Origin of the sequence: Corynebacterium tuberculostearicum (genome assembly GCF_046097255.1) — a bacterium.
Lineage (GTDB): Bacteria > Actinomycetota > Actinomycetes > Mycobacteriales > Mycobacteriaceae > Corynebacterium > Corynebacterium tuberculostearicum_J.
Genome location: NZ_CP175770.1, coordinates 392670 through 450340 on the forward strand (window position 1 = coordinate 392670; position 57671 = coordinate 450340).

Genomic DNA, 57671 nt, shown 5'->3' on the forward strand with positions numbered 1-57671 from the left:
CGGTAGCAACTGCAACAGCGCCGGCAAGAGCGGCGGTACGAACACGGTTCTTGAACATATTTTCCCCTAAAGAGATTTGAGTTTGGGTCAGTGAGAATTATCTTTTCGATAACCGTCGTGTAGGGCGACGCGAGCGATGTTCCAACGAATGAACTTCTCATTCTCAACATTTAGTGCAGCTTTTGTCGCTGGAAATGACACTATCCAACAAGCAAGCTCGCTTCCAGCCCAATCCAATCGCGTTGGCAGGTAATTTTCAGGCAATCCAGACTGGAAATCCTCCATTTTTGCTGGTCATCGCACACAGAATTGGAAGCCCCTGGAAAAATAGGAACCAGCGTCCGTGTGACAATTGTGAATATTGAGACACAGTTTTACCCCCATACGGGGAGTGCATAATTTATTTATTTTTATACATTTTCAATCTACCCCAGCCGAGCCACCCCTCCCAAGAAGGCGCTTCAGGCCACCCGGCCCAGTCACAAAGGTGACTACCGCAGATCTGTATGCAGGCACTTTGTTTTCATCCTTTCTAATGCTGACTTAGGGGCCGCTTAGCTTTCCCTCTATCTAAGTTGCATTTTTGCATACCTTATAGAGCAAACTATGCACCTAGTTGCACCTTCACCAGCACCAATGTACCTAGTGGTGCAGGCTTTGATTTGACATATAATCTCACAGGACTCTTAGGTGGCCCTTTCTCTTTCTAATACTGAATAGACAAACGTATTAAAGAACTAATACATGCCGTCGAATGGGGATTCTAATACCGCATATCCGACAGCGAGTTTGACTGTTGACGGCTCAACTACCGGGCTCGAATTTACGTAATAGAAATTCCCATTTGGTAGCGCTATGGCATCGTCACTGCATTAAGCCGGCACGCAATAGAAAAAGCGCAGTCCCTAGCCATCACTGACTAGGGACTGCGCCTGCGGCGGAGACGGCGGGATTTGAACCCGCGGAGGTATTACCTCGCCGGTTTTCAAGACCGGTGCATTCGGCCGCTCTGCCACGTCTCCATGTTGTTCTTCGAAAACACTCATCGTGCCTACGAAGCAACTTGGTCAGTGTACTAAATAGATAGCCCGGTTTCCCAAAAAGCCACCTGCAGCGCTGAATGTCCCCGCAGGATGCTCCGAATTTCGTGGCACAGGACACACCAGGTTCGTTAGATTGGATCCATGACTACAACACACATGAAGGCCATCGTTCAGACCGACCCGCAGGATCGTCGGTCCTTAGAGCTCCACGAAGTCGATGTCCCGCAGCTGCGTCCAGGCGAAGTGCTTGTGAAGGTGCAGGCAGCAGGCGTTAACCGCGGCGATATCCTGCAGACGATGGGTGCCTATCCGCCACCACCGGGGGCGTCGGAAATCTTGGGCTTAGAAGCAGCAGGCACCATCGCCGATGCCGGAGATACGAACTGGGAGGTAGGCACCGAGGTGGGCTGCCTGCTTGCCGGTGGTGGCTACGCCGAATACGTCGCGGTTCCGCAGGGCCAGCTGCTTCCCGTGCCTAAGGGTTTGAGCGTCGAGGAAACTGCAGCAGTGGTTGAGGTCGGGTGCACCGTGTGGTCCAACCTGGGCATTGAGGCGGGCCTTCACGAAGGCCAGCGCGTCCTCATCCATGGCGGGGGCGGCGGCATTGGCACTTTTGCCATTCAGGTAGCCAAGGCGCTCGGCGCAGAGGTGGCGGTGACGGCTGGCTCGAAGGAAAAGTTGGAGCGTTGCCGCGAGCTAGGCGCCGATATTCTCATCAACTATAAGGAGCACGACTTCGTAGAAGAGTTGAAGGGAAGCTGCGATGTCATTTTGGACATCATCGGCGCGAAATATCTGGAAAAGAATATGAAGTGCCTGGCCAAGGACGGCAAGCTCATCATCATTGGCATGCAGGGTGGCACCAAGGCGGAAATCAACTTGGGCGCCATGCTGCCCAAGCGCCTGACCGTCCAGGGCACGACGCTGCGCGCCCGCGACTTAGAAGACAAGGCACAGATTGTGGCGGGCACGGTAGAAAATGTGTGGCCCATGTTGGAAGACGGCCGCGTAAAGCACGCGCTGCACGCCACTTACCCGCTTGCCGACGCCGCCCAGGCCCACACCGCCCTAGACAGCGGCGAGGTCACCGGCACCTTGGTTCTTACCGTTTAAGCCAGCGAGGCTACGACGCGGATGAGATGCTCAACGTCGTGATAGGTGTTGAAGGGGCCGAGCGCAACAGTAACGGCACCGCCAATTTCTTCCACGCCCATCTCCGTGAGCAACGGGGTCTGCGGGGCAAGCGTGGTAACAAGGCCGTTATCAAAGAGGCGCTTGTGCACGGTCTCGGCCGGAACACCCTTTACTGCGAAGGTGAGGCGCGGCAGGCGATCGTCGGAGGCGCCTGCGGCAGCCTCCCCGGTCACGCCAAGAATATGCACGGCGGGCAGGGTGCTCAAGAAGGAATAGAGGTCAGCGCGCAGATCCTCCAAGTAGACGCTGAGCGCATCCATGGAGGTGCGCAGGCGCTTGCGGCGCGAGCCGCTCTCCCCACCGGCGAGGGCGGCAAGATGGTCCACGAGCGGTCCGACACCGCCGGCCAAGCCAGAGGAAATGGGTGTTTCCAGCTTGCGAGAACCCTTGCCGGTATGCACCGGATCGAGGGCGTCGAGGCGGCGGAACATGCGGGTATCGCGGAAGACAAGCGCCGCTAGCTGCGGTCCGCCCAGCAATCCCAGGTCGAGGCCTAAGATATCGGCGCCGAGATCATCGAAGTTGATGGGGCGGTAGGGAGCGATCGCAGAGACGTCGAGAAGCGTCCAAGCACGGGAGCGCTCATGGACTGTGTCAATGATCTCCGCGGCCGGGGAGACCGTGCCCAAAAGCTCGTGCGCGGCGGAAAAGGCGACGAGGCGCGTGGAGCCGTCGACAAGCTCGGCAAATTGGAAACCTGGCAGCTCACCCGTGCCCAAGTCTGGCTGGGCCCAGCGGGCCTCTGCCTTGACCTCAGAGAATGCCGAGTACAAAGACGGCGGATCCAGCTTGGAGAGCACCACCGAGGAATTGCTGCCCAATAGCGGACGGGCCGCGTGCGCCAAGGACTGGTACAACACGGGCAAAGACGGGCCAAGCACCACGCGGTCTGCCTTAGACCCGGTCAGATCCGCTACAGCCATGCGTGCGGCGGTGTAGTTACCCTCGCCTTCCAAACGGCCCGGCGCGGGCGTGGCAGAGTGGGCGCCGCCTGGCCCCTCCTGGGTGGCCACCGCAGTGGACATCCGGAAGGAGCGCGCCACGCCGGAGGCGACGCGCTCAGAAATTTGGGGCACCGCGTGCGCGTTGAGGTAGGTCCAACCATCAGATAGCCCGGTGTATAAACCGCGCACACTGAATACGTCGTAGTGTGCCGAAGCTCCTGCTGGCATTACGGTCCCCTTCTGTATCGCACTAGGCATCGCCACACAGTGGCGGTCGGTTCCCTACTGTATACGCGTTTGGCCCAAGTTTCCCAAATCTGAATTTTCGCTGGATATCGATGTTTTCGCAGGCCGGCGGCGTGTAGTTCCCGTTTGTCCAGCCCGCGCGCTAGGGTGTTGAGCGTGCAAGATAACAATCAACTGCGCGCTGATATCGCCCGCATGACCTCCCAGCCAGACGGCGAGGCCACCCCAGCGTCCCAGTCCGAGACCCTCAAGGCCGCCTTCGCGGACTTGGCGCAGGGTGCACAGCAGCGCGAGCTGTGGTTCAAACTGGGCATTCAAGATATTAAGCAGCGCTACCGCCGCTCTGTCCTGGGCCCGTTTTGGATCACCATCGCCACCGGCGTGATGGCCCTTGCCTTGGGCCTGTTGTATTCCATGCTCTTCCAGATTCCCGTCGCAGAGTTCCTCCCCCACGTCACCGTGGGCCTTATTATGTGGACCTTCATCTCGGGTTGCATCAAGGAAGGCTCCACCGTCTTCATTGACAACGAGGGCTTGATTAAACAGCTCCCCGCCCCGCTGTCGGTGCACGTTTACCGCTTGGTGTGGCGCCAGACGTTGTTTTTGGGCCATAACCTCATCATCTGGTTGCTGCTCATCCTTATCTTCCCGCGCAACTTGGGATGGGAGTTCTTCCTCTTCCTCCCAGGTCTGGCGTTGTTGTTGGTCAACGGCGTGTGGGTCACGATGTTCTTTGGCATCATCGCTACCCGCTTCCGTGACGTCGCTCCGCTGCTAGAAGCACTCACCCAGCTGCTGTTCTACGTCACCCCGATTGTGTGGATGACCAATACCTTGAAGGACCAGGGCGGTGCGGTGGCCGGCCGCGCCCGCATTGCGGAGATCAACCCGCTCTACCACTACCTGGAAATCGTCCGTGCGCCCATGATCGGCGAGCCGGTGGCCGCCTACCACTGGTGGATCGTCATCGGCTGCACCGTTATCGGCCTGCTCATCGCCGGCTTGGTCATGCGCAAGTGGCGCTTCCGCGTCAGTTATTGGGTTTAAGCCCACGCCCTGCACTTCCTGAGATTCCTCGAAAGGATACAGACTGATGGTCTCGATTGATACGTATAACGCGTGCGTGGACTTTCCCATCTTTGATGCCAAATCCCGCTCGCTAAAAAAGGCCATGCTTTCTTCCGCCGGCGGCGCCATTGGCAAAAATGCCCAGAACACCGTCGTGGTGGAGGCGCTGAAGGATATTAACCTGCACCTGCGCGAGGGCGACCGCGTGGGTTTGGTGGGCCATAACGGCGCCGGCAAGTCCACCTTGCTGCGCCTTTTGTCTGGCATTTATGAACCCACCCGTGGTTCTGCCGATGTGCGCGGCCGCGTGGCCCCCGTCTTTGATTTGGGCGTAGGCATGGACCCGGAGGTCTCTGGCTACGACAACATCATTATCCGTGGCCTCTTTTTGGGCCAGTCCATCAAGCAGATGAAGAAAAAGATGGATGAGATTGCGGAGTTTTCTGAACTCGGCGATTATCTCTCCATGCCGCTGCGCACCTATTCCACCGGTATGCGCGTGCGCTTGGCGCTCGGCGTAGTGACGTCCATTGAGCCGGAAATCCTGCTGTTGGATGAGGGCATCGGCGCCGTCGACGCCGCTTTCATGGCCAAGGCCCGTGTACGCCTACAAGAGCTGGTGAAGCGCTCCGGCATCCTGGTCTTTGCTTCCCACTCCAATGACTTTTTGGCGCAGCTGTGTAATACCGCGCTATGGATCGACCATGGCGAGATCCGCTCGGTGGGCGAGGTTTCCGAGGTCGTCGGCGAATACGAAGGCCCTGAGGTGGGCGAGTATGTGCGCGACCTGCGCGAGCGTTTTGAAAATGAGGACACCAGCGGCAACTAGCTGAGCATATGCAGCAGCTGCTCGCCCACTCCGGTTACCTCCAGCTGCAAGCCATCCGGCCGGTGATAGTCCGCGGTGCTAAGACGCGCGCTGACCACCGGCCGGTTGATCTTTTCTGGGCCGGCAGGCTCTTCCTTTTCCTCGGTATATATGCGGTAACCCATCTTTTCACTCACCCGGGCCGAGGCACGGTTGGTTTCTACCCAACAGGTGCGCAGCGAATGCGCATCAAGGTGTGAGAAGGAAAACTCGGCCACCGCTTGGCGGATAAGCGTGCCATAGCCTTGGCCTTGGAAGCGGTGCAGTACCCATGATGCGGTCTCCACTTCCCGCGCGGCCGCAAAGTTTTCCGCCGATAGGTCCACCACACCCACCATTTCTTGGGTTTCTGCGTCGCGGGCAATGAAATCCAAGGTCCAATTATTGGCGCGCAGCTGCGCCCGGTGCTCCCACCGGTGCTGCGCCATGGCAGCGGGAGTATTCCTCTTTTCATCAAAGAGCCAGGGAAAGGCATGCTCTGGGATATTCGCGCCATAGATATCTGTCGCGCGCACCTGCGCCACGCAGGCGATGTCTTCATCGCGCATGACGCGCAGGTCGACTCCACGGCCAGTATCATCGCTGGCCCGAATGGTCACCGCAAAAGGCGGCCAGATATTTTCCATACACTTCACAGTATCCACAAAGCAGCGGTCATATCTAGTTTTCGCTTCACCCACGCGGAGTGTTTCTGCGCTGGTCCCCTACCCCGGTGGCAAGATGGAACCCATGACTGCCACCCTGACTTCCACCGGTTCCACCGCCGCCGTCATTGTTACCCATCAGCGCGCCGAGCTGCTGCGGGCCTCGCTTGAACAGGTGGTACACCAAACCCACCCTGTGCAGTGGGTAGTCGTGGTGGATAATGGCGCGGAAGATGCGGTGCGCGAACTCGTCGAATCCATGGCGGGTGACCGAGGCGTCTACGTACCTTCGGAAACCAACCTGGGCGGCGCTGGCGGCTTTGCACTGGGCTTTCTCACCGCGCTTTCCTTGGGCGCCGATGCCGTGTGGTGCGCCGATGATGATGGCCGCCCCGCCGATCACACGGTACTAGCGGAGCTGTATCGAGTGGCCGAAGGCAACCGCCTGCATGAGGTCTCCCCGGCGGTATGCAATATTAACGATCCCGGCCGCCTCGCCTTCCCCCTGCGCCAGGGGCTGGTATGGCGCCGCCGGATGGACGAACTGGAAGGCGATTTCCTGCCCGGCATCGCCTCGCTTTTTAACGGTGCGCTGATTTCCGCCGCGGCCATGGAGATCATTGGCGTGCCGGACTACCGCCTGTTTATCCGCGGCGATGAGGTGGAATACCACCGCCGACTGGCCAACTCCGGGCTCTCCTTCGGCACGGCGCTGACCGCCAGCTATCTGCATCCGGACGGATCGGATGAGTTCAAACCCATCCTGGGTGGCAAAATGCATACCCAGTACCCAGAAGGTGAGTTCAAGCGCTTTTTCACCTACCGCAATCGCGGCTACCTGCTGTGGCAGCGCGGCATGCGCAAGCTACTGCCGCAGGAATTTGCCCGTTTTGGCTGGTTCTTCTTGGTCCAGCGCCACGACCCAGCCGGCTTTATCGAATGGCTAAAACTCCACAACCGCGGGCGCCAAGAAGATTTCCGCCGCCCTAACCGGGGCTAGGACGGATCCTGCTTGGCGACGACCCTGACCCCCGCCTTCCTAAAAATAATCCAGCGTTGCACCGCAAAGTTCACCACGGTGGCGGTGCCCTGCGAGATGGCAAAGGCCACCGCCCGCGCCGGATCGGCGCTCAGCAGGCCGAAGCCGATCTGCAGGAGCCAGGTTAAGGAGACGTCGATAAGCGCGGCAAGTGCCCCGTCACCGCGAACCTGGCGCTTTGCGCGCGCAGGCTGGTCGAGCGCGAAGCCCGCTGGGCCGCGCCACGCCACGTCCGTGGGGAGGCTGCTGCCCTCTATTTTTCCTTAAAGATAAAGGCCCTTTGGATGGCAAAGTTGGTCACCGTGGCCACGCCTTGGGCGATGACGAAGGCGATGGTGTCTTTCACCGCGCCCTCAAAGCCGAGGGCCATAAGCGGCTCATTGAGCACCCAGTACAGGAAGTTTTGGACCGCAAAGGTAGAGGCGTACAAGATGCCCACGGTCGCGGCCGTGCGGCCAGATACCTTGGCCCCAAAGGTCCACCGCGCATTGGCCAGGTAGGCAGCGATGGTGCCAAAGACCCAACCGATGGCCTTGGCGGCGGAACGGTGCAGGCCTAAATACGTCAATAAAAGCGTGAGACCGTAGTCAATGGCGGCGGTAAATACGCCCACGGAAATAAAACGCACCAGCTGGGTGTGCAGCGAGGTGGACGAGGGCTTTACTTCTACGGCGTCGTCAGCGGAATTAGTCACGAGTGAGTAGCCTACCCGCGCAAGAGCGCTCGGTACATGTCCAACCGATCCACCGGCGCGGCGGATTCGGCACCATAGGCGCCTATCCCGGCCAATTGCTGTAACGAGGCCGCACACAGTTCCCGCACGTCGGCGCCGGAGAGCGCCGTGCCATCATCATTGACCCAGCCAAGCGCATCCATGGTGGTTTCCACGACGGAATCGGTCAGCTCCGCACCACCCATGCAGGATAGGGCGAGCGCCATGGACCAAAAGGCGTCTTTTCCTTCATGGGTCACCTCGCGCGGCAGGCTGGCGAGCACGCGGGAAGCATGCGGTGTGAGGTCGGTTTCCCTGCCTAGGTCCATCGCTTGCAGCAGTGGGACGAAGTCATAGAGTTTGGTGCGCTCAATCAAATCGCGCACGGGGGACGATACCGCGGAAAAGACTTCATCGGTAACCTCTTGGCCGGTCAATTCACGGTTCACGCTGGTCAGCTCAAAGGGCTGGAAGAGCGAGCCCGAGCCGCCTACGCACAGCGCCTCTGGGGTGCCATTATCGCGGGGATAGATCTCGGCTACTACCAGCTCGAAGTCCCACAGTCCCCAAGCGAAGTCGATTTGATCGCCCTCGCGCCAGAGGAATTCGGAGGCCTGGCGCTCCGGATCGATGCGCGGGCCACGGGCCTCGGTGTGTTCATAAAAGTGCCAGGGAGATTCCTCCTCCGGCAGGCCAAAGCAGATGCGCAGTACGCGGTGCAGCTCGGTGAAGGTCAGGGCATCGCTAAAACCAATCTGGCGGTGCACCTCGCCATCGGCGCGAATATTCGCGGCTTGGCAAATGATGGTGAGGGGCTCGCGCTTGAGGGATACCACGCTATCGGCGCGTTTGGCCCGCGCCTGTGCGATATCGGTGACCCCTGCGTTCATGAGCCCCACCATACGCAAATTTTAGGAAGCTAGTTTTGCAATATCGCGAGCTTCCAGCTCACTAATAAGGAACGTCAGCGCCGCGCCTATGGCACCCAAGAGGGTCCACGGACGCTTGGCACCGCGCTTGCGCAGGAACTTCACCATGCGGCGGGAAAGGGCAACGTTCATCCAGCCGCCCAGGATGAGCAGCAGCACCACTGCGGCAAAAATGGCCCACGGCTTGAGGCCTTGATCGTCACTATCCTGCGGCGAGCGCGGCTCATCGCCGTCCTGCTCGGCGTGCGCGTTGGTATAGGCCACTAGGGCGCTAAAGCCAAAGAAAGACAAGGTATACGCGGTGATCAAACCGCCCTTGGACTTGATCCAATCCGGATAGGAGGTCGCAATGCCCACGGCGGCGGCCTGGGTGATGCGGCCAGCCAGCGTGTCATCGAGGGCGTAGTTGTCTTGGCGCTGATCATGCGTCTCACGGTTGTTGGTCATAGCGACTACTTTAAGCGGCGGTAAGCTAATGCGCATGTACTCGGAAAAGACAGAGCATATGACGCCGGCGCAGCAAGCGGCACAGGATGTGCGCGCAGAGGACGATAAGCGCAACGGCCACTTCGAGGCCACAGAACATACCGATGTGCCGTTGAGCCCTTTCATGACTCGCCTGATGGCAGAGGAATTGCCCATGCTGGATTCCTCCTCCCGCGCTCGCGTCTATGAGCTTTTGCGGGAGTACGACGGCCCGATTATTGAATCCCAGGAGGAACTGCCGGAGGAGATCCGCGCGCTCATGGATCTGTAAACGGTCACATTCGGGCAGTACAAGCGTCCGTTTTGTTCCGAATATCACTCGCGCCACTCCAGCCACCCTCCTGTGAGCTAGGTAGGCTAGAGAAGCGACATAAATCCGTCGAGCAAAGAGTAAGAGATGGAATTACATACTACTGAAAAGTCCCTGCACGGCTGGGGCCGCACCGCCCCGACGACCGCCCACGTGCTCGCCACCGAAGACGTGGACGTCATCAAGAAGGCCGTGGCCCAGGTTGCAGAAGATAACTCGGATAAGCCCGCCCACCTGCGCCGCGGCGTCATCGCCCGCGGTATGGGCCGCTCCTACGGTGACCCCGCCCAAAATGGCGGCGGCCTGGTCATCGACATGCAAAAACTCAATAAGATCCACTCCATCGACCCAGAGTCCGCTCTGGTGGACGTCGATGGCGGCGTCACCTTGGACCAGCTGATGAAGGCCGCCCTGCCTTATGGCCTGTGGGTTCCGGTTCTGCCGGGTACCCGCCAGGTCACCATCGGTGGCGCAATCGGCCCGGATATTCACGGCAAGAACCACCACTCCGCCGGTTCCTTTGGTGACCACGTGGTCTCCATGGAGCTGCTCGTGGCCGATGGCCGCGTGCTGCACCTGACCCCGGAGGGCTCCGAGGATGACCCGAGCGGCGACCTCTTCTGGGCCACCGTTGGCGGCATGGGCCTGACCGGCATCATCTTGCGCGCCACCATCCGCATGACCAAGACGGAAACCGCCTACTTCATCGCGGATACGGACCGCACCGATAACTTGGATGAGACCATCGCTTTCCACTCCGATGGCTCCGAGCACAACTACACCTATTCTTCCGCCTGGTTCGATGTCATTTCGCCCGAACCAAAGCTGGGCCGCTCCACCATTTCTCGCGGCTCGCTGGCCACCCTGGCACAGCTGGAAGAACTCGCCCCGAAGCTGGCCAAGGATCCACTGAAGTTCAACGCGCCGCAGCTGATGACGGTGCCGGATATCTTCCCGTCTTGGACCATGAATAAGCTCTCCCTCTCCGCCGTGGGCTTGGCGTACTACACCATGGGCGCACCGGCGAAGAACCAGGTCAAGAACCTGACGCAGTTCTACCAGCCGCTGGATCTCATCGGCGAGTGGAACCGCGGCTACGGTTCCAAGGGCTTCCTGCAGTACCAGTTCGTGGTACCGACCGAGGCCGTGGAGCCGTTCAAGGAGATCATCCGCGATATGCAGCGCTCCGGCCACTACTCCGCCCTCAACGTGTTCAAGCTCTTCGGTGAAGGCAACCGCGCGCCGCTGTCCTACCCGATGCCGGGCTGGAACGTCTGCGTGGACTTCCCCATCCGTCCGGGCCTGGGCAAGTTCCTGGATGACCTGGACCGCCGCGTGATGGAATTCGGCGGCCGCCTCTACCTGGCCAAGGAATCCCGCACCTCCGCGGAGAACTTCCACAAGATGTACCCGGGCATGGAAGGCTGGCTGAAGACCCGCAACGAGATCGACCCGACCGGCGTCTTTGCCTCCGATATGTCCCGCCGCCTCGAGCTGCACTAATCACTGGAAATAACACCTTTAAGGAGATTTACTGACCATGCTTAATGCAGTAGGCCAAGCACAACACATCCTGCTTCTGGGCGGCACCTCCGAGATCGGCCTCGGCGTCGTCTCCGAGTTCCTGCAGCGCGGCCCGGCCAAGGTCACCCTGGCCGCCCGCCCGGAGTCCCCACGCATCGCCCAGGCCAAGGCTGACCTGGAATCCCGTGGCGCTGACGTAGAGGTCCTGGACTTCGATGCCACCGACTTCGATTCCCACCCGGACGTTATTAATAAGGCCTGGGCCCGCGGCGACGTCGACGTGGCCATCGTTGCCTTCGGCACCCTGGGTGACCAGGAAGAGCTGTGGCAGAACCACGACAAGGCCGTTGCCTCCGCACAGACCAACTACACCGCACCGGTTTCCGTGGGCGTGCTCTTGGGCGAGAAGTTCAAGCACCAGGGCCACGGCACCATCATCGCTATGTCCTCCGTGGCAGGCATGCGCGTGCGCCGTTCCAACTTTGTCTACGGCGCCTCCAAGGCCGGCGTGGACGGCTTCTACATCAACCTGGGCGAGGCCCTGCGCGGCACCGGCGCCAACGTGCTGGTTGTGCGCCCAGGCCAGGTGCGCACCAAGATGTCCGCCGAGGCTGGCGACGCCCCACTGACCGTCAACGTCTCCGACGTTGCCGAGGCCACCGTCAAGGCCGTGCTCGATGGCAAGCAGTCCATCTTCGTACACCCGCTATTTGAGTACGTTTCTTTGGCATTCAAGTTCATCCCGCAGGCCATCTTCCGCAAGCTGCCGTTCTAAACGCCGCAGCTTTCCGCGCTGGCGCTAGCCGGCCGGCTCGCCTCCGCCCCGCCCCCGCTCTTTCGCCTCGCCGCACGCCCGCGGCGAGGGAGGTGACGGGGGCGGTGGTGTATCAGGGGGACGTCGGCAAGCAAGTGCTCACCTGCCCGCGCCAAATCTGGGCTGTGGGGCTTGGGTATGCGAAACTAATGGGCATGACAAGCACCGCTGTACCCGCCCAGTCAACGCCCGTGAGCGAGGATAACCGCACCGAGGCCTACCGCGCCGATGCGCTGACTCCTCGCGCGACCCTACTGGGTTTTGTGCTGGCCGCCCTGGCCGGTGGCGTGGTAACGCTGCTGGGCTGGTTTGCCTTCAAGACGGTCTCGCTGCCGTCCTTTAATACCTCCATGGTCACCCGCGCGCTGACCACGGTGGGGGTGGTGCTCACGCTGGCCATGGCCGGCGGGCTGTGCGTGTGGTGGCTCTATGACCACTACAAGGAGTCCTTTACCCGGCCGCGCTGGCGGTCCTGGCTGACCTACGCGGTCACCTACCTCTCCCCGGCCCTATTGACCCTGGCCGCCGTGGGCCTGCCGTTGTCCGCCTCCCGCTTGTGGCTCGATGGCGTGCAGGTGGACCAGGCCTTCCGCACCCAGTTCCTCACCCGCTCCGTGGATGAGATGGGCTATGCGGACATGAACTACCAGGACATGCCGTCCTTCTATCCGATTGGCTGGTTCTGGCTGGGCGGCCGCTTGGGTGCGCTCATGGGAATTCCGGGCTGGGAGGTCTACCAGCCCTGGGCGCTCATCTCCATTGCCGTGGCCGGCTGTATTTTGGTGCCCATCTGGCAGCGCCTGACCAGTTCCCTGCCGGTCGCCACCGCCATCGCCCTGGTGACCACCGCAATTACGCTCACCATCGCGGCCGAGGAGCCCTATTCCGCGGTCATTGCCATGGGGCTGCCCGCCATTGCGGTACTGAGCGCCCGCGCCTTCCGCGGCTCCTGGCTGGCCACCCTGGGAATAACGCTCTACCTAGGCATTTCCGCTACGTTCTATACCCTTTTCACCGGTGCGGCCGCACTTACAGTAGTCAGCCTCATCGCGCTGTTTACCGCGCTCTATGAGCATACGTGGCGCCCCATCCTGCGCCTGGTAATCATGGCGGTAGGCTCCATTGCCATCGCGCTTATCGCCTGGGGGCCCTACCTATGGTCGGTCATGCACTCACCGGCGCCACTGCAAACCACCGCGCAGCACTACCTGCCGGAGGAAGGCACGCAAATTCCAGTGCCTTTCTTGTCTTTCAGCATTGTGGGCTTCCTCTGCCTCATGGGGCTTATTTACATCGTCATCCGCCTCAATGACGTGGAGGTACGCGCGCTGGGTATTTCCCTTCTTGGCACCTACCTGTGGACCGTGGTGTCTATGGTGGCAACCCTGGCCGGCACCACGCTGCTCAGCTTCCGCCTCGAGGTCATCGTGGTCCTACTCTTTGCCACCGCCGGCATCCTGGCCCTGGCAGAGATTCGCCTACTCGGCGTGCACCGCCTCTACCCGGCGCGTTTCTCCCACACCACCAATAAGCAGATCACCGCGGTCTTTGGCATCATCTTGGCCCTGGCCGGCGTCTTCTATGCGCAGCAGATCCCAGAGGCCAACGAGGACGCCATCGATCACGCCTATAGCGATACCGATGGCTATGGCGAACGCGCGGACCGCTTCACCAGCGATTCCGCCCACTACTACCTGGATATCCACAACTTCATTCAGGACCAGGGCTATACGCCGGATGAGACGGTGGTGCTCACGGATGAAAAGACCTTCATGTCTTATTACCCCTACTGGGGCTTTAACGCCTTTACCAGCCACTACGCCAATCCCTTGGGCGAGTTCAGCACCCGCAACGAGCAGATTGAAACTTGGGCCAATGATTCCTGGGATATGCAGCCGGAGGAGTTCCGCAAGGCCTTGGATTCTGCTCCCTGGCGCGGCCCGGATGTCATGATTTTCCGCGGCGATCTGGAAAATAAGGACGATGGCTTCAAGCTCCACCTAGCAGAAGATATCTATCCCAACCAGCCGAATATTCGCTACCGCGCGGTCTTCTTCAATGCCGACGTTTTTGATAAGGGCTGGAAGTTGCAGCAAACCGGCCCCTTTGTAACAGCAGTTCGCACCAAGTAAGTTCACCCACACTTCCCGCCCGCGGCAGGGTGTGCCCGCGGGCCGAGGGGGTTATCTGACGTAGACTAATCGCCGTGTCAGATAGCCTCACTACGAATACCACCCAAGCGCGACCTGCCGCTGCCGGCTCCCGCTTCACCGCCGCCCCCGCGGGCCTGCGGTGGACCGCAATCATTGCCGGGCTGATTGGTTTCCTGTGTTTTGTAGCGACCCCGCTACTGCCGGTGACCCAAACCCAGTCCTCTTATGATTGGCCGCAGCATGATTCCGTGCAGTCCATCAACGCGCCGCTCATTTCCGTCGCCCCAGAGGACCTGAAGGCCACCATCCCCATCTCCGCAGTCGATGAACTGCGCGAGGGCCAGTCCATGGTTTACGGCACCGTCCCACCGGAGTCCAAGAAGGCCTCCAACCGCGGCCTTTTCGTCCGCGCGAATGACGAGGGCCTGTCCGTTGTGTCCTTAGATGAGGTGCTGCTTACCCTCAACGCCAAAGAGGTAGCCAAGCTCCCCAAGGACGCCACGATTGAAATTTCCGCTACGGGCGATGGCACCTCCGTGAGCGTGGGCGAGCATGAAAAGACCACCGAGGAGGATCTGCGCCCGCAGGTCACCGGCGTTTATACCGAAATCGACGAGAAGGCTGACGTGCAAGCCCTGCTTGACGACGGCCTCAATGTCCACGTCGATATCAACTCCCGCTTTACCTCGTCCCCGACGTTGCTCAAGACCATTGCCATGTGGCTGGGCATCGCCATGGTGGTCGTGTCCCTGTTCTGCCTATGGCGTATCGACCGCCTCGATGGCCGCCGCTTCGGCTTCATGCCCGAGACGTGGAAGAAGGTACGCCCGCTCGATGGCGTGGTCGCCGCCATTTTGGGATTCTGGTACATCCTCGGCGCCAATACCTCCGATGATGGCTTCATCTTCTCCATGAGCCGCGTCTTCGATCACGCGACCTACATGGCCAATTACTACCGCTGGTACGGCGTGCCGGAGGCGCCCTTTGGCGCTCCTTACTATGACTTGGTTGCCGTACTCTCCCAGATTTCTACCGCCTCGGTCTTCGTGCGCCTGCCGGGCCTGATTTCCGGGCTCATTATCTGGTTTATCCTCTCCCGCGAGATGCTGCCGCGCTTTGGCCAGCTTGTCGACGGCCGCCGGGTCGCCCACTGGACCGCAGCGCTGATGTTCCTGGCCTTCTGGCTGCCGTATAACAACGGCACTCGCCCAGAGCCCATCGTGGCGCTCGGCGTGATGTTTACCTGGGCTTCCTTCGAGCGCGCCATTGCCACCCGCCGCCTGCTTCCGGCGGCCGTGGGCACCATCGCCGCAACCATCACTCTGGCCGCCGGCCCCACCGGCCTTTTTGCCGTGGGCGTCTTCCTGGTCAGCCTGCCGCACCTCTTCCGCGCCATGGCCGAGCGCGTGCCGTCCATGGGCGGCGGCGCCCTCGGCTGGCTGTCGCTCATTGCGCCGTTCCTGAGCGCTGGCACCGCCATCATGGTCGCCGCCTTTGGTGACCAGACGCTGTCTACCGTGCTGGAGTCCACCCGCGTGCGCTCCGAGGTCGGCCCCTCCTTGCCGTGGTACGCCGAGTACGCGCGCTACTCCACCCTCTTCCAGGAATCCGTGGATGGCTCGCTGACCCGCCGCTTCGCGGTCTTCACCATGCTCTTCTGCCTGGTGCTCATCGTGGCGGCCTTTATCAAGAACCGTCGCGTCGTTGGTGCTGCCGTCGGCCCGACCCAGCGCCTGCTCATCATCGTGGCGCTGTCCATGTTCTTCCTCATGTTCACCCCCACCAAGTGGACCCACCACTTTGGCATCTACGCCGGCGTGGCCGGTGTCATCGCCGCCCTCGGTGCTGTGGTGCTCTCCCAGTTTGCGCTGCGTTCGCCGCGCGCTCGCACCTTCGCCATCGCCGCGGTGGTCTTCTTGCTCGCCATCTCCTTCGCCGGCTGGAACGCATGGTGGTACGTATCCTCCTTTGGCATTCCATGGTGGGATCGCACGGTGCAGCTCAAGGCCATCGAGGCTAATAAGGTGCTGCTCGCCATCGCCCTCATCATCTTCGCCATCGGCGTGGTGCAGTCCCTGCGCCATAGCTACCGCAAGTCCCAGGCGGAAGAGGCTGGCGCGCTCGCTGAGTTTGAAAAGAATGCTGCCGCCAAGGTCTCGCGTTCGGCCGGCATCATGTCTGCGCCCATCGCCCTGGCCTGCGCCATCGTGGTAGCCCTTTCTTGTGCTTCCTTTGCCAAAGCCACCGTCTCCCAGGCGGATTCCTACTCCGTGGGCAAGGGCAACCTGGCTTCCCTGCGCGGCAATACCTGCGCGCTGGCGGATCAGACCATGGTAGAGACCAATACCAATGATTCCTTCCTGACCCCGGTGGACGGCGACTTGGGCGATTCCCTGGTGGATGAGGACGAAACCCACACTGGTTTCGACCCGAACTTCATCCCCGAATCCATCGAGCCGGAAAACCAGAACTCCGCCTCCGTGGGTGCCATCGCGGATGGCTCCAGCGATTCCTCCTCCGATAGCGCCGAGACCGCTACCTCCGGCGCGGATGCTGAATCCGGCGGCGCGAGCGATTCCGCCGATTCCCAAGAGTCGAAGGAAAAGAAGGACAAGAAGTCCAAGGAAACCACCAATACCTCTGAGGGTGGCGTGCGCGGCACCCGGGGCGTTAATGGTTCCACCATGCACCTGCCGTTCAACCTGGACTACACCAAGGTGCCGGTGCTCGGTTCCTATAACGAAGACCAAGACTCCACCTCTGAGGTGACCACCAAGTGGTACAACCTGCCAGAAGCCAAAGACAATACCCCGGTTCTCGCCGTGTCCGCAGCCGGCAATATCTACCACCACGATGTCAACGGGGTGGAGCAAGAAGGCATGGAGCTTAGCCTCGAGTACGGCACCATCGATGACTCCGGCAAGGTCACCAATACCGGCGAGGAGGAACTCTCCGCCGTCGGCGCCACGCCGAAGTGGCGCAACCTGCGCCTGCCGCTGGATAAGCTGCCGCAGGACGCCAATGTGGTGCGCCTGGTAGCCACGGATGATTCCACCGATGAGGATGATTGGCTGGCCTTTACCCCGCCGCGCGTGCCGGAGCTGGATACCATCAATAATCAGTTCTCCAAGGACACCCCGGCACTGCTGGACTGGGCCGTAGCCCTGCAGTTCCCGTGCCAGCGCACCTTCGACCACTTTGCCGGTGTCACGGAGATCCCGGAGTACCGCATCCTGCCGGATTCCTCGGCACAGACCTCGCTGACGGACTTCCAGTCCTTCTCCGGCGGTGGCGCCATGTCCACCGCGGAGGCGGTCAACTACTCCTACGAGATCCCGAGCTACCTCAATAATGACTGGGCCCGCGACTGGGGCGCCATTGAAAAGTACGAGCTGCGTACCGATTCACAGGGCAATGCCCCAGTCCCCGCCGAGATCGATTATGAGGACATTACCCGCTCCGGTCTGTGGCAAGACTCCGAGATGAAGATTCGCCCCGAGGGCGAGGAGTAGTCTCACCTGTGGCAGCGCCTCGGCCCCGCTGCGGGGCGCGCAACCGCCGCACAATCCAATCGCCTAGGAAAAAGATCACAAGCGAGGCGCCAAAGAGCGGCGCGATGATCGAATAGGCCACCACCCCCGCCAGCACGGCGGGGGTAATTTTTAGCTCGGGCAGGCCGCGGCGCGGCTTTATCCACCACATCCGCAGACCCGCGATACTCACCACGAGCAGTCCCAAGGCCAGCGCCGCCAACGCGATCTGACTATAGATACCGAAGAGCGTCCCCATGTGCAGCTGGATGAGCCACGAGGTTAGCTGTGCGGCAAGCGGCCAGTCGGCGGAATTAATGCGGTCGATGACCTCCCCGTTCGGGGTCACTGCTACGGCATCACTGCGCAGCTTAAAGGCCGCACGAGCCTCGCGCACGCCCCACGCATCGCCTGGCTTTTCCGGTGGGGTCATCTCCAGAACCCCGGTCAATCCTTGGCTGCGTGCTGCCGACAATGCGGTTTGGGCCCCGGCAAGTTTCGCAGCGCCCTCATGTCCCGCATGATCCGCATGGCCCGCATGTCCCTTGTGACCAGCGTGGCCGGAATGCTCCCTCGCTTCGTTGTTTGCACCCACTTCCGCAACGGAGGTTGCCACAGACGGTTCCTTCCAATTCAACTCCTCGCGCACCTTGCCAATGCTGGTACCCGCCACCAGCGACCACGTCAGGCCGGTGACGGTCAGGAAGAGAAAGCCTGGCAGCAACCAAGCGCCCACGCGGGCATGCAACGTCAGCGGCTTAGAAAGCCGCTTTCTATTCTTCTGCTTACGCTTAAGCCACAGGTAAATGCCAAGGATGCTCAGCGCACCGAGCCACGAGGCCGCAAGTTCGGCATAGAGGCGGCCAGGCTCTCCCAGCCACAGGGTGCGGTGGCCATCGGAGGCCCACGTACGGAAAGGCAGCGCCCGCGAGCCGCCATATTGTTGTAGTTCGCCAGTGATGTGTAGGTCCACCGGGTCTACAAAAACGGCGTGGGTATAGCTGGAGTTGGGAGCGGTGGGGTCGTCGAAAAGCACGCGAGTGGTCTCTTGCGGATCCTCGGAAGGCTCGACCTGAACCACGTGCCCAGCTGGGTGCTCGCGCTGGGCGGCGGCAATCTGCTCGTCCAGGCTGCGTGGGTTACCTGGCGCGGTGGCGGTTACCTCATCGTGGTAAATCCACGGTTCAAAGGTGGGTGCCAAGGCATAGAGAAAGCCGCTTAACGCTGCGACTATGAGGAAGGGCGCGATGATGACGCCGGCGAACTTATGCAGGCGCGATAGCGCGCCATGGGTGGATATAGTCATGCGGAACTAGTCGCAACCTTGTTGAAACTAGTTCCCTTTTAGTATGGAATCGCCAGGAAACTGTTATTTTTCTAGCTCGCCAGCCAGGAACGCGGCCGCATCCTGCACGCGCTGCCGCGCCACCGCTGGGGTGGACACACGGTGGGTGGAAACGTAATCGCGCGCGGCAGCGCCGGGCACGGAAACGCGCGCGGCAATCTCATCCTCGGTGGCGGTCTGCACGAAAGTGTGCGGACCTAGCTCAGATAGGTCCGCTGGGATGTCGTATCCAGCGCGCAGGTCCTCCGGCAGATGTGCCAGGGCGCCGAAGTCGGGGAAGGTGAGCAGGAGGGCGTCGGCAGGCGCCAGCGCCGCTAGCGCCCCGCCGGAGGAATAACCCCAGGTAGTAACGTTGGAAGCACCCTGCGCGCGGGCATAGTCAATGGCCTGCTGCACGGCAGTGACCATCTCCGCCACGGTGTGCTCGGGGGCGAGCGGATAATCCACGTCAATAATGGTGGTGCCGGATAGCTGCGCGGCGGCGGCTACCTCGGGGCGCCACTGCATCTCCAGCGCTTGACCACTGCCGCGCCACCAACCGCCCGAATGGAGCGAGACCGCCCACCGGCCGGTGGGGGTGCTAGGCCGGAAAATGGCGCCCACCTCAGACTCTTCTACGCTAATGCCCTCCGTGTATGCAGTGCCCGGTAGCGCATGGTCCACCGCAGTACCGAGCACCATCATTGCCGCATGGGTAATGCGATCCGGCAAGAGCGCGCAATACTGATCCGCCTCAGGGGAGCCTCCCCCGGCCCACGGCGGGCGAAAATCCGGGGTGTCATAGTGGGCGTCGATATAGGCAACAAGCTGCTCGAGCTGTTCCTTTTCCTCCATCTGGCGGTCCTGGCCGCCGATGTGCCACTCCTGGCCGGGCTCCAGCGGGCGGTGCGGGTCCTGGTTAGCATCTGCGTTAGTCATGCCACCGAGCCTACGCGCACCGCCTACCGGCTAAAAGGGCTACCAGATGGTGACGCGATCCTCCGGCGCAATGTACATCGCAGAATCCTCCGCTACGTCAAAGGCCTCGTAGAACTCCGCGATATTGGCAGCGATGAGGTTGCAGCGGAACTCCGCCGGCGAGTGCGGGTCAATGGCGAGGTACTGGGTGGCCATCTCCGGGCGGATGGCGGTACGCCATACGCGGGCCCAGGACAAGAAGAAGCGCTGCAGTCCGTTGTAGGTATGCTCGGCCAGTTCCGGCTCGGCACCGTCTACCTCGAACTTTTCCTCCTTGCCCTGCAGATCAATGCCCTTATCGGCGCAGTAGTTCTTGAAAGCCACCACAGCGATACCCAAACCGCCTAGGTCACCGATATTTTCACCCAGGGTGAAGCTGCCGTTGACACCGGTGGAGTCGATGCCGGCTTCCTTGAGCACCGTCGGTACCTGGCCATTGAACTGCTCCACCAGCTTCGCGGTGAGCTTGTCAAAGGCCGCGCGGTCCTCCTCGGACCACCAGGAGTTCAGGTTGCCCTGGCCATCAAATTGCGAGCCCTGGTCATCAAAGCCATGGCCAATCTCGTGGCCGATGACGGCACCGATGGCGCCGAAGTTTTCTGCGGCATCGGCATCCGGGTTATAAAACGGCGGGCGCAGGATGGCGGCTGGGAAGGTGATGTCATTGACCACCGGGTTATAGAAGGCGTTGACCGTCTGCGGGGTGGTCACCCATTCATCGCGGTCGGCCGGCTTGCCAATCTTGGCCAACTCAAAATCATGGGAGAAGGCGGAGCCGGCGCGGGCATTAGCCAGCAGGTCCGCGCCCTTGCCGGAGACCTCGAGGCCGGAGTAATCGCGCCAGGAATCCGGGAAGCCAATCTTGGCCTTGAACTGGGAGAGCTTTTCCAGCGCGCGCTCGCGGGTGGCGGGCGTCATCCACTCCAGCTGGGAGATGCGCTCACGGTAGGCGGCGATGAGGTAGTCCACCAGCTCATCCATCTCGCGCTTGGAAGAGGCCGGGAAGTGCTTATCCACAAATACCTGGCCAATCTCTTCGCCCACGAGGGATTCGGCCAAGCCCACGGCGCGCTTCCAGCGGTCACGCTGCTGGGTAGCGCCAGAGAGCTTGGTGCCATAGAACTCGAAGTTCTTCGCGCCTACTTCCTCGGGCAGCATGGCTGCGCGGGAACGCAGGATGTGCCAGGTGGCCCATAGCTGCCAATCGGCCATGCGATTGGAGGTAAAGAGGCCCTCGAAGTGCTCGAGGTAGGACGGCATCATATTGACCACGCGGTGCTCTGGCAGGTTGCCGCCGGAGAGCAAAGCGCGGGTCATGGTAGGCAGCTCGCTAAACTCGCACGGGTTATAGGTCTTGACCGCATCGCGGGTAGAGACCACGTCCCAATGGCCAGCGGCCAGCTCCTTTTCCAAGCTGACGATGCGGTGGGCTGCTACCTCGGCACCCAGGCCAAAGAGGCGGGCTGGGTCGAGGAATTCCAGCATTTCGGCCACGTGCTTTTCATAAGCGCTCAGCGTTTCCGCGTGGGCTTCCTCGCGGTAATAAGCCTCATCCGGCAGGCCCAGGCCGGATTGAATGACATAAGCAATGGCGTCCTCGGAACCAGAGTCCTTGGATACCCAGAAGGTCACCGGGGAGCCAACACCGGTGCGCTCAAGCTCACCCAGGCGCTGTGCCAGTTCCTCTGGGTCGGCCGCACTCAGGCGGTCCAGATCCGCATCCAATGGAGCCATGCCGGCCGCGTTGACTCCCTCGGTATCCATAAAGGAGGCATAGAGCTTGCCCGGGCGGCCGGTGTCCTTGTCCACGATCTCGTGCACGAGTTCCTCCGCCTCATCGCGCAGCGCGTGGAAGGTGCCATCCACGCCGCGATCATCGGGAATGACGTGGCTTTCCAGCCAGGGTCCATTGACTAGTTGATAAAGATCTTTCATGCTTGCCACTCTAGGTCAAAGCAGCAAGATAAGGTGTGGGCTATGGAATTTTATCGCTTTCCTCCAGCGCATCCGCGGCGCCTTTTCCTCGCCGTCATTGCGTTCGTGGCGGTGGTTCTCGCTTTGCCCACAATTGTGCAGGCGGCGCTGGCGGATTCCTCCGCGGACGTCGAGCAGGTCACCCTGACCGAGCCCAGCCAGGATTGGGAGATTGACGTTGCTGATCTCTACTGCGAGCGCGATTATGAATCCCTCGCCAGCATCGGCTGGACCTGCGGTGATGTCAGTGTGCAGGCCACCCTCACCGAGGATGCCAAGGACGATGCCACCACCTTGCGTCGCATGGTTCGCGCCCTCGCCATGGCTTCCCTGCCGGCCGACGCCCCCACCTTTGACGGCACGAATGGAGCGCTCCTGCTTGCCGACGCCCCCTCCTCCACCGCCGCCCTCTCCCTCGACGGCACCGGCGAAGACGAAAACAAGGATTGGGTGGTCACCGTGACTGGCAAGGGAGATCAGGCCCGGGCCACCACCTCCCGCATCTGGCATGCCTTCGGCCAAGAGGATCTGCCCGCTGGGGCCGAAGCAGAATTCGCTGACTTCTCCGGGGAGTTGATGTACTAGATGTCCAAGCTCTTTCGCATCACGCTGTGGATCCTCTCCGGTATTGGCCTCATCGCGTTCTTGGTCCAGACGCTGAGCACATTTTTAATCTCTCCCCTGATGGGCCTGCTCAGCCTGCTCATCGCCGCCGTTCTCGTGGCGCTGGTCATCTTCCTGCTGCAGCGCAGCCCCATGTGGGCCCGCCCGGCGCGCCTGTGGGCCCTACTGGCTTTCCTTTGGGGCGGCGGGGTGGCCGTAGCCCTAGCGCTGATCAGCTCCGGTCCTGTCATGCAGCTTGCCATCGGCACCGGCTGGGTCGATGCCATGATGTCCTGGAGCGGCGCCTACCCAGAGGAAATCTCCAAGGCCACCGGCGTCATTTTCGTGCTCATGTCCTTCCGCCAGCTCAACCGCCCGTGGCATGGCTGGATCGTGGGTGCAGTGGTGGGCCTGGGCTTCGAGGCCTGCGAAAATATCCTCTACGGCGCCATGGGCGCCACCATGCACCCCGATAGCGATGTCCAGGGACTGTTTGAGATGTGGGGCCTGCGCCTTGTCGCCGGCCCGGGCCTACACGTCTTGCTCACCGCGCTGGCTGGTTGGGGCATCGGCTGGGCGCTCTACGCCGCCGCCAAGCCGCTGTGGTGGCGCATCGGCGTCTTTCTCGGCTGCCTAGCCGCCGCCTTCCTCCTGCACTTTTGCTGGAACTACCTGCACGATTCCGAGGTGGCCGCCATCATCCAGGCCGTCACGGTAGCGCTTATCCTCTACCCGCTGAGCATGTGGCTGGTGCTGCGCGGTAATAAGCTCGCCAAAACCGACGAGAGCTACAGCCACAGCACCGCCGAAGATGCACTCGCCTTCATCCGTTAGCATTTGCACAATATTTTGTGCTTGTCCTATTACGCCACCGCGGCGGCCAAGAAGCTTCGCAATTCTTGTCCCAGTTGTTCTAAGGCCGTGCAAGCAAAATGGCCAGAGCGTCAGGAAGTTTGTGTGTGGCTCTGATCTAGAAGGAGTTTCACCGATAATGACTACGGTGTCACCGAAGAAAAGCCATGACCCGGCGAGGGTCAACGAGATCAGCGAGAAGCTGATGGAAAACCCTGAGCTCGGCAGCTTGATAAGCGATCTGTCGGCTTCCGCTGATGATGCAAGCGAGCTAGTTAAAGGCCTGCTACAGGCATCGATCAACGCTGGTCTGCAGGCGGAGATGGATGCACACTTGGCCTATCATCTCGCCGCGGAACTGCTACAGCCGAAAAGCGGATAGTGTCTTGGTGGTAAAAGCACCTTCTTCTCCTTATGCACAGACAGCAGCTGTCTAGTTCCCCGGTGGCTGTTTTCTGACCACAGCGATCGTGGCTTGCATCCCGCCATATGGAAGTTGTCTTTGAACACTAGGCTACAATTTCAGGGTGGAATCCCAGCTAGTCGCCTACATCGACGAGTCCTCCGCCCTCAGGCCCCCAGACCGGCAGGAGTACATGGTGTGTGCAGCCATCATCGACACTCAAGACTTGGAAAAAGTACGCGAGGAGCTGCGTCCACTACGGCTTCCTGGCCAGGTCAAACTTCACTGGACCGACGAACGTAATAGCCGACGCCGGAAAATTGTGGACACCCTTTCTGGGATCGACTCCATGCAAGCGATCATCACCCACCAGAGTGAAGTGAGCAAGAAGACGGAGAGACACCGCAGGAAATGCTTGGAGCAAATGTACTTCGAGCTCTCCGAGATGCACGTCCACAACGTCACTTTGGAAAGCCGGCAAGAAGCACAAAACAAGCGAGACATCGCCCATATAGTTGCCCTGCAGGGCCAGGGGCAAAGCGCTGGCATCCGACTGCGACACGTACGCGGTGGCGATGATCCACTGCTCTGGATTCCAGATGCCGTTCTGGGAGCACTGAACTCCGTCCATCTAGGGGAAGAGCAGTACTGGGAGAAGCTGCACGAGAAAGTGGTCCTCAACCGTCCCACCCCGGATTCCCTCTAGAGAAAGGCGAAGACCCTGGGTCCAGTCGTCCGGCTGGGCCCCAGGGTCTTCTTCCAATCCTGTCGTAACAGGTGGCAATAACACTAGGGTAGCACCATTTGGCACCATTTGGCACCGTTTGGCACCGTCCGTTTCCTTAGCTGGATCGGCGGCCTCATCCTAGTTTCCTAACCAAATCCACATCGACCAAGCCGAACGCAGCGGGCTAAATATCACTCTGCTCAATACCCCTAGACGTTGACACCGACATGCCCCGCCGTCTACGAAGCCACCTTCACCACGATTCAAAGCGCACGTGGCAAGAAGCGTGCGGCAAAGCGTTGGGGCAATGGTGCTGCACGCAATGCCGTCGCTGCTCTCATCGAGGAGGGGCACCATGACTAAGAAACATCCTAGAAATGGCTGGTCAGTACAAGAGCTAAGGACAAAAAGGCTAACTATGCGCGCAATTGCTGCCGAGTTGGGCTGTTCAGTCGGCACGGTTCATCGCTGCGTCAAAGAGGCACAGGAGCAGAAAACGACATGATTGACGAATCACTCAACGAGCAGTGAAGAAGTTCTAACTACTTCGACGTGTTTAAGTTGCCTGTAACCAAGTCGAATAAGCCGGCAATTAACACACCTTATTTTCCGTAAACTGCCGACTATGGAAGAGAAAAACCTATCGTCATTAGTGTTCGGAAACGTCGTCCTTGAATCTCAGTTTTTGGGGACAACTCCTCGAATATATTCCGCTGACATGCGGTCTTATTATTTACGCCCCAGCCCTTATGCCACTCTCTCTGCCCCCTTAAATGATTTAAGAGGGCAGCTTCAACCTGACCATGCTGAGGCTATCACTAAGAAAATCTTTGACTCCGTAGCTGAAGAGCTGAACGAAAACTACCCAGGTGGGTGTAAGCGCGCAGAGGAGGAACTAAAAGCCTGGCTTATGCAGAGTAATTAGTTCACATTGCACGGAAGATGGACTTCCTTGGAGACACCAAAGTCATGATGCTTTCCTGCAAAAATCTCTCCATCAATTCGATAACCATGCCCTGAAGTAGTTGGACTACTGATCGCTTCTCCACGAACAAATCCGTAGACACACTCAGTAAGATTCCTAGAGGTTTCATCTACGGTCTGATAAAAAGCTCCGAGATGTTCTTCTTGAAGCCTGATCTTTGCGCTTAAAGGAAGAAACCCAGTTCCAGTACACCGGACATGCAATCCATAAGCGACAATTCCTCCAGCTTCTACCTGGGGATTCGCAAATGTTCCAGACTCCGCAGAGCCGCTACAGAGAGTGTCTGATGGTTTGTGTGTGGGTACCTAACCCGCATAAGGAGATGGACCAGAATGACTACTGTGGCACGACGAGACTCGGCTGATAAGGCCAAAATTGATGCGATTGAAAAGAAGCTTCTTGCTAACCCTGAAATCGCGAAACTGATTGACGACCTAGGCACGTCCACAACGGATGCCAATGACCTAGTTCGCGGCATGTTACAGGCCTCGATTACCAGAGGCCTCAACGCTGAAATGGATGCCCACCTGGGCTACGAGTCTGGCGACAGGAGCGGCAAAGCTGCCGCTGGAACAGACAATCACCGCAACGGGTCGTATCCAAAGACCGTGGATTCTAACTACGGGCCAGTCACCGTTGATGTACCGAGGGATCGGGCTGGAACATTCTTGCCGACTATGGTCCCTAAAGGCTCGAGGAGATTGACCGATGTCGATGACATGATCGTCAGCTTGTACGCCAGTGGGATGACAATTAGGGACATCCAGCACCATATGGCAACGGCGATGCGGGTTGATATTTCCCATGAGACGATTTCTGCAGTCACCGATGCCGTGCTCGATGAGGTCATGGTCTGGCAAAACCGCCAGTTAGATGAGTTCTACCCAGTCATTTTCCTGGACGCGCTGCGCATTAAAGTCCGCGACGGCGGCCGAGTAGTCAACAAGTCCGCGTACATGGCAATCGGCGTGGACTTGGACGGTATCAAACACATTTTGGGATTGTGGATTGCCAAAGAAGAAGGCGCTTCATTTTGGGCGCAAGTATGCGCCAATCTTTCCAACCGTGGGGTCAAGGACGTCTTTATCGTCTGCTGTGACGGGCTTAAAGGCCTGCCAGAAGCAGTTGAGGCAACCTGGCCGAACTCTATGGTGCAAACCTGTATCGTGCACCTGATTCGTGCCGCTAACCGGTGGGTAGCCTACGGGGATCGACGGGGTGTATCAGCCGCGTTGAAAAAGATTTACACCGCCACGGACGAGTCCACAGCTCAGGCTGCCTTAGACGAATTTGAAGCTTCTGAATTGGGAGAAAAGTATCCACGCTCAGTCAAGGTGTGGCGGGATGCGTGGGGCCGGTTTGTCCCGTTTCTGCAGTTCCCACCGGCAGCCAGAAAGGTAATCTATACGACGAACTCCATTGAGTCGTTTAACAATGAACTGCGTAAAGCTACCCGCAACAGGGTGCAGTTCACCAACGATGAATCAGCGCTCAAGACGCTGTGGTTGATGATCTGCAACATCGAGGACAAACGAGCTGCCAAGAGGGCAAAGCAAGGCAAACGAGTCTCAGCGACAGCCGGCAGACTCATGGAAGGAGCCCGAGTTTCCGGCTGGAAACAAGCCATCAACCAAATGGCCGTTGCCTACCCCGACCGCTTCGACAAATACCTATAAACCTAACCCCACACACAAACAACTTGACGTTCCCGCTACACCCCGAAAAATGCCGCAGCGATCGGAACACAGCACACCATAGAAAGCCAACGATTAACCAAGAATCCTTTTCATCCCGAAAACCAAGGCTTAAACGAAGATACAGCCCCACCACAAGGACTCTACCGTCAGAGAAACAACCACCCCACACGATAAGATCAGTTCAATGACTCATCCACCTCGGAAGGAACCATGCAAATCCCCAAGCCCAACCTCTCCAGCATCAAAGCCAAACTCGACGACGTCCAGCTCTCTGACGTCAAAGCCAAGCTCCCTAACAAAGAAGTCCTCACAAAACTCAAACCGGACGAGGAATCCCTTGCAGAAACCGCGATGACCACCGTCACCGCCGCGGTCAAGCTCCCCTTCGTCAAGGTCGATCGCGAGGAATTCCTCCGTTCCGAATTCAAGGATCATGAACACCTCGACATCATTCTTGAGCGCGGGCCACAGGCCGTCTTCACCACAGAAGCCCTTGCCGAGCGCGCCAAGCGTCTCGTTTCCACCAACACCCGCAACACCACCGCGGTATCCTTCGCAGCTGGCCTGCCTGCTAACGCCTTCGTCGCCGTCCCCGCCGCTGGCGCCGATGTCGCCCAGTTCTTCGGCTTCGCCCTCCGCATGGCCCAGCAAATCAGCTATCTCTTCGGCGAGAAAGACCTCTTCACCGGCGAGGACTCCACGCTCAACGATGAAGCCAAGTTGCGCGTCTTCGGCTACCTCGGCGCCATGTTCGGCATCGCCGGCGGCGCTGCCCTCATCAATAAGGCCGCCAGCATGGCCGCCGCGCAAGCTGGAAAGAAGGTCACGAACAAGGCACTCACCAAGACCGTCTGGTACCCCGTCGTGAAGAAGGTCGCCGCCATGCTCGGCCAGAAAATCACCAAGCAAAGCGTCGGCTCTGCAGTCACCAAAGTCGTCCCGGTCCTCGGCGGCGTCGCCGCCGGCACGCTTACCTATGCCACCTTCCGCCCCATGGGACAACGCCTCACCGACGTCTTCGTCAACAACCTCAACGGCACCTTCGACCTCAAGAACGAACTCAACCCTGAGTTCCTAAAGGAACTCGAAGAAGAGGAGGCAAAGATCATTGACGGCGAGGTCCTAGACGACTAGCGCACTATGAAGATTTTTGCTGGTGGCTCCATCCGCAGGACGACTGCGGCAATAAATTGTGGCAGAAACGGCCTCGCCTTCATCCGCTAAATCCGCCCCCGCCATCCCAGGCCAGCACGCTTTATAGTGCTGTCGAGCTCTGCAAGTCCTAGTTGCACACGCGCATCGGCGTTACCTGAGCCAACGCCTGGTTCGCGCTCGCGCAAGCTTGACGCTCGTAGTTCGCTGCCGTGCGGGTGGCATCACGGACGGCCTGCCGTGCGGGGCCTTGTAGATTCAAATCGTGCTCGATGCGCGCGCCAATGGCTTCACTAGAACCACCCGGTGCAGGTAGTGCGCCTGGGGCATTATGTACGGCACGGGTGACATCTGCAGTATGAGTGCCCGCGTCACCATAGGTATTGGCGGCGACGGTAAAACCAGGGGCGGTGGATACCGAAGCATGGATGCGGCGATCATCGGACCAGCCAAACTTGGTACCGATAACGCCCGGAATTCGTGAGGTACCAAAATCTTGGCGGTAGCCATCGGCAGCCACAGGGGCGGCATTAGCCATGCCGGTCAGAATGGGTGCGGCAATGGGATCGCGCTGGATACGCGAGGTAAACCGCGCTACATCCTCGGTAGAGGTGGTCGTTGTCCCCCAGTAGCCGGTGGAGTGCGTTTCGCGCAGGCCAAACTCGTGGATGATGCTGGGGATGGCCTGCGGGTAGCGGCGGTCCAAGTCAGTAGCTACGTTGTCATCGCTCACACGAATCATATGCTCCACGCGGGCTTTATCAGCCGGTGCACCGTATTTTAGAACCCAATAGCCCAAGTAGAGCTTGCTCAAAGACAGCGCGGGGCGAGACTCATGGGAATTAGCGGTAGAAACCGTGGCCCCAGAAGCATGCCGGACAGTGATTTGGGTGCGCGCGGGCACAGCGTGCGGGTCGAGCGTGACAGCCTGGGCGGCGGGGATGGTAACGAAGGAGAGTGCGGTAACCAAGGAACCTACCGCCAGCTTTTTCATCATGAAAGTATCGTAGCCTCCCCATGGACGCTACGCACCGGCTTCTACGAGCAGCACTCCCCCGACAATCAGCACCACGCCCAGAGATTTCAGCCAGGTAAATGGCTCCTTGAACAGGAGATACGAGGCAATGGCGGTAAGCGCAACGCCAGTGGCAGCCCAGATGCCGTAGGCCACGCCGAGATCCATGCCTGCCTTGAGCACGAGCGCCAAGAAGCCGTAGGCAGAGACATAACACAGGGCAACGAGCACCACCCAGAATCGGCGGCCGGTTACCGCGGACATGCGCAGGCACAGGGTGCCGGAAACCTCGATGGCGGTGGCGAGGAAAAGCAAAAACCAGATCATTGCGGCGCCACCTCCACCGTGTGGTCTTGATCCTCGTCTGGTTTCGCACCCATTTCCACGCAGAATACGCCGGCCATAATGAGCGCGATGCCGGCGAGCTTTACCGCGCCGAGCGGCTCGCCAAATAGCGCGGCGGACAGCAACGCGGTGGAAATGACCCCGCCGGATGCCCAGAGACCATAGGCCACGCCCACGTTGACGCCTTCTTGCATCACGCGGTGCAGCAGCGCGAAGGCGAGGATGAAGCAGAGGGCGGCCACGCCGTAGATCCAGAAATGGTCCACTGCGTATTTCAGCGCGACGGTGCCCACGACTTCGCTAGCAATCGCGAGAAAGAGAATGACCCAGGCCCTCACTCCATCAACTCCTGTAATTCGCGGGCGTCGATTCCGTGCTCGTGCATTTTAACGCGGCCGTTGGCGTGCGCGATGGCCTCGCGATCCCAGAACTCCGCGGCGCGGGCGGGATCGTGGGAGGCGCCATCGGCGCGGACCACGCGCCACCATGCAGCACCGCCGCCGTGGCGCTTTAACACGGTACCGACGTTGCGCGCGCCGCAGCCGGCCACCTTAGCCACCTCGCCATAAGAGGTCACATTGCCGGGTGGAATCACGGCAACGACCGCTAATACGCGCTTGACCAGAGGCGACTCACTCATCGCAATTATTGCGGATCGAGGCCCAGCACATCATCCGACTCAGTGGGCTCTTCTTCGGGGGCGTCTTCGACCTCGGTGAGGGTGATGGTGGCACCGGTGGAATCGGCCAAAAGGCACATGCGGCCGAAGGGCGAATCCCACGGTTCGCGGATGACCTCGCCGCCTAATTCCACGGCCTTCTTCGCAGCGGCGTCGATATCGCGCACGCCCAAATAGGTCTGCCAGAAGCTCGGGACCTGCGGCGGGAACTGCCCCTCGGCGTTCCACAGGCCGGCAAACGGCGCACCGTCTTCTTCCGCGGTGGCGTAGATAAAGTTCTCATCCTCGGACTGCATGGCGCGGATCTCCCAGTTGAATAGCTCGCCATAAAAATCCATCGCGTTCTGGAAGCCCGAGGTGGCGGTGAGCTCGTGCCAGACCGGGGTGCCGGGCTCGCCGGCGGCCACGAAGTGCTCCGGGCCGGCGGGTTGGATGAGGCCGAACATGCCCCCGGCGGCGTCGACAAGCAGGGCCATGTGCCCCAGCTGCACCTGCTGCGGCTCCACCAGGATGCGCCCGCCGAGGTTCTGCGCGCGCTGGCAATCGCCCTCGATGTCCTTGGACAGGAAGTAGGTCACCCATGTATCCGGCATGGGCGCCTCCTCCGGCTGCGGGATGAGCCCGGCGATGGGCAGGCCCTGCAGGCGCGCCATCTGGTAGGGATTATCCTCGCTGGACTCGGCGGAGATTTCCCAGCCCAGCACCTGCTCATAGAAGTGCGCGGACTTGCGCGGGTCCGAGGTGGTCAGGTCGATCCAGTAGGGCATGCCCACTTCAGCTTCGAATGCTGGCATCTACATATTCCTCCACTTTTCTGGATCAAAGTCATCGTCGGCCGTGGCTTCATCGAAGTAATCATCGTCATCGTCCGGCTCGCCCACGCGCGCGCAGGCATCCTCGATGCACACCTCATCGCCTGGGTGGAGCATGGCGCCCCGGCGCGTCTCGGGCTCGCCATTGACCGTAACTACGCCTTCTGCGATGAGCTCTTTAGCTTCGCCACCGGTAGCCACCAAGCTGGCCAGCTTGATGAACTGGCCCAATTTGATGGAGTCGCCATTGATAGGAATGTCTAGCATGCCGCCCAGCTTACCCAGCCCGCACGCGGCTATCGCTACGGGTGGGCGATATGGAAGAAATCCAGGACCGTATCGGTAGTCCACTCCGCCCTGACCAGACCGGAATGGTCCGTGGCCCCGCCGTTCCACGTGTGCGTGCCTCCGTGGATGGTGTACTGCTCGGTGCGCGCATCACATACCCGCCAGGTAAAGTGCTCCACCGCTTCTTTCCGACGCCTCTTTGGAAACGGATTGCAGCCATTCTCCCTGGCAATCCCGCGCAGCGATTGCTTTACCGAGCGGTAGTGCGCGCCGTGTTGGTGCCCGCCATCGTAATTCATGAGCACGTCCTCGGTGCCGTGAATATCCAGGTAATCAGTGGGTTCGCTGGCGCAGTCCTTTTCTACGCGGTCGTACTTGGCCGCCGAGACCGTCGCCACCGCATCAAATAAGCCCGGCCGCTTGCAGGACACCGCGCGGGCAAACCCGCCACCATTGGAAAAACCCACGCCATAGGTGGTCTCAGAGGCGGGATAGTGACGGCGGACGAAATCGATCGTGTCATCGACGTATTTGAGGTCATCGTCCAAGCTGGTTACCGCATACGGTGCCGGCGCCCACGCCTTGCCCGCGCCTTGGACGAACACCGTGATGGCATCGCCCTGGGAGAGATCGGTTCCTTTGAACATATTGCCGGCATCCATCTCATAGCCGTGCATCGCCACGACCACGGGCAGGCGGTGGTGCTTATCCGCATTAAACGGCACGTGGACCACAAAACTGCGATGATTTTGCAGGTTAATGATCTGGTACTGGCCATTGGCCGTTGTGCCTTGGTCCGGCAGCGTGGTGATATAGCCATCGGCCGCGCCTTGCGATTCATTCGGCACGCTGCCCGGCCGCGGCGGTTCTTCCTCGCACCCTGCCATGAGCCCAGCGGCCGCGCATAGCCCAGCGCACAGGGCCATTGTTTTCTTGCCGATTTTAATCACGAGCGCGCAGCTTCACCGCCGTGCCGGTGGCCGTGACCATCAGCATGTCATTCGACGTTCCCATGGGCGAATAATCGAAGGCGATGCCCACCACACCATCGGCCCCGAGCTCCTGACCGCGACGCCACAATTCATCGAGTGCCGCCTCACGCGCCTTGATGGCCTCGCTCTCGTACCCGGCGGAGCGTCCACCGGTGATATTGCGGATGGATGCCCCGAAATCCTTCAGCATATTAATACCGATGACCGTTTCCCCGGCGATAATGCGGATATAGTCCGTGATTTCATAGCCATCAACGGTATTGGTAGTGGTAAAAATCATGGCCCCAGATTACATGGCTATAAGTCCACGCACTCCTTCAAAAAGGATGATGACACCCAGCAGCAGGAAGACCACGCCGCTGACAATATCCACCCAGGCGGAGTTCTTAGCCATCCACTTCGAGACCGCGCGGGTACTCAAAGCCACGCCGACAAAAAGCACGAGGCTTTCCAGAATCAATACGGCACCCACCATGAGATTGGCGCCGATGCCCATGCCGGGATCGATGAAATTGGCAAAGATGGCGCCAAAGAAGATGACCACCTTGGGGTTCGAAAGATCACAGATGAATCCCATGCGATAGGCAGTGCCCGCCTTGATGATGCCGTCCGGCGTAAACCCGCGCGGCTGCGGAGCGCGGGTTTCGGTGCCCACGACGGTTGCGGGCGCACGGCGCTCCTTGATGCCGCCGGTAATGGCGGTATAGGCCATCCACAGCAGGTAACAACCACCGAGAACCTGCAGCGCCACGAGGATCCCCGGATGCGCAGAAATCAGCGCGGATAGACCCGCCAAGGAGGCCACGGTCCAAATGGTAAGGCCGGTGGTACTACCAAGCGCCGCCCATACGGCTGCGCGCGTAGAACGCGCACCTAAGCGAATGATTTGCACTACGTCTGGGCCCGGCGAGGCAATCGCCGCGAACCACACGCCCATTAAGGTCACCAGGGCGCTAATAGCCACCTAACACCTCCATACTCGCATGCGATTGGATTAACACATGCCACTATAAGAAGTCTCTCACCTGCAGCGAAACAGGTAAGTTCTGTGATTTAGGTAGCTTCTCAATCTATCTTTTAGAATGACGTGCCTGGCCCAAGGTGTGTCCGCTCAGCGTGTGGTTTAACACTTATGAGACTTGCCGGTCACAGCCTCAGCGTTTTGTTTGCGCAGCCCGCAGGCCGTTCAAGATCACGATCACTTCGGCTACCTCGTGAACCAACACGACGGCGGCCAGGCCCAGCACGCCGCTGATCGCCAGTGGCATCAACACGATGATGATGGCCAGAGACAGCACGATGTTCTGGTTGATGATCCTGCTTCCTCGGCGGGCGTGCTGCAGCGCCTTCGGGATTAGCCGGAGGTCGTGGCCGGTGAAGGCGACGTCAGCGGACTCGATCGCGGCGTCAGAGCCGGTCGCTCCCATCGCTATGCCCACCGTCGCGCCCGCCAGTGCCGGCGAGTCGTTGATGCCGTCGCCGATCATCGCCGTCGGCGTCTTGGAGGAGAATTCGGCGACGATGCTTGCCTTGTCCTCAGGGCGCAGCTCGGCGCGCACGTCGTCGATTCCGGCGATTCCAGCCAGCGCCCGGGCGGTGCGAGTGTTGTCGCCGGTGAGCATGCTTACTTCCACGTCGTTGGCGTGCAGGGCCTGCACGGCTTCGGGCACCTCGGGCCGCAACTCGTCACGGACCCCGATCGCCCCGGCGAGAGCGTCATCGACGGTGACCAGGACGCAGGTCTGACCCTCGGACTCCATGCGCTCAACGTCTGCTTTCAGTGGTCCGGCGTCGATCCATCGGGGGCTGCCCACCAGCACCCGTCGGCCTTCGACGGTGCCGCCGATGCCATGCCCAGCTTCCTCGCTGATGTCCGAGGCGGTGGGCGCTTCGGGCCCCGCTGCCGCGATCGCCGCAGCGAGGGGGTGTGTCGATTGCTGCTCAACTGCCGCCGCGAAGGAAAGCACCTGCGCCCGATCGAATCCGTCTGCCGGGACCACTCCGGTAACCTCAGGCTGGTTGCGGGTAAGGGTTCCGGTTTTGTCCACTGCCAGGTGACGGATGCCGCCGAGTCGCTCGAACGCCGCGCCGGACTTGATGACCACTCCGAACTGGCTGGCCGCGCCGATCGCGGCCACGACCGTCAGCGGCACGGAGATTGCCAGCGCGCACGGCGACGCTGCGACCAGGACTACCAGCGCACGGGTGATCCACGTCTCAGGGTCGCCCAGCAGCGAGCCGATCACACCGACCAGCACCGCTAGGATCATCACCCCGGGCACTAGGGGTTGAGCAATCCGGTCGGCGATCCGGGCGCGGTCGCCCTTTTCCGCCTGCGCTTGCTCGACTAGGTCCACGAGTGTGGTCAGCGAGTTGTCCGTTCCAGCTGCGGTCGTCTCGACCTCCAGCACCCCGGCGGAGTTGATCGCTCCCGCAGGCACTTCGTCGCCGGGCGCAACCTCCTCCGGAATGGATTCTCCGGTGATCGCTGAGGTGTCAAGGCTGGAGCGCCCGGATCGAATGATGCCGTCCGTGGCGATCCGCTCCCCGGGGCGCACGAGCATTAGCTCGCCAACCTCGAGGTTCTTCGCTTCGGCCTCGGCCGCTGTGCCGTCGCGCAGCACCGTCGCGGTCTGCGGTACCAGCTTCAACAGCGCCCGCAGTCCGCCTTGGGCCCGGTCCATCGCCTTGTCTTCCAGTGCCTCGGCGATCGAATACAGGAACGCTAGCGCCGCGGCCTCTCCGACGAATCCGAGGATCACCGCACCGACCGCGCTGATCGTCATTAGCAAGCCAATGCCGAGCTTGCGCTTCGTGACAAGGTTCCGGATCGCTCCAGGCGCGAACGTGTAAGCGCCCAACAGCAGCCCAACCCAATACAGTACCGTCGCGGGCGTCTCCAAGTCGGACCAGTCCAGCGCCAGTCCTGTTATGAGGGCTACGCCGGAGAAGATCGGCAGCAGTAGCTTAGGGTCCTTCCACCATGGCCGATCGAGCTCGTCGATCTCCGTGGCGGGTTCGTGTTCGCATCCACATGCTGAACTCATACGTCCGCTCCTTTCTCGCCGCAGCCGGGCACCGAGCACTCAGTGTCGATGCAGGGGGCGTTCTCGTCGACGGCCAGTGTCGCGTTGACTAGCGCTTCGAGCGCTGCCGCGAGGTGCGGATCGGCGATTTCGTAGCGGGTTTTACGGCCCTCCGGCTCAGCGACGACAATGCCACAATCGCGCAGGCAAGACAGGTGGTTCGAAACGTTCGAGCGCGTCAGATCCAAGCTTTGCGAGAGCACAGCCGGGTAGCTCGGACCGTCTAGTAGGGTTATCAGGATTCGGGAGCGCGTCGGATCAGCCATGGCCCGGCCGAGCCGGTTCATGACGTCGAGGCGCGAAGCAATAGTCAGCATGTGCTGAACTATACAGTATGCGATGAACTATTTAAAATGGGCTGAACTAACAGTCACGCGAAAGTCCTGCAACCTGCAAGAATTAGTCGATGGGATAGCCGATGACTGGTCCTTCACGGTTCGGCTGCCAACCCAACGCGGGGGGCGCGACATGGGCGGCGAATTTCTCCAGAATCTTCACGTGGATGTCCACACCCACCCCTGTGAGGAGGGTGATGAACAGGGTGTCGGCGGACATGACGGCGGCGTAGGTGCGGCCAGCGACACTGACACCAGGTTCTCCATCAAGAGCTAGACATTCACGGACATTGCGTACGGGTCAAACCACACGTAGCGAAGCTTTCTAATAGCCAAATGACTATCTCTTTTCGCTGGTATCCGGGAATGATACTTCCTTGAAGTCGGCGGTGTTGGCTACCCCACGTACGAAGTACTGGAACTGCTTTTTGGAAACCACTTTGGTCTACGAAGCCATAGCCCTTCACGCTACATCGCAGGAAAATTCCATTTCACGGTCGGTATGGGCCTTTTGCAGTTGGTTAATTCGAAATTTATTCACCGTCTCCTTAGCCACCCACACGCTTAACACGGTGTTTGGTCATCTTCGCGCGAGGCGAGCAGCTCCTTTAGATGCATATCGATGTCATCGAGCTTTCTCAGAACGGATACGGCGAAAACGATACTAATGACTAAAGCGATAATACTGAGCATCAATGTCCTCCTTTACTCTGTCATTTCAATCCAGCGGGGCCGCTTCCTTGCCCGCCGATTAAACCATGGTTCTGGCCCAGCGGAGGGGTGCGCGGTGGGAGGGGGACGTCGGCAAGCAAAAGCGCCGCGCCCCCAGGAAAAGGGAACGCGGCGCTACAGCCATCCGGCGGGAGGGTGCTTAGTGGTCAGCGCCTTGGATGGAGTGCTTGTGATCGCGGACTGCTTCGCCCTCAGCGTAGAGCGGCATATCCTGCTTGGCCTTGTACCACTCAGCGTGGTTTGGCTCCAGCGGGGTGCGGCCGGCGATGAGGTCAGCGGCCTTCTCGCCCACCATCATGGTTGGGGCGTAGATATTGCCGTTGGTCACGGACGGGAAGACGGAGGCATCCGCAATGTAGAGGCCTTCGACGCCCCACACGCCCATGGTATCCGGGTTGACCACGGCCATAGGATCGGACTCCGCGCCCATCTTGGCGGTGCAGGATGGGTGCAGCGCAGTCTCGCCGTCGTTGCGGACCCACTCCAGGATTTCCTCGTCGGTCTGTACATCCAGACCCGGGCTGAACTCGCGGGCGCCGACCTCTTCCATGGCCTTGGTATCCAGCAAGGAGCGGGCAACGCGTACGGCCTCAACCCACTCGCGGCGGTCCTGGTCGGTCTTCAGGTAGTTGAAGAGGATGGACGGCTTGTCGTGGATATCGGCGCTCTTGATGTGAACGTGGCCCTTAGTATCGGAGAACATCGGGCCCACGTGCCACTGGAAGCCGTGCTTGACGTCCGCCTTCTGGCCGTCGTAACGCACGGCCATCGGCAGGAAGTGGAACATGAGGTTCGGGTAATCCTCGTTCTCATTGGAGCGCACGAAGCCGCCGCCCTCGAAGTGGGAGGTAGCAACCGGGCCCTTGTGGGTCAGCAGCCACTGCAGACCCATGAACGGCCAGCGCCACTTATCCAGGTAAGGCTGGGAGGAGGCAGTGGACTTGGTGGTCTCATACTGGATGTAGACCTCGAGGTGGTCCTGCAGGTTCTCGCCCACACCCGGCAGGTGCTTGACGACGTCAATGCCGTGCTTTTCCAGAATCTCACGGTCACCAATGCCGGAGATCTCCAGCAGCTGCGGGGTATTGATGGCACCGGCGGACAAGACGATCTTCTCGGCGTAGACGCGGTGCACGCCACCCTGCCACTCGTACTCCACGCCGACGGCCTTCTGGCCCTCGAAGAGGATCTTGGTGGTGAAAGCGCGGGTGCGGATCTCGAGGTTCTCGCGATCCATATTGGGGTACAGGTAGGCGCGGGCAGCGGACCAGCGCTTGCCGTTCTTAATATTGCGGTCGAACGGAGCGAAGCCCTCTTGGCGGTAGCCATTGACGTCATTGGTCAGGTTGTAGCCGGCTTCTTGCACAGACTTGAACAGGGCCTGGAAGAGCTCGGAGGTGGCCGGGCCGCGGGAGAGGTACAGCGGGCCATCGTGGCCACGGCGCGGGTCATTCGGCTCAGCCGCAGCGGCGGTTTCCATGCGGTTGAAGTACGGCAGGCAGTGGGCGAAGTCCCAGTTCTCCATGCCCGGGTTCTGGCCCCACTTCTCGTAGTCCATCGGGTTACCGCGCTGGTAGATCATGCCATTGATGGAGGAGGATCCGCCGAGAACCTTGCCGCGAGCATGGTAGACGCGGCGACCGTTCATCTCCGGCTCTGGATCGGATTCATACATCCAGTCGTAGTTCTTTGCGCCGATTGGGAAAGAGAAGCCGGATGGCATGTGGATAAACAGATCCCACAGGGAATCTGGGCGGCCAGCCTCAAGGACCAGCACGCGGGTGTTCTTGTCTTCGGTCAGGCGTGCGGCGATGACGGAGCCTGCGGAGCCGCCGCCAACGACGACTACGTCGCTTACTTCATCGGTGACCTTCTTAGCGGAACGCTTCTTGGTCAGCTTGTCCATAAAACCCATAAATCCCCTTCTTTCTGTGAAATATTTCACACGTCAAGATGGCCCCACCGAAAGTGAATATTTTGTAATTTATACAAAAGTCTGTAAATATCCACATCGCCTTATGTGCGGGCACTATCTCCAGAGTACACATCCCCTAGAAGTTTGCCCAGATTAATGTATATTTACCTTGTTCGGATGGACGTCTCAGCAGATGAAATCCGAAGTCTTTTCGCATAAATTACCCACATATGATTCATTTCACTCACCTATCTCTCCCTGCGATCTTGTGAGACCTTTGGGGCACTCGTGCGAAAGATTCGGCCCAAACCAACCAACACTAGGAGAAGTAGATGGCAGACTTCGATCCTCACGACCCTGAGGAGCCCCACACTTCACGTAAAATCCCCCAAGAAGGGGGTAAAGACACCTCTCTCGCAACCCCCTCTGGGGATACCAAAAAGCGCAGCCCGCGCTACCAAGTCCGCGCCCTCGTCGGCAGCTATAAGGCAGAAACCGGCGATGATGTAGGCGCGGCCGAGGTCCCCGCACCCAAAACCAACTGGCCGGTATTTATTATCTCTGGCGTGTTGATCATCGCCATGGTGCTCTACGCCGGCTTTGGCCGTGAATCAGCGGCGGAGACCCTGGCCAATGTCACCGGCTGGATTGGTACCAACCTCGGCTGGTTCTATGTTCTCACCGCCACCATCGCCGTGGTTTTCGTCCTTTATATTGCCATCTCCAATACCGGCAATATCCGCCTAGGCCCGGACCACTCGCGGCCCAAATTCAATACTTTCTCCTGGGTGTCCATGCTCTTTGCCGCCGGCATTGGCGTGGATCTTATGTTTTTCGCCGTCGCCGAGCCGGTCACCATGTACATGGCGCCGCCCGTTGGCGAGGGCGAGACCATGCAAGCGGCCAAGGAAGCCGTGGTCTACGCCATGTTCCACTATGGCCTGACCGGCTGGGCCCTCTACGCCCTGATGGGTATGGCCTTCGGCTACTTTGCCTACCGCCTGAATATGCCGCTGGCTATTCGCTCCGCGCTCTACCCGCTCATCGGCAAGCGCGTGCACGGCCCTATTGGCTCCGCTGTCGACATCGCCGCCATGCTGGGCACCGTCTTCGGTGTGACCGCCTCCCTGGGTATCGGCGTGGTGCAGCTGTCCTACGGCATTCACCTCATCTTCGGCTTTGAGCAGGGCTTCGGTCTGCAGACCGCGCTCATCATCATCGCCATTACTATTGCGACCCTCTCGGCCGTATCCGGCGTGGATAAGGGCATTCGCTTCCTCTCCGAGCTCAACGTCTACCTGGCCATCGCGTTGATGGTCTACGTCGTGGTCTTTGGCAAAACCGCGTACCTCTTCGATGCCATCGTGACCAATATCGGCGACTATGTCTCGAAGTTCCCATCGTGGACCATGGAGACCTTTGCCTTCGCCGAGGACCAGGCAGCCGCCGATACCTGGATGCAGTCCTGGACCCTCTTCTTCTGGGCCTGGTGGATTGCTTGGGCGACCTTCGTTGGTCTCTTCCTGGCCCGCATCTCCCGCGGTCGCACCCTGCGCCAGTTCATCTTCGGCACCCTGACCTTCCCGTTCCTGTTCATCCTGATGTGGATGTCCTTCTTCGGTAACACCGCCTTGGACATGGTCCGCTCCGGTGACTACCCCGAGTTCGCCGAAAATGCGATCAACGTCCCTGAGCAGGGCTTCTACGACATGCTGCACGAGTTCCCAGGCTCCGGCATCGTCATCTTCTTGACCACCTTCATCGGCCTGCTGCTCTACATCACCTCGGCCGACTCCGGCGCGTTGGTGATGTCCAACTTCACCTCCCGCATTACCGATAACCGCCAGGACGGTTCCCGCTGGCTGCGCATCTTCTGGTCCGTAACCGTAGGTGCACTGACCCTGGCCCTGCTGCAGATCGATGGCATTGCCACCGTGCAGTCCGCGACCGTCGTGATGGGCCTGCCCTTCGCGTTCGTGGTTTACCTCATCATGTTCTCGCTGTGGAAGTCCCTGCGCCTGGAAAATATCCAGCGCGAGGCCCGCACCACCGCTATGCATGGCATGATTTCTTCCCGCACCGAGCGCGAACCGGCCAATGGTGACCTCTGGAAGAACCGCCTCGACCGCGCCAATACCTTCCCCTCCAAGCAGGAGATGGATACCTACCTGCGCGAGACCGCTACCTACGCCCTGCAGCAGGTGGCAACGCACATGCGCAGCCGCGGCTACGATGCCCTCTTGCTCACCAGTGAGCTTCCCGACGTCGAACTTCCGCAGCTCGACCTCGAAGTAAAGCTCCACAATGAGCGCATGTTCCGCTACCAACTCTTCCCGGTTGCGGCCGAACGCCCCGACTTCGTCAAGGGCGAGGGCGATGATTACTATCGCCTCGAGGTCTATGACATGACCGGCTCCTTGGGCTATGACGTCTACGGTTACTCCGAGAACCAAATCATCAATAACGTGCTGGACCTCTACGAGCGCCACCTGGCCTTCCTGCACATGCAGCAGACCCAACCGGGTGAGTCCGATGTCTCCGATGGCGCCGAGCCCGAGCGCACCTGGCGCGAAGATAGCTAAGCTGGCCAGTACAACTACCTCTATGAGAGAAAGGTTGCTTTTCACTTGAGCACCCAGAACACTCTGTTCGACCCCACCCAGACCGATTTGCTGAAGGGCGTGCATGCCGACGGCGCCCCGAAGTCCCTGTTCATCAACGGTAAGTGGGAAGCCGCCCAGAGCGGCGAGACCCGCACCATCATCTGCCCGGCCGATGGCTCCACCGTGGGCCTGGTGTCCGAGGCATCCGACGAGGACACCGAGCGCGCCATCAAGGTTGCACGTGAAACCTTCGACAATGGCGAGTGGGCTAATACCCCGGCCGCCGAGCGCGGCAAGATCGTCATCCGCGTGGCCGATTTCATCCGCGAGCACAAGGAACTTTTCGCACAGGCCGAGTCCGCTGATACCGGCAAGCGTTACGAGGAATCCCTGGGCGATATGGATGACATCGCCAATGCCTTCGAGTTCTTCGGCACCCTGGCCCAGCACCAGGCCGGCCGCGTAGTAGATCCGCAGGATCCCAACCTGCGCTCGCGCATCGACGCCGAGCCTGTTGGCGTCTGCGGCCTGATTACCCCGTGGAACTACCCGCTGCTGCAGGTCTCTTGGAAGGTGGGCCCGGCCCTGGCCGCCGGCAATACCTTCGTCCTCAAGCAGGCGGAGCTCACCCCGCACACCGCCATGCTGCTCATGGCCGCCCTCAAGGAATGCGGTCTGCCGGACGGCGTGGGCAACCTCATCACCGGCGCCGGCGCTAACTGCGGCAACCCGCTGTCCCAGCACCCGGATGTAGACATGGTCTCCTTCACCGGCGGCCTGGTCACCGGCAAGATCATCGCCAAGAACGCAGCCGAGACCGTCAAGCGCACCGCACTCGAGCTCGGCGGCAAGAACCCGAACGTCATCTTCGCCGATGCAGACTTCGACGTCGCCGTGGACAACGCCCTCAATGGCGCCTTCTTCCACTCCGGCCAGGTCTGCTCCGCAGGCTCCCGCATCGTCGTGGAAGAGTCCCTGCACGATAAGTTCGTCGACGCCCTGGTAGAGCGCGCCAATAAGATCAAGATCGGCGGCCCGACCGATGACAAGGCCGAGACCGGCCCGCTCATCTCCGCCGAGCACCGCGAGAAGGTCGCCGCCTACGTGGACAAGGCGCGCGAGCAGGGCGCCAAGATCCTCACCGGTGGCCGCGCCGCCACCAGCGAGGACACCAACGGCCAGCACGGCACCGGCACCACCGACCTGGGCGCCGGCGTCTACTACCTGCCGACCATCATCGATGGCGCTACCCGCGAGATGGACTGCGTCCACGACGAGGCCTTCGGCCCGACCGTGACCATCGAGACCTTCACCACCGAGGAAGAAGCCATCGAAATCGCCAACGACACCGAGTACGGCCTGGCTGGCGCCGTCTACACTTCCGACGCCGGCCGCGCCGAGCGTGTTGCCCGCGCCCTGCGCCACGGCACCATCTGGATCAACGACTTCCACCCGTACCTGCCGCAGGCAGAGTGGGGCGGCTACAAGCAATCCGGCAACGGCCGCGAGCTTGGCCCCACCGGCCTGGCCGAGTACCAGGAGCACAAGCACGTGTACCAGAACCTCTCCCCTGCCGCTTGGGATCAGTTCGGCCTGCAGTAATTAAGCCGACCACCTAGCATTCCGCCCCCGCTGCTCGGAAAGAGCGCGGGGGCTGGCTTTTTGTATGCGGCCACCAGGCACTGATTATGCGAAAACGGCGTCTTCCAACTCGGCCAGCAAGGAAGTGGTGCGCTCCACCTTGAAATCGACCGGGTGGAATTCGCCCTCTGCCCAGTCACTGGCGAGGTAGAACTCGACCTGGTTGCGCAACTGCGGCATGGAGAAGTTCACCACGATAGGGCGCCATGCCTCGATGGCGCGGACCGCACCGGATGGGCCATAGCCTGCAAACGCCACCGGCTTGCCGGCCCACTCTGCGGCCAAGCAGTCGAAAGCATTCTTGAACGGGCCCGGCACGGAGCGGTTGTACTCCGGGGTAACAAAGATGAAGCCATCGCAGGCATCAACCGCATCGGACCATGCCTGAACCTTCTCATCCGCGTACTGCTTATTAGCAGCGGCCGGTACAACTTCGGTGGTCAAGACCGGAATATCGAATTCCTTGAGGTCCAGCAGGGTGTACTCCACGCCATCCTTACGGCCCTGGGCCAGGTCATAGAGCCACTCGCCCACTTCCTTACCGGCGGCTTTATCGCGGGTGCTGCCAATGATGATGCCAATGCGAGACATGAGAGAACCTTCTTTCCTTCAAGCTTTATGTAACACCTCTAGCCTACCGCCCGTGCCGAAACTTGTCTGATAGTGATGTTGATACGTCCCTCCGTCAGCCCGCACCCCTGCGGCAACGTGCCATCGTTTACGCGCACCACCCCGTGGTACGCAAAGCGCTTTGGCCCGCCAAAGACCACCAAATCACCACTACATAGCGTGATATCGTCCCACGGCCGCGTGCGCGCCTCGGTGTGCCCCATACGGAAAAGGGCCTCATCCCCAATGGACAACGAAATCACCGGGGCGGGCGATTCCTCGGAATCATCCACGTGCATGCCCATCGCCGATCCCGGCGGATAGTAATTCACGAGTGCCATCTCCGGCACAAAAGTCTCCACCCACGGCTCCAGCTCGGGTGCTACCTCGGCCGCGGCGCACAGTGCCCCCGGCGCAATCCGCCGCAGACTCTCCGGCACCGGCGGAACCCGCGTGCCGTCCATATTGTCCACGTAGCGATAGCTGGGATAATGCCAATACCTGCCCAGATGCAGTTGAAATACGCTCATCTGCCCACCGGATTTCAGCCGCGGGCGCACCATCGCCATCGGCGTAGCCGCATACTCGCGCGCAATGCCGCGCATTTCCTCCACCAAGGCCTTCTGCTTATCGACGCCCACCCATCCCGGCACATGCCCCACCCCCGGAGCCACACGGACACTCGGCCGCGGTAGCGAATCAAAAAGCATGACCTCACCCTAACCCCAGCACCCCAATAAATCGATTCAGAACTTTTCCTTCAAAACGGTGAGGTTACCCTCAAGTCGTGGACACTGAGCGAAACCTCCTCGGGGTGAGGCAGCTGCATCTCTCATGTATCCGGCGGGCCCTAGTTATATAGAAATCCCCTCCAGCGTGTGCAGTTACACGCTGGAGGGGATTCGCAGTGATTAAGTCGCGTTAGCGATACAGGCTACTTAATGTAGCTCTGCATGCCCGGCTCAAGCTCAGTTGCGCCGGATGGTACGGACTTAATATCGACACGCTGGGCGTCGGATGGCAGCGCATTGCCGACCTCTTCAGGTGCTTGACCCGGAGCATCGCCGTTGCCGTTGCCATGGCCAGAGTTACCGCCCTCAGGAGCATCCTGGTTGCCTGGCTGGTGGTCGTTGCCACCATGGCCACCGTTGTGATTGCCCTCTTGGTTGCCGACCTCATCGAAGTGGTCCTTGATGATCTTGCCCAGGCCGATGCCCGGAATCAGGATGAGCCACCATGGGGTCTTGCCGCCCTTCTTGTGAGAGGTAACGGTCTGATCCTTGTCGTTGATGTCCTTGTGGTCAGCGATGTGGTTCGGCTTCTCCGAAGTAGTACCCGGAGTCTCCTCACCCTTATCGTTGACCTCAGTGGAGGTGAGCTCTTCGAAGGCAACCGCAGCCTCGACAGGCTCGGTCACATCATCGTTCACGGTGATGGTGACAGGCTTCATGCCCTTGGACTTCTTCGGGGTGAAGGTAGCTTCACCAGTACCCAGAACAGTCTTGCCGTCCTTCTTGGAAATGAGCTCAGCCTTAAGGGTGTATTCCTTATCCGGAACCAGACCCTCATAGGTGACCTCATCAACAATCTTGGCACCAGCAACAACCTCGTGGGAACCGTTCGCGAAGTCAGCATTGGTGGTAATCCACGGCTCACCCGGCTTGTGCTCGCTAGGCGTCGGCTCAGTCGGGTTGGTCGGCTCAGTCGGGTTGGTCGGCTCAGTCGGGTTGGTCGGCTCAGTCGGGTTAGTCGGCTCAGTCGGGTTAGTCGGCTCAGTCGGGTTAGTCGGCTCAGTCGGGTTAGTCGGCTCAGTCGGGTTAGTCGGCTCAGTCGGGTTAGTCGGCTCAGTCGGGTTAGTCGGCTCAGTCGGGTTAGTCGGCTCAGTCGGGTTAGTCGGCTCAGTCGGGTTAGTCGGCTCAGTCGGGTTGGTCGGCTCAGTCGGGTTGGTCGGCTCAGTCGGGTTGGTCGGCTCAGTCGGGTTGGTCGGCTCAGTCGGGTTGGTCGGCTCAGTCGGGTTAGTCGGCTCAGTCGGGTTGGTCGGCTCAGTCGGGTTAGTCGGCTCAGTCGGGTTGGTCGGCTCAGTCGGGTTAGTCGGCTCAGTCGGGTTAGTCGGCTCAGTCGGCTCAGTGGGAGGGGTTCCCTCGTCCTTCTTCGGCACCGTCTGATCCTCATCGTTGATATCCCGGTGCTCAGCAATCTCATTCGGATTCTCCGACGAAGCACCCGGAGTGTCCTTACCGCCCTTATCAACCTCAACAGAAGTCAACTTCTCGAACGCAACAGCAGCCTTAACCGGCTCCTTCACCTCGTCCTTAACGGTAATCCGAACATCAACAGAACCCGAAGCCTTCTCCGGCTTAAAGGTCTCTTCACCAGTACCCAGAACACGCGACTCATCAGCCTTATCAACCAACTCAGCCTTCAACGTGTACTGCTTACCAACCTCCAAATTGGAGTACTTAACGGTATCAATAACCGTCGCACCAGCAACAACCTCATGAGCGGAATCATCAGCAAACTTAGCCTCAGTCTTAATAGACGGCTCCGTATAAACAGTCTGATCCTCATCCTTGATATCCCGGTGCTCAGCAATCTCATTCGGATTCTCCGACGAAGCACCCGGAGTGTCCTTACCGCCCTTATCAACCTCAACAGAAGTCAACTTCTCGAACGCAACAGCAGCCTTAACCGGCTCCTTCACCTCGTCCTTAACGGTAATCCGAACATCAACAGAACCCGAAGCCTTCTCCGGCTTAAAGGTCTCTTCACCAGTACCCAGAACACGCGACTCATCAGCCTTATCAACCAACTCAGCCTTCAACGTGTACTGCTTACCAACCTCCAAATTGGAGTACTTAACGGTATCAATAACCGTCGCACCAGCAACAACCTCATGAGCGGAATCATCAGCAAACTTAGCCTCAGTCTTAATAGACGGCTCCGTATAAACAGTCTGATCCTCATCCTTGATATCCCGGTGCTCAGCAATCTCATTCGGATTCTCCGACGAAGCACCCGGAGTGTCCTTACCGCCCTTATCAACCTCAACAGAAGTCAACTTCTCGAACGCAACAGCAGCCTTAACCGGCTCCTTCACCTCGTCCTTAACGGTAATCCGAACATCAACAGAACCCGAAGCCTTCTCCGGCTTAAAGGTCTCTTCACCAGTACCCAGAACACGCGACTCATCAGCCTTATCAACCAACTCAGCCTTCAACGTGTACTGCTTACCAACCTCCAAATTGGAGTACTTAACGGTATCAATAACCGTCGCACCAGCAACAACCTCATGAGCGGAATCATCAGCAAACTTAGCCTCAGTCTTAATAGACGGCTCCGTATAAACAGTCTGATCCTCATCCTTGATATCCCGGTGCTCAGCAATCTCATTCGGATTCTCCGACGAAGCACCCGGAGTGTCCTTACCGCCCTTATCAACCTCAACAGAAGTCAACTTCTCGAACGCAACAGCAGCCTTAACCGGCTCCTTCACCTCGTCCTTAACGGTAATCCGAACATCAACAGAACCCGAAGCCGTCTCCGGCTTAAAGGTCTCTTCACCAGTACCCAGAACACGCGACTCATCAGCCTTATCAACCAACTCAGCCTTCAACGTGTACTGCTTACCAACCTCCAAATTGGAGTACTTAACGGTATCAATAACCGTCGCACCAGCAACAACCTCATGAGCGGAATCATCAGCAAACTTAGCCTCAGTCTTAATAGACGGCTCCGTATAAACAGTCTGATCCTCATCCTTGATATCCCGGTGCTCAGCAATCTCATTCGGATTCTCCGACGAAGCACCCGGAGTGTCCTTACCGCCCTTATCAACCTCAACAGAAGTCAACTTCTCGAACGCAACAGCAGCCTTAACCGGCTCCTTCACCTCGTCCTTAACGGTAATCCGAACATCAACAGAACCCGAAGCCGTCTCCGGCTTAAAGGTCTCTTCACCAGTACCCAGAACACGCGACTCATCAGCCTTATCAACCAACTCAGCCTTCAACGTGTACTGCTTACCAACCTCCAAATTGGAGTACTTAACGGTATCAATAACCGTCGCACCAGCAACAACCTCATGAGCGGAATCATCAGCAAACTTAGCCTCAGTCTTAATAGACGGCTCCGTATAAACAGTCTGATCCTCATCCTTGATATCCCGGTGCTCAGCAATCTCATTCGGATTCTCCGACGAAGCACCCGGAGTGTCCTTACCGCCCTTATCAACCTCAACAGAAGTCAACTTCTCGAACGCAACAGCAGCCTTAACCGGCTCCTTCACCTCGTCCTTAACGGTAATCCGAACATCAACAGAACCCGAAGCCTTCTCCGGCTTAAAGGTCTCTTCACCAGTACCCAGAACACGCGACTCATCAGCCTTATCAACCAACTCAGCCTTCAACGTGTACTGCTTACCAACCTCCAAATTGGAGTACTTAACGGTATCAATAACCGTCGCACCAGCAACAACCTCATGAGCGGAATCATCAGCAAACTTAGCCTCAGTCTTAATAGACGGCTCCGTATAAACAGTCTGATCCTCATCCTTGATATCCCGGTGCTCAGCAATCTCATTCGGATTCTCCGACGAAGCACCCGGAGTGTCCTTACCGCCCTTATCAACCTCAACAGAAGTCAACTTCTCGAACGCAACAGCAGCCTTAACCGGCTCCTTCACCTCGTCCTTAACGGTAATCCGAACATCAACAGAACCCGAAGCCTTCTCCGGCTTAAAGGTCTCTTCACCAGTACCCAGAACACGCGACTCATCAGCCTTATCAACCAACTCAGCCTTCAACGTGTACTGCTTACCAACCTCCAAATTGGAGTACTTAACGGTATCAATAACCGTCGCACCAGCAACAACCTCATGAGCGGAATCATCAGCAAACTTAGCCTCAGTCTTAATAGACGGCTCCGTATAAACAGTCTGATCCTCATCCTTGATATCCCGGTGCTCAGCAATCTCATTCGGATTCTCCGACGAAGCACCCGGAGTGTCCTTACCGCCCTTATCAACCTCAACAGAAGTCAACTTCTCGAACGCAACAGCAGCCTTAACCGGCTCCTTCACCTCGTCCTTAACGGTAATCCGAACATCAACAGAACCCGAAGCCGTCTCCGGCTTAAAGGTCTCTTCACCAGTACCCAGAACACGCGACTCATCAGCCTTATCAACCAACTCAGCCTTCAACGTGTACTGCTTACCAACCTCCAAATTGGAGTACTTAACGGTATCAATAACCGTCGCACCAGCAACAACCTCATGAGCGGAATCATCAGCAAACTTAGCCTCAGTCTTAATAGACGGCTCCGTATAAACAGTCTGATCCTCATCCTTGATATCCCGGTGCTCAGCAATCTCATTCGGATTCTCCGACGAAGCACCCGGAGTGTCCTTACCGCCCTTATCAACCTCAACAGAAGTCAACTTCTCGAACGCAACAGCAGCCTTAACCGGCTCCTTCACCTCGTCCTTAACGGTAATCCGAACATCAACAGAACCCGAAGCCTTCTCCGGCTTAAAGGTCTCTTCACCAGTACCCAGAACACGCGACTCATCAGCCTTATCAACCAACTCAGCCTTCAACGTGTACTGCTTACCAACCTCCAAATTGGAGTACTTAACGGTATCAATAACCGTCGCACCAGCAACAACCTCATGAGCGGAATCATCAGCAAACTTAGCCTCAGTCTTAATAGACGGCTCCGTATAAACAGTCTGATCCTCATCCTTGATATCCCGGTGCTCAGCAATCTCATTCGGATTCTCCGACGAAGCACCCGGAGTGTCCTTACCGCCCTTATCAACCTCAACAGAAGTCAACTTCTCGAACGCAACAGCAGCCTTAACCGGCTCCTTCACCTCGTCCTTAACGGTAATCCGAACATCAACAGAACCCGAAGCCGTCTCCGGCTTAAAGGTCTCTTCACCAGTACCCAGAACACGCGACTCATCAGCCTTATCAACCAACTCAGCCTTCAACGTGTACTGCTTACCAACCTCCAAATTGGAGTACTTAACGGTATCAATAACCGTCGCACCAGCAACAACCTCATGAGCGGAATCATCAGCAAACTTAGCCTCAGTCTTAATAGACGGCTCCGTATAAACAGTCTGATCCTCATCCTTGATATCCCGGTGCTCAGCAATCTCATTCGGATTCTCCGACGAAGCACCCGGAGTGTCCTTACCGCCCTTATCAACCTCAACAGAAGTCAACTTCTCGAACGCAACAGCAGCCTTAACCGGCTCCTTCACCTCGTCCTTAACGGTAATCCGAACATCAACAGAACCCGAAGCCGTCTCCGGCTTAAAGGTCTCTTCACCAGTACCCAGAACACGCGACTCATCAGCCTTATCAACCAACTCAGCCTTCAACGTGTACTGCTTACCAACCTCCAAATTGGAGTACTTAACGGTATCAATAACCGTCGCACCAGCAACAACCTCATGAGCGGAATCATCAGCAAACTTAGCCTCAGTCTTAATAGACGGCTCCGTATAAACAGTCTGATCCTCATCCTTGATATCCCGGTGCTCAGCAATCTCATTCGGATTCTCCGACGAAGCACCCGGAGTGTCCTTACCGCCCTTATCAACCTCAACAGAAGTCAACTTCTCGAACGCAACAGCAGCCTTAACCGGCTCCTTCACCTCGTCCTTAACGGTAATCCGAACATCAACAGAACCCGAAGCCGTCTCCGGCTTAAAGGTCTCTTCACCAGTACCCAGAACACGCGACTCATCAGCCTTATCAACCAACTCAGCCTTCAACGTGTACTGCTTACCAACCTCCAAATTGGAGTACTTAACGGTATCAATAACCGTCGCACCAGCAACAACCTCATGAGCGGAATCATCAGCAAACTTAGCCTCAGTCTTAATAGACGGCTCCGTATAAACAGTCTGATCCTCATCCTTGATATCCCGGTGCTCAGCAATCTCATTCGGATTCTCCGACGAAGCACCCGGAGTGTCCTTACCGCCCTTATCAACCTCAACAGAAGTCAACTTCTCGAACGCAACAGCAGCCTTAACCGGCTCCTTCACCTCGTCCTTAACGGTAATCCGAACATCAACAGAACCCGAAGCCGTCTCCGGCTTAAAGGTCTCTTCACCAGTACCCAGAACACGCGACTCATCAGCCTTATCAACCAACTCAGCCTTCAACGTGTACTGCTTACCAACCTCCAAATTGGAGTACTTAACGGTATCAATAACCGTCGCACCAGCAACAACCTCATGAGCGGAATCATCAGCAAACTTAGCCTCAGTCTTAATAGACGGCTCCGTATAAACAGTCTGATCCTCATCCTTGATATCCCGGTGCTCAGCAATCTCATTCGGATTCTCCGACGAAGCACCCGGAGTGTCCTTACCGCCCTTATCAACCTCAACAGAAGTCAACTTCTCGAACGCAACAGCAGCCTTAACCGGCTCCTTCACCTCGTCCTTAACGGTAATCCGAACATCAACAGAACCCGAAGCCGTCTCCGGCTTAAAGGTCTCTTCACCAGTACCCAGAACACGCGACTCATCAGCCTTATCAACCAACTCAGCCTTCAACGTGTACTGCTTACCAACCTCCAAATTGGAGTACTTAACGGTATCAATAACCGTCGCACCAGCAACAACCTCATGAGCGGAATCATCAGCAAACTTAGCCTCAGTCTTAATAGACGGCTCCGTATAAACAGTCTGATCCTCATCCTTGATATCCCGGTGCTCAGCAATCTCATTCGGATTCTCCGACGAAGCACCCGGAGTGTCCTTACCGCCCTTATCAACCTCAACAGAAGTCAACTTCTCGAACGCAACAGCAGCCTTAACCGGCTCCTTCACCTCGTCCTTAACGGTAATCCGAACATCAACAGAACCCGAAGCCTTCTCCGGCTTAAAGGTCTCTTCACCAGTACCCAGAACACGCGACTCATCAGCCTTATCAACCAACTCAGCCTTCAACGTGTACTGCTTACCAACCTCCAAATTGGAGTACTTAACGGTATCAATAACCGTCGCACCAGCAACAACCTCATGAGCGGAATCATCAGCAAACTTAGCCTCAGTCTTAATAGACGGCTCCGTATAAACAGTCTGATCCTCATCCTTGATATCCCGGTGCTCAGCAATCTCATTCGGATTCTCCGACGAAGCACCCGGAGTGTCCTTACCGCCCTTATCAACCTCAACAGAAGTCAACTTCTCGAACGCAACAGCAGCCTTAACCGGCTCCTTCACCTCGTCCTTAACGGTAATCCGAACATCAACAGAACCCGAAGCCGTCTCCGGCTTAAAGGTCTCTTCACCAGTACCCAGAACACGCGACTCATCAGCCTTATCAACCAACTCAGCCTTCAACGTGTACTGCTTACCAACCTCCAAATTGGAGTACTTAACGGTATCAATAACCGTCGCACCAGCAACAACCTCATGAGCGGAATCATCAGCAAACTTAGCCTCAGTCTTAATAGACGGCGTCAGCTCAGACGGTTTAGAACCACTGCCACCGTCTTCATCCGGCAGACCCGGTTGATCCACCGGCATTACAGGTTGAGAACCCGAATTGGGTTTATTGTCAGGATATACAACGGTGATATACGCATCCGCAGGCTGCTTCTCGATCTGGACCGATGTATCCCTAATAAACTTCAGAGGATCCCACCTTGGATTGTCCACGGAACCTTCAAAACGATACCCAGTTACGGCTGTAAAGTCTTTAAGGTCTCCACTAAAAGCCGGAAAAGCTACCTGCCCTTGCTTGTCAAGCGGGTTGTTCCCTCTGATAGTTTCCTGAGCCAAGTACTTTGAGTCGCTGGGGGTATTGAGGAACATCAGAAGGTACACGTAATAGTTAGCAGCCGCCTTGGCGTCCCCCTGAGCAGCCGCAGCTTCCAACTTCCGCGCGAGGTTAATCACCACGTCATAGTAGGTCTTGTCAAACTTGAGTTTTGTGGCGTTCTTTTTTTTGTACGCTTCTGTCGTATTAAGCGGAGTTGTAGCAATTGGACTAAGACACCAGCCCCAGCCGACGTCATTATTTTCATTTCCGCCGTTGTTAAATCCGGGCCCAGCCGGCTTTCCCGCCCAAACGAGCATGCCCCAGGCATAGTCCGCGGCGAAATGCTGTTTGTTGGTTTCTTCCTTCTTGGACTCGTTACCCAACGTAGTGTTGGGCTCAAAGTCACTAGGCTCTGCGGCGCTGGCCCTCTCCACCGGCACGGCGAGCAAGGCCGCGATAACCGCAATTACTGCGAGAATCGCAGTTAAGAGCGTCCACCCCCTTCGGGGCAATCTTCTTGAAATACTCATGATTCCTCTCAAATTGTCAAAATACTTTTTGCTCAGGAGGAAACTTCGCTGCTCACAGCCAGATTTCGCAGCTGAGCACACCGCTTCTGGTCACAGCGGCAAAATCATGTTGCCGATCAGCCCATTAGTGCAAGTTGAACATTACCACAGTCTATCAAGCTTCACCCAAGTCGATTTTCAGCATAAATGCAGACTGAGCGATTCCCTGTCGCTAACTTTATAAACGCTTACAAAAGCCTGTCATGTAACTGTCGGCCACTTACATATTCTCTCTGGACAAATCCGAATAGGAATTCGGTACCCCTTCTGGCGTGCCCCAACACGCATTGAAAGAGTTCCGCAGTACTTAAGTCTTGAAAGAGATACAGGTATACGTGATGCAGCTCTGGCAATCCGTATCTAATCCGGTCGTTCCAAACGAGCAAATCTTTCCCTAAAAGCGCTGTTCATTGGACTGCAGTGCGGTTTCATCCTCACCTCGGGCCTTGTTCAAACTTCAACGTTGCCGGCGTTGCTCAGACCTAGTGGTGATTCTCCAGATAGTTTCTCGTCCGTGCTTTTACGCCGTAGGGGATTCCGTTGCTACTGATTTGAAAGTGGTTACCAGCGGTTACATCGACTTTTCTCTCATGTGCGCCACCTGGGATCAAAACATTCCCAGATGGCGTCGCTGAGCCCAATTCCTGTATTCAGGATGAGCCTTGACAGCGCCTAGGCTCGAAGTTTCGCCGTCGCTTCGAATGCCATGGGCATCCTCGTCACAGATACCGGTTTAAATGTCACGCAGAAAGTTTCTCATCTGCTTCGTTCGTGTTCCGATCCAAGCCCGGCGTCCTGCGCTAGGTTGTGAGCCTAGGTATTTGTCTTGATTCCTAATACTAATGAGATTGTGGTGCGACCCTAGAATCCTGACGTAACTGCAGCCAGTGACCGGTTACTTAGGAGCTAGTGGAGTTTGAAGCCTTTTAAAACCCATCTATTCGAACGTCGCCATTTCCACCCCTCTAGCGTCACGCTACGTCTGAATATGAATGGCCTTATTCTTGTACACGGTTCGTGGACGTCCGGTCTGAGTATCATCATTTCAGTTGCCGTCCATCCCGGTAGAAGAGGCGTTGCCAAGCGCAACACGCTGTTCGCCCAAAACTGTACTCACGTATAGGTTCCTCCAAGCCGAATGGAAAACGGACCTGCGGGCTCCTTACTGCACATACCGGCTTGATTGTGTCCCTGCAGTGGCAACATCTCGGTATGGAACGCCTCCAAAGTTCCCAAGCAGATACACCTGCGGAAGGAAGCGTCAGCGAAAAAGTCGGTGCACACTAATGGTCTCCTGGTTCGCGCATGCGCAATGTTCGCCTTCCAGAACCTGACTGGTCTTGGTGGTGCACATTCGCCACTGACTAGATCAGGGGCATGTCGCGACTATGTTCCTCAGAGGTTGCGTTACAAAAGTCGCGGGTTTTCCCGGACATTGGATAGTTCGGACCTGTGGCAGAAGATGCAACCGCCTCTACACCTTTGCTTCACCGCCACAGTGACGAATTCGACGGTAGAACGAGGCCAGTATTTAACGATGAACGAGATGCTTTCTTCGCGTTCTGGATCATGCCCAGCGCTATAGACCTGACGCGGTGTGAAACTGTTTGCTGGTGTCTCCCAAATTCCTGGTTATAAGGCGTTTCCCGGCACTTCAATCTTTCGAGTCTTCAGACAGGTGTGCAGCAATTATTCCTTCGCAGCTAACTATCCGCTTCTACTGCCTGGCTGTGTATCACGAGATTCCCAGCTGCAGGGCGACAGCGTGGCATGCGTCTTGCGTTGCGAGGTTGATTGCCTAGATGTTCCCTCAACCAAGCAGACACCGCGATTCTTTGCCGCCTGCTCAATCTTCTCGAGCATCCTCCTCATTTCGCCACCTACTTAAACGAAACAAACCACGGGCACCTCGCCCTCTACAATGACACCCATGGATGCACAAAGGCGGCAGGACTTGGAGCGCTACGGCTCATGGGAGCGGATGACCGGTGGGCAGTGGTTCCTGCCGAGCATGCCGGAGGCGAAGGAGGAGCATCAGCGCGGCTTTCGGCTGGTCAAACAGCTCAATGAGTTGCAAAATACGGATCCGGAGCGTGCGAAGGGCATCCTGCGCGAGATTCTGCCGGAAGAATCTGCGGTGCCGGGCCTGCACGTGCCGTTGAATCTGGAGTATGGATGCAATCTGGTGTGCGGTGAGCGCGTCTTTATTAATTTTGGCGCTACGATCTTGGCCCAGGCCACGGTGACGCTGGGTGATGGCGTCATGGTGGGACCCAATTGCTCGCTGATTACGGTGGGACATCCGGTAAACGATCATGAGATGCGCGCCGGTGGGTGGGAGATAGCCAAGCCCATCACCATCGGTGATAACACCTGGTTCGGTGCCAATGTCACCGTGCTGCCGGGCATCACGATTGGAAAGAACTGCGTCGTCGGCGCGGGCACGCTTATTACCACCGATATCCCGGATAATTCTCTGGTCCTAGGATCACCCGGCCGCGTGGTGCGCAAGCTAGAAGACAATGAGGAGGCCTGGGAGCGCCAGGATCTCATCGGCCCCGTCGAGGGTTTTGGAGCCGCCAAGTAAATGTTTGATCTCGCTCGCATCGGTGCGGGCCTGCCCGTAGCCGAGACCATCGATTCGCTGCCGAGCACCGGAAACGTTGTTATTCAGGCCCCGCCCGGTACGGGTAAAACCACACTCGTGCCACCGGCGCTGGCTAATCACGCGGCAGGGCGCGGAAAAGTTATTGTCACCGCACCGCGGCGTGTGGCCGTGCGGGCGGCCGCACAGCGCTTAAGCACGCTCAGCGGCACTCCGGACAAGGTCGGCTTTGCCATCCGGGGCGAGTCCCGCAAGGGCAGCGAGGTCGAGTTCGTCACGCCGGGCGTGCTGCTGCGCCGCTTGCTGAAGGATCCGGAGCTCGAGGGAGTGGCCGCCGTTGCCATCGATGAGGTCCACGAGCGCCAGCTCGATACGGATCTGGTGCTGGGCATGTGCCTGGAACTGGCCGAGCTGCGTGAGGACTTCCGCGTCATCGCCATGTCCGCCACCGTGGATGCGCAGCGCTTTTCCCAGCTTATGGACGCACCCGTCCACGTCACCGAGGCAGTCACCCATCCGCTCGATATCCACTACGCCCCCATGCCGGGCAGGGCGGCGGGAACGAGGGAGTTTTATGGGGACGTCGCCAAGCAGGCAGCCCGCCAGCAGGAATCAACGCTGGTCTTTGTGCCCGGTGTGCGCGAGGTCAACCTCGTGTGCGATGCCTTAGCAGGCCATAATGTTTTCCCCCTGCATGGCAAACAAACCACCGCGGAGCAAGACGCCGCGCTATATACCGATGAGCGACGCATCGTCGTGGCTACCTCCATCGCGGAGTCCTCGCTTACCGTGCCGGGCGTGCGCGTGGTGATAGATGCCGGGCTCTCCCGGGTTCCCCGGCGCGATGCGCAGCGTGGCATGTCCGGGTTGGTGACGGTGTCTACCTCAAAATCGAGTGCCGATCAACGCGCTGGTCGTGCCGGCCGTGAGGCGCCCGGCACCGTCATTCGCTGCTACTCGCAGGATGATTACCAGCACTTTTCTCCGCATACCACCCCGGAGATCCTGTCCGCGGATCTGACCCAGGCCGCGTTGTTTTTGGACTGCTGGGGCGCGGGCCCGGACTTCCCATTGCTCGATCCGCCACCGGCCCAGACCCTCGCGGCCGCACAGGCGACCCTCAAGCGCATTGGTGCCACGCAAGAGCTCGCCCTCCTGCCCACCGATCCGCGCCTCGGCGCTTCTTTGCTCCGGCACGGCAGCCAGGCCGCGCCCATCATTGCCTCGCTTGGCGACGCCCCCTTAACCCCCAATCTCACCCGTCACCGCCCACCACAAAGGGAGGTCAAACGGCTTGCACGTCTCGTAGAGGATCTCGGCCCCGCCGATTCCGGAGAGGTCGTCGCCACCGCCTTTCCCGAGCAGGTGGCCAAGCGCATGGGCGAGGATTACCTGCTGGCCAGCGGCACCCGCGCCCGCCTGCTCGATAACTCGGGCTTGGCCGGAGCGCCGTGGCTTGCCATCGCGGAGGTATCCCTATCTAATGCGGGCAATGCCATCATCCGCTCGGCCGCCCGCATCGAGGAATCGGCAGCCCTGGCGGCCATCGGCGTCACCGAGGAAACCCGCGCCTTCCTGCGCGATGGCCGCGTGCGCGGCGTCAAGGTCAAGGCCGCGGGTGCCATCACTCTTTCCGAGACCCCGGTTAAAGTCACGGGCCCCGCAGCCGAGGAGGCGCTTGCCGCCGGCATCCGTGAAGAAGGCCTAGGTCTCTTTTCCTTTAGCGAGAAGGCCCAAAGATTAAAGGACCGCCTGCGCCACCTGCACTCCCACTTTGGCGAGCCGTGGCCCGATGTCGATTCCGCGGATCCCGCCGAGTGGCTCGGGCCCGAATTACACCGCATCGCCGAGGGCACTCCCGCTGCCAAGCTTGACATGTACCCCGCGCTGCAACGCCTACTTCCCTGGCCGGAAGCCACCCACCTGGACGAGCTCGCCCCCGAGCGCCTCCCGGTGCCCTCCGGCCGCGATGCCGCCATCGACTGGTCCGGCGATCGCCCCGTGGTCCACATCAAGCTGCAGGAATGCTTCGGTCTGGCCGAATCCCCCGAGTACTGCGGCCACCGCGTGCAATTCCACCTGCTCTCCCCCGCCGGCCGCCCGCTCGCGGTGACCGATGATCTCGCCAGCTTCTGGTCCGGCCCTTATGCCGGCGTGCGCGCCGATATGCGCGGGCGCTACCCCAAGCACCCGTGGCCGGAAGACCCGTGGAATGCGATTGCTACCGCGCGCACCAAAAATCGAATGTAGTTAGCCCCATTGCTGCCAGCCCAGGTAGCAGCTCATGACCACGACCAAGGTAAGTAGCGCGTAGCGGATGAATTTGGCCCCGCCACCGAGTACGGTACGTGCACCGAGGAGCGCGCCGGCGATATTGGCTACGCCGAGCACGATGCCGAGCGTCCACCACACGTGCCCGCCAATAATGAACACGATGAGCGCACCGAAGTTGGTAGCGGT

Annotated in this window: 47 protein-coding genes, 1 tRNA gene and 1 pseudogene (2 of these 49 cut by a window edge); 21 read left to right on the top strand and 28 right to left on the bottom strand. The window is 58.9% G+C overall.

Translation table 11 applies throughout. From position 1 onward, the window contains the following. Together ACKFRY_RS02050 and ACKFRY_RS02055 are read right to left on the bottom strand one after the other, a co-directional pair. Positions 1 to 58: the 5' portion of a hypothetical protein gene (locus tag ACKFRY_RS02050; protein ID WP_408923080.1), read on the bottom strand. 1448 nt of this gene lie to the left of the window's left edge; the window shows 58 of its 1506 coding nt (coding positions 1–58); the start codon lies at positions 56 to 58; its stop codon lies beyond the left edge, outside the window. An 880-nt stretch (positions 59 to 938) separates the two neighbouring features. Next, positions 939 to 1022, bottom strand: a tRNA-Ser gene (locus ACKFRY_RS02055). Between the two features lie 177 nt (positions 1023 to 1199). On the opposite strand from ACKFRY_RS02055, the gene ACKFRY_RS02060 reads away from it, so the two are divergent. Further along, positions 1200 to 2156 carry an NAD(P)H-quinone oxidoreductase gene (locus ACKFRY_RS02060; protein ID WP_408923407.1) on the top strand — a complete coding sequence of 319 codons (957 nt, stop codon included), beginning with the start codon at positions 1200 to 1202 and terminating at the stop codon, positions 2154 to 2156. On the opposite strand, the gene ACKFRY_RS02065 is transcribed toward ACKFRY_RS02060, so the two are convergent. After that, positions 2153 to 3409 carry an aminotransferase class V-fold PLP-dependent enzyme gene (locus tag ACKFRY_RS02065; protein ID WP_408923081.1) on the bottom strand — a complete coding sequence of 419 codons (1257 nt, stop codon included), beginning with the start codon at positions 3407 to 3409 and terminating at the stop codon, positions 2153 to 2155. The two genes, ACKFRY_RS02060 and ACKFRY_RS02065, sit on opposite strands and share 4 nt — an antisense overlap. 174 nt (positions 3410 to 3583) lie before the next feature. On the opposite strand from ACKFRY_RS02065, the gene ACKFRY_RS02070 reads away from it, so the two are divergent. After that, entirely contained in the window at positions 3584 to 4474 is an 891-nt protein-coding gene (locus ACKFRY_RS02070) for an ABC transporter permease (protein ID WP_408923082.1), read from the top strand. Between the two features lie 46 nt (positions 4475 to 4520). Continuing rightward, positions 4521 to 5324, top strand: coding sequence for an ABC transporter ATP-binding protein (locus ACKFRY_RS02075; RefSeq protein WP_005323203.1), 804 nt, complete (start codon positions 4521 to 4523; stop codon positions 5322 to 5324). On the opposite strand, the gene ACKFRY_RS02080 is transcribed toward ACKFRY_RS02075, so the two are convergent. Further along, positions 5321 to 5989: a GNAT family N-acetyltransferase gene (locus ACKFRY_RS02080; protein WP_408923083.1), complete on the bottom strand. Its 669-nt coding sequence runs from the start codon at positions 5987 to 5989 to the stop codon at positions 5321 to 5323. The two genes, ACKFRY_RS02075 and ACKFRY_RS02080, sit on opposite strands and share 4 nt — an antisense overlap. A 94-nt stretch (positions 5990 to 6083) precedes the next feature. Between ACKFRY_RS02080 and ACKFRY_RS02085 the strand changes: the two genes are divergently transcribed. Beyond that, a complete protein-coding gene (locus tag ACKFRY_RS02085; RefSeq protein WP_408923084.1) occupies positions 6084 to 7007 on the top strand; it encodes a glycosyltransferase in 924 nt (307 codons plus the stop codon). Here the strand turns inward: ACKFRY_RS02085 and ACKFRY_RS02090 are convergent. The 4 genes from ACKFRY_RS02090 to ACKFRY_RS02105 are packed head-to-tail and all read right to left on the bottom strand — an operon-like array spanning position 7004 to position 9134. Then, positions 7004 to 7276, bottom strand: coding sequence for a hypothetical protein (locus ACKFRY_RS02090; RefSeq protein WP_408923085.1), 273 nt, complete (start codon positions 7274 to 7276; stop codon positions 7004 to 7006). The two genes, ACKFRY_RS02085 and ACKFRY_RS02090, sit on opposite strands and share 4 nt — an antisense overlap. Before the next feature lie 23 nt (positions 7277 to 7299). Continuing rightward, on the bottom strand, positions 7300 to 7740 hold the full coding sequence (locus ACKFRY_RS02095) for a GtrA family protein (RefSeq protein ID WP_005323207.1): 441 nt from the start codon (positions 7738 to 7740) through the stop codon (positions 7300 to 7302). 11 nt (positions 7741 to 7751) lie between these two features. After that, the gene (locus ACKFRY_RS02100) at positions 7752 to 8660 is read right to left on the bottom strand and encodes a hypothetical protein (RefSeq protein ID WP_408923086.1); all 909 of its coding nucleotides are present in this window, start codon (positions 8658 to 8660) and stop codon (positions 7752 to 7754) included. 9 nt (positions 8661 to 8669) lie between these two features. Beyond that, the gene (locus ACKFRY_RS02105) at positions 8670 to 9134 is read right to left on the bottom strand and encodes a hypothetical protein (protein WP_005329751.1); all 465 of its coding nucleotides are present in this window, start codon (positions 9132 to 9134) and stop codon (positions 8670 to 8672) included. 34 nt (positions 9135 to 9168) lie between these two features. Here ACKFRY_RS02105 and ACKFRY_RS02110 point away from each other — a divergent pair, with 34 nt between their 5' ends. From ACKFRY_RS02110 to ACKFRY_RS02130, 5 genes are all read left to right on the top strand, one after another. Continuing rightward, complete coding sequence (locus ACKFRY_RS02110; RefSeq protein WP_049377094.1) at positions 9169 to 9444, top strand: hypothetical protein; 276 nt, start codon at positions 9169 to 9171, stop codon at positions 9442 to 9444. Positions 9445 to 9570: 126 nt separating this feature from the next. Continuing rightward, entirely contained in the window at positions 9571 to 10986 is a 1416-nt protein-coding gene (locus ACKFRY_RS02115; RefSeq protein WP_005329755.1) for an FAD-binding oxidoreductase, read from the top strand. Between the two features lie 37 nt (positions 10987 to 11023). Continuing rightward, positions 11024 to 11782: a decaprenylphospho-beta-D-erythro-pentofuranosid-2-ulose 2-reductase gene (locus ACKFRY_RS02120; RefSeq protein WP_239279095.1), complete on the top strand. Its 759-nt coding sequence runs from the start codon at positions 11024 to 11026 to the stop codon at positions 11780 to 11782. A 194-nt stretch (positions 11783 to 11976) separates the two neighbouring features. Beyond that, the gene (locus tag ACKFRY_RS02125) at positions 11977 to 13953 is read left to right on the top strand and encodes a galactan 5-O-arabinofuranosyltransferase (RefSeq protein WP_408923087.1); all 1977 of its coding nucleotides are present in this window, start codon (positions 11977 to 11979) and stop codon (positions 13951 to 13953) included. A 74-nt stretch (positions 13954 to 14027) separates the two neighbouring features. Next, the gene (locus ACKFRY_RS02130; RefSeq protein ID WP_408923088.1) at positions 14028 to 17486 is read left to right on the top strand and encodes an arabinosyltransferase domain-containing protein; all 3459 of its coding nucleotides are present in this window, start codon (positions 14028 to 14030) and stop codon (positions 17484 to 17486) included. On the opposite strand, the gene ACKFRY_RS02135 is transcribed toward ACKFRY_RS02130, so the two are convergent. The 3 genes from ACKFRY_RS02135 to ACKFRY_RS02145 form a co-directional block, all read right to left on the bottom strand. Beyond that, complete coding sequence (locus tag ACKFRY_RS02135; RefSeq protein ID WP_408923089.1) at positions 17425 to 18810, bottom strand: PepSY-associated TM helix domain-containing protein; 1386 nt, start codon at positions 18808 to 18810, stop codon at positions 17425 to 17427. The genes ACKFRY_RS02130 and ACKFRY_RS02135 overlap by 62 nt on opposite strands. Positions 18811 to 18873: 63 nt before the next feature. Beyond that, positions 18874 to 19767, bottom strand: a complete 894-nt coding sequence (locus ACKFRY_RS02140) for an alpha/beta hydrolase (protein WP_408923090.1) — start codon at positions 19765 to 19767, stop codon at positions 18874 to 18876. 39 nt (positions 19768 to 19806) lie between these two features. After that, positions 19807 to 21741, bottom strand: a complete 1935-nt coding sequence (locus tag ACKFRY_RS02145; protein WP_408923091.1) for a M13 family metallopeptidase — start codon at positions 21739 to 21741, stop codon at positions 19807 to 19809. Between the two features lie 42 nt (positions 21742 to 21783). Between ACKFRY_RS02145 and ACKFRY_RS02150 the strand changes: the two genes are divergently transcribed. The 8 genes and pseudogenes from ACKFRY_RS02150 (at position 21784) to ACKFRY_RS02185 (ending at position 28181) form a co-directional block, all read left to right on the top strand. After that, on the top strand, positions 21784 to 22365 hold the full coding sequence (locus tag ACKFRY_RS02150) for a hypothetical protein (protein ID WP_408923092.1): 582 nt from the start codon (positions 21784 to 21786) through the stop codon (positions 22363 to 22365). After that, positions 22366 to 23217, top strand: coding sequence for a PrsW family glutamic-type intramembrane protease (locus ACKFRY_RS02155; protein WP_408923093.1), 852 nt, complete (start codon positions 22366 to 22368; stop codon positions 23215 to 23217). 157 nt (positions 23218 to 23374) lie between these two features. After that, positions 23375 to 23578 (top strand): annotated as a pseudogene (locus tag ACKFRY_RS02160) (IS256 family transposase); the annotation flags it as partial. A gap of 184 nt (positions 23579 to 23762) precedes the next feature. Then, a complete protein-coding gene (locus ACKFRY_RS02165) occupies positions 23763 to 24344 on the top strand; it encodes a hypothetical protein (protein WP_408923094.1) in 582 nt (193 codons plus the stop codon). A gap of 237 nt (positions 24345 to 24581) precedes the next feature. Next, positions 24582 to 24728: a hypothetical protein gene (locus ACKFRY_RS02170; protein WP_408923095.1), complete on the top strand. Its 147-nt coding sequence runs from the start codon at positions 24582 to 24584 to the stop codon at positions 24726 to 24728. Positions 24729 to 24990: 262 nt separating this feature from the next. Continuing rightward, positions 24991 to 25290, top strand: coding sequence for a hypothetical protein (locus ACKFRY_RS02175; RefSeq protein WP_408923096.1), 300 nt, complete (start codon positions 24991 to 24993; stop codon positions 25288 to 25290). 392 nt (positions 25291 to 25682) lie between these two features. Continuing rightward, positions 25683 to 27026 (top strand): IS256 family transposase, encoded by a 1344-nt coding sequence (locus ACKFRY_RS02180; protein WP_408923097.1) that lies wholly within the window; start codon positions 25683 to 25685, stop codon positions 27024 to 27026. Positions 27027 to 27257: 231 nt separating this feature from the next. After that, a complete protein-coding gene (locus ACKFRY_RS02185) occupies positions 27258 to 28181 on the top strand; it encodes a hypothetical protein (protein ID WP_408923098.1) in 924 nt (307 codons plus the stop codon). A 148-nt stretch (positions 28182 to 28329) separates the two neighbouring features. Here the strand turns inward: ACKFRY_RS02185 and ACKFRY_RS02190 are convergent, their stop codons facing one another. The 13 genes from ACKFRY_RS02190 to betA all read right to left on the bottom strand — a co-directional run bounded on the left by ACKFRY_RS02190 (position 28330) and on the right by betA (position 38398). Then, positions 28330 to 29196, bottom strand: a complete 867-nt coding sequence (locus tag ACKFRY_RS02190) for a hypothetical protein (protein WP_408923099.1) — start codon at positions 29194 to 29196, stop codon at positions 28330 to 28332. Between the two features lie 27 nt (positions 29197 to 29223). After that, a complete protein-coding gene (locus ACKFRY_RS02195) occupies positions 29224 to 29541 on the bottom strand; it encodes a multidrug efflux SMR transporter (protein WP_005329765.1) in 318 nt (105 codons plus the stop codon). Further along, positions 29538 to 29897 carry a multidrug efflux SMR transporter gene (locus ACKFRY_RS02200; protein ID WP_284821811.1) on the bottom strand — a complete coding sequence of 120 codons (360 nt, stop codon included), beginning with the start codon at positions 29895 to 29897 and terminating at the stop codon, positions 29538 to 29540. Before ACKFRY_RS02200 ends, ACKFRY_RS02195 begins: the two co-directional genes overlap by 4 nt. Continuing rightward, on the bottom strand, positions 29894 to 30199 hold the full coding sequence (locus ACKFRY_RS02205; RefSeq protein WP_284821812.1) for an MGMT family protein: 306 nt from the start codon (positions 30197 to 30199) through the stop codon (positions 29894 to 29896). Before ACKFRY_RS02205 ends, ACKFRY_RS02200 begins: the two co-directional genes overlap by 4 nt. 5 nt (positions 30200 to 30204) lie before the next feature. Continuing rightward, positions 30205 to 31032 carry a VOC family protein gene (locus tag ACKFRY_RS02210; protein ID WP_408923100.1) on the bottom strand — a complete coding sequence of 276 codons (828 nt, stop codon included), beginning with the start codon at positions 31030 to 31032 and terminating at the stop codon, positions 30205 to 30207. Then, on the bottom strand, positions 31033 to 31317 hold the full coding sequence (locus tag ACKFRY_RS02215) for an RNA-binding S4 domain-containing protein (RefSeq protein WP_005323225.1): 285 nt from the start codon (positions 31315 to 31317) through the stop codon (positions 31033 to 31035). Positions 31318 to 31352: 35 nt separating this feature from the next. Further along, positions 31353 to 32264 carry an alpha/beta hydrolase family esterase gene (locus ACKFRY_RS02220; protein WP_408923101.1) on the bottom strand — a complete coding sequence of 304 codons (912 nt, stop codon included), beginning with the start codon at positions 32262 to 32264 and terminating at the stop codon, positions 31353 to 31355. Positions 32265 to 32280: 16 nt separating this feature from the next. Next, positions 32281 to 32610 carry a YbjQ family protein gene (locus ACKFRY_RS02225; protein WP_049358954.1) on the bottom strand — a complete coding sequence of 110 codons (330 nt, stop codon included), beginning with the start codon at positions 32608 to 32610 and terminating at the stop codon, positions 32281 to 32283. A 9-nt stretch (positions 32611 to 32619) separates the two neighbouring features. After that, entirely contained in the window at positions 32620 to 33294 is a 675-nt protein-coding gene (locus tag ACKFRY_RS02230) for a LysE family translocator (protein WP_179387246.1), read from the bottom strand. A 190-nt stretch (positions 33295 to 33484) separates the two neighbouring features. After that, positions 33485 to 35377: a heavy metal translocating P-type ATPase gene (locus ACKFRY_RS02235; RefSeq protein ID WP_408923102.1), complete on the bottom strand. Its 1893-nt coding sequence runs from the start codon at positions 35375 to 35377 to the stop codon at positions 33485 to 33487. Then, complete coding sequence (locus ACKFRY_RS02240; RefSeq protein ID WP_023016478.1) at positions 35374 to 35733, bottom strand: helix-turn-helix transcriptional regulator; 360 nt, start codon at positions 35731 to 35733, stop codon at positions 35374 to 35376. Before ACKFRY_RS02240 ends, ACKFRY_RS02235 begins: the two co-directional genes overlap by 4 nt. Positions 35734 to 35815: 82 nt before the next feature. Next, on the bottom strand, positions 35816 to 35971 hold the full coding sequence (locus ACKFRY_RS02245) for an alkane 1-monooxygenase (RefSeq protein WP_408923103.1): 156 nt from the start codon (positions 35969 to 35971) through the stop codon (positions 35816 to 35818). Positions 35972 to 36622: 651 nt separating this feature from the next. Continuing rightward, positions 36623 to 38398: a choline dehydrogenase gene (betA, locus tag ACKFRY_RS02250; RefSeq protein ID WP_086588585.1), complete on the bottom strand. Its 1776-nt coding sequence runs from the start codon at positions 38396 to 38398 to the stop codon at positions 36623 to 36625. Between the two features lie 332 nt (positions 38399 to 38730). On the opposite strand from betA, the gene betT reads away from it, so the two are divergent. Together betT and ACKFRY_RS02260 are read left to right on the top strand one after the other, a co-directional pair. After that, a complete protein-coding gene (gene betT, locus ACKFRY_RS02255) occupies positions 38731 to 40980 on the top strand; it encodes a choline BCCT transporter BetT (protein ID WP_408923104.1) in 2250 nt (749 codons plus the stop codon). A gap of 45 nt (positions 40981 to 41025) precedes the next feature. Further along, entirely contained in the window at positions 41026 to 42603 is a 1578-nt protein-coding gene (locus ACKFRY_RS02260) for an aldehyde dehydrogenase family protein (RefSeq protein WP_408923105.1), read from the top strand. Positions 42604 to 42687: 84 nt separating this feature from the next. On the opposite strand, the gene ACKFRY_RS02265 is transcribed toward ACKFRY_RS02260, so the two are convergent. The 3 genes from ACKFRY_RS02265 to ACKFRY_RS02275 all read right to left on the bottom strand — a co-directional run bounded on the left by ACKFRY_RS02265 (position 42688) and on the right by ACKFRY_RS02275 (position 51802). Further along, complete coding sequence (locus ACKFRY_RS02265) at positions 42688 to 43233, bottom strand: NADPH-dependent FMN reductase (RefSeq protein WP_408923106.1); 546 nt, start codon at positions 43231 to 43233, stop codon at positions 42688 to 42690. Between the two features lie 38 nt (positions 43234 to 43271). Next, entirely contained in the window at positions 43272 to 43961 is a 690-nt protein-coding gene (locus ACKFRY_RS02270) for an alpha-ketoglutarate-dependent dioxygenase AlkB (RefSeq protein ID WP_408923107.1), read from the bottom strand. Between the two features lie 224 nt (positions 43962 to 44185). Further along, positions 44186 to 51802, bottom strand: coding sequence for a VaFE repeat-containing surface-anchored protein (locus ACKFRY_RS02275; protein WP_408923108.1), 7617 nt, complete (start codon positions 51800 to 51802; stop codon positions 44186 to 44188). A 2725-nt stretch (positions 51803 to 54527) separates the two neighbouring features. Between ACKFRY_RS02275 and ACKFRY_RS02280 the strand changes: the two genes are divergently transcribed. After that, the gene (locus tag ACKFRY_RS02280; protein ID WP_408923109.1) at positions 54528 to 55193 is read left to right on the top strand and encodes a sugar O-acetyltransferase; all 666 of its coding nucleotides are present in this window, start codon (positions 54528 to 54530) and stop codon (positions 55191 to 55193) included. Continuing rightward, entirely contained in the window at positions 55194 to 57461 is a 2268-nt protein-coding gene (locus tag ACKFRY_RS02285; RefSeq protein WP_408923110.1) for an ATP-dependent RNA helicase, read from the top strand. Here ACKFRY_RS02285 and ACKFRY_RS02290 read toward each other — a convergent pair whose 3' ends face one another. Continuing rightward, on the bottom strand, positions 57462 to 57671 hold the 3' end of the coding sequence (locus ACKFRY_RS02290; protein WP_408923111.1) for a TSUP family transporter. It continues 561 nt past the right edge of the window; the window shows 210 of its 771 coding nt (coding positions 562–771); its start codon lies off the right edge, out of view — the gene reads right to left on this strand; its stop codon occupies positions 57462 to 57464. It abuts the gene before it with no gap.

Bases quoted from the DNA above. Each gene is read 5' to 3' on its own strand.
- ACKFRY_RS02265 (WP_408923106.1), bottom strand. From the start codon at position 43,233: ATGTCTCGCATTGGCATCATCATTGGCAGCACCCGCGATAAAGCCGCC.
- ACKFRY_RS02125 (WP_408923087.1), top strand. From the start codon at position 11,977: ATGACAAGCACCGCTGTACCCGCCCAGTCAACGCCCGTGAGCGAGGAT.
- ACKFRY_RS02115 (WP_005329755.1), top strand. From the start codon at position 9,571: ATGGAATTACATACTACTGAAAAGTCCCTGCACGGCTGGGGCCGCACC.
- ACKFRY_RS02280 (WP_408923109.1), top strand. From the start codon at position 54,528: ATGACACCCATGGATGCACAAAGGCGGCAGGACTTGGAGCGCTACGGC.
- ACKFRY_RS02235 (WP_408923102.1), bottom strand. From the start codon at position 35,377: ATGAGTTCAGCATGTGGATGCGAACACGAACCCGCCACGGAGATCGAC.
- ACKFRY_RS02215 (WP_005323225.1), bottom strand. From the start codon at position 31,317: ATGCTAGACATTCCTATCAATGGCGACTCCATCAAATTGGGCCAGTTC.
- ACKFRY_RS02175 (WP_408923096.1), top strand. From the start codon at position 24,991: ATGGAAGAGAAAAACCTATCGTCATTAGTGTTCGGAAACGTCGTCCTT.
- ACKFRY_RS02110 (WP_049377094.1), top strand. From the start codon at position 9,169: ATGTACTCGGAAAAGACAGAGCATATGACGCCGGCGCAGCAAGCGGCA.
- ACKFRY_RS02120 (WP_239279095.1), top strand. From the start codon at position 11,024: ATGCTTAATGCAGTAGGCCAAGCACAACACATCCTGCTTCTGGGCGGC.
- ACKFRY_RS02140 (WP_408923090.1), bottom strand. From the start codon at position 19,767: ATGACTAACGCAGATGCTAACCAGGACCCGCACCGCCCGCTGGAGCCC.
- ACKFRY_RS02220 (WP_408923101.1), bottom strand. From the start codon at position 32,264: ATGGCCCTGTGCGCTGGGCTATGCGCGGCCGCTGGGCTCATGGCAGGG.
- ACKFRY_RS02205 (WP_284821812.1), bottom strand. From the start codon at position 30,199: ATGAGTGAGTCGCCTCTGGTCAAGCGCGTATTAGCGGTCGTTGCCGTG.
- ACKFRY_RS02060 (WP_408923407.1), top strand. From the start codon at position 1,200: ATGAAGGCCATCGTTCAGACCGACCCGCAGGATCGTCGGTCCTTAGAG.
- ACKFRY_RS02100 (WP_408923086.1), bottom strand. From the start codon at position 8,660: ATGGTGGGGCTCATGAACGCAGGGGTCACCGATATCGCACAGGCGCGG.
- ACKFRY_RS02210 (WP_408923100.1), bottom strand. From the start codon at position 31,032: ATGCCAGCATTCGAAGCTGAAGTGGGCATGCCCTACTGGATCGACCTG.
- ACKFRY_RS02145 (WP_408923091.1), bottom strand. From the start codon at position 21,741: ATGAAAGATCTTTATCAACTAGTCAATGGACCCTGGCTGGAAAGCCAC.
- ACKFRY_RS02155 (WP_408923093.1), top strand. From the start codon at position 22,366: ATGTCCAAGCTCTTTCGCATCACGCTGTGGATCCTCTCCGGTATTGGC.
- ACKFRY_RS02245 (WP_408923103.1), bottom strand. From the start codon at position 35,971: ATGTCCGCCGACACCCTGTTCATCACCCTCCTCACAGGGGTGGGTGTG.
- ACKFRY_RS02285 (WP_408923110.1), top strand. From the start codon at position 55,194: ATGTTTGATCTCGCTCGCATCGGTGCGGGCCTGCCCGTAGCCGAGACC.
- ACKFRY_RS02085 (WP_408923084.1), top strand. From the start codon at position 6,084: ATGGAACCCATGACTGCCACCCTGACTTCCACCGGTTCCACCGCCGCC.
- ACKFRY_RS02185 (WP_408923098.1), top strand. From the start codon at position 27,258: ATGCAAATCCCCAAGCCCAACCTCTCCAGCATCAAAGCCAAACTCGAC.
- ACKFRY_RS02065 (WP_408923081.1), bottom strand. From the start codon at position 3,409: ATGCCAGCAGGAGCTTCGGCACACTACGACGTATTCAGTGTGCGCGGT.
- ACKFRY_RS02150 (WP_408923092.1), top strand. From the start codon at position 21,784: ATGGAATTTTATCGCTTTCCTCCAGCGCATCCGCGGCGCCTTTTCCTC.
- betT (WP_408923104.1), top strand. From the start codon at position 38,731: ATGGCAGACTTCGATCCTCACGACCCTGAGGAGCCCCACACTTCACGT.
- ACKFRY_RS02105 (WP_005329751.1), bottom strand. From the start codon at position 9,134: ATGACCAACAACCGTGAGACGCATGATCAGCGCCAAGACAACTACGCC.
- ACKFRY_RS02195 (WP_005329765.1), bottom strand. From the start codon at position 29,541: ATGATCTGGTTTTTGCTTTTCCTCGCCACCGCCATCGAGGTTTCCGGC.
- betA (WP_086588585.1), bottom strand. From the start codon at position 38,398: ATGGGTTTTATGGACAAGCTGACCAAGAAGCGTTCCGCTAAGAAGGTC.
- ACKFRY_RS02080 (WP_408923083.1), bottom strand. From the start codon at position 5,989: ATGGAAAATATCTGGCCGCCTTTTGCGGTGACCATTCGGGCCAGCGAT.
- ACKFRY_RS02270 (WP_408923107.1), bottom strand. From the start codon at position 43,961: ATGCTTTTTGATTCGCTACCGCGGCCGAGTGTCCGTGTGGCTCCGGGG.
- ACKFRY_RS02180 (WP_408923097.1), top strand. From the start codon at position 25,683: ATGACTACTGTGGCACGACGAGACTCGGCTGATAAGGCCAAAATTGAT.
- ACKFRY_RS02190 (WP_408923099.1), bottom strand. From the start codon at position 29,196: ATGATGAAAAAGCTGGCGGTAGGTTCCTTGGTTACCGCACTCTCCTTC.
- ACKFRY_RS02225 (WP_049358954.1), bottom strand. From the start codon at position 32,610: ATGATTTTTACCACTACCAATACCGTTGATGGCTATGAAATCACGGAC.
- ACKFRY_RS02275 (WP_408923108.1), bottom strand. From the start codon at position 51,802: ATGCCGGTGGATCAACCGGGTCTGCCGGATGAAGACGGTGGCAGTGGT.
- ACKFRY_RS02240 (WP_023016478.1), bottom strand. From the start codon at position 35,733: ATGCTGACTATTGCTTCGCGCCTCGACGTCATGAACCGGCTCGGCCGG.
- ACKFRY_RS02135 (WP_408923089.1), bottom strand. From the start codon at position 18,810: ATGACTATATCCACCCATGGCGCGCTATCGCGCCTGCATAAGTTCGCC.
- ACKFRY_RS02075 (WP_005323203.1), top strand. From the start codon at position 4,521: ATGGTCTCGATTGATACGTATAACGCGTGCGTGGACTTTCCCATCTTT.